Origin of the sequence: Agrobacterium tumefaciens (assembly GCF_031801495.1) — a bacterium.
GTDB classification, from domain to species: domain Bacteria; phylum Pseudomonadota; class Alphaproteobacteria; order Rhizobiales; family Rhizobiaceae; genus Agrobacterium; species Agrobacterium tumefaciens_K.
This window is the reverse complement of record NZ_JAOEGC010000007.1, coordinates 1-56,505: the sequence shown is the minus strand read 5'-3', so window position 1 is coordinate 56,505 and position 56,505 is coordinate 1. Positions and strand designations below refer to the sequence as shown.

General features: G+C 58.1%; 53 protein-coding genes and 3 pseudogenes (1 of these 56 only partly in view). 24 read left to right on the top strand and 32 right to left on the bottom strand.

The features are described 5' to 3' along the window. Both N7578_RS22940 and N7578_RS22935 read right to left on the bottom strand, forming a co-directional pair. Positions 1-683, bottom strand: the 5' portion of a protein-coding gene (locus N7578_RS22940) for an NAD(P)H-binding protein (protein ID WP_311112647.1). 70 nt of this gene lie to the left of the window's left edge; the window shows 683 of its 753 coding nt (coding positions 1-683); its start codon is at positions 681-683; its stop codon lies beyond the left edge, outside the window. Between the two features lie 11 nt (positions 684-694). Beyond that, positions 695-1,207 carry an Rrf2 family transcriptional regulator gene (locus N7578_RS22935; protein WP_311112646.1) on the bottom strand — a complete coding sequence of 171 codons (513 nt, stop codon included), beginning with the start codon at positions 1,205-1,207 and terminating at the stop codon, positions 695-697. A gap of 175 nt (positions 1,208-1,382) precedes the next feature. Between N7578_RS22935 and N7578_RS22930 the strand changes: the two genes are divergently transcribed. Next, on the top strand, positions 1,383-1,787 hold the full coding sequence (locus N7578_RS22930; RefSeq protein WP_311112645.1) for a nuclear transport factor 2 family protein: 405 nt from the start codon (positions 1,383-1,385) through the stop codon (positions 1,785-1,787). Then, entirely contained in the window at positions 1,787-2,809 is a 1,023-nt protein-coding gene (gene ada, locus N7578_RS22925; protein ID WP_311112644.1) for a bifunctional DNA-binding transcriptional regulator/O6-methylguanine-DNA methyltransferase Ada, read from the top strand. Before N7578_RS22930 ends, ada begins: the two co-directional genes overlap by 1 nt. Before the next feature lie 82 nt (positions 2,810-2,891). Here ada and N7578_RS22920 read toward each other — a convergent pair whose 3' ends face one another. Then, a complete protein-coding gene (locus tag N7578_RS22920; protein WP_311112643.1) occupies positions 2,892-3,665 on the bottom strand; it encodes an SOS response-associated peptidase in 774 nt (257 codons plus the stop codon). Positions 3,666-3,720: 55 nt separating this feature from the next. After that, positions 3,721-4,770 (bottom strand): non-homologous end-joining DNA ligase, encoded by a 1,050-nt coding sequence (gene ligD / locus N7578_RS22915; RefSeq protein WP_311112642.1) that lies wholly within the window; start codon positions 4,768-4,770, stop codon positions 3,721-3,723. A gap of 281 nt (positions 4,771-5,051) precedes the next feature. Between ligD and N7578_RS22910 the strand changes: the two genes are divergently transcribed. From N7578_RS22910 to N7578_RS22890, 5 genes and pseudogenes are all read left to right on the top strand, one after another. Beyond that, complete coding sequence (locus N7578_RS22910; RefSeq protein ID WP_422646743.1) at positions 5,052-5,828, top strand: ImuA family protein; 777 nt, start codon at positions 5,052-5,054, stop codon at positions 5,826-5,828. Continuing rightward, positions 5,749-7,260, top strand: coding sequence for a DNA polymerase Y family protein (locus N7578_RS22905; protein WP_311112641.1), 1,512 nt, complete (start codon positions 5,749-5,751; stop codon positions 7,258-7,260). Before N7578_RS22910 ends, N7578_RS22905 begins: the two co-directional genes overlap by 80 nt. Next, complete coding sequence (locus N7578_RS22900; protein WP_311112640.1) at positions 7,257-10,514, top strand: error-prone DNA polymerase; 3,258 nt, start codon at positions 7,257-7,259, stop codon at positions 10,512-10,514. The genes N7578_RS22905 and N7578_RS22900 overlap by 4 nt, the downstream gene beginning before the upstream one ends. A gap of 140 nt (positions 10,515-10,654) precedes the next feature. After that, positions 10,655-10,939, top strand: a pseudogene (locus tag N7578_RS22895) (type II toxin-antitoxin system RelB/DinJ family antitoxin); the annotation flags it as partial. 19 nt (positions 10,940-10,958) lie between these two features. Continuing rightward, a pseudogene (locus tag N7578_RS22890) lies at positions 10,959-11,253 on the top strand (type II toxin-antitoxin system RelE/ParE family toxin). 123 nt (positions 11,254-11,376) lie between these two features. On the opposite strand, the gene N7578_RS22885 reads toward N7578_RS22890, so the two are convergent. The 8 genes from N7578_RS22885 to N7578_RS22850 form a co-directional block, all read right to left on the bottom strand. After that, positions 11,377-12,219: a Pnap_2097 family protein gene (locus N7578_RS22885; protein WP_311112639.1), complete on the bottom strand. Its 843-nt coding sequence runs from the start codon at positions 12,217-12,219 to the stop codon at positions 11,377-11,379. Then, positions 12,216-13,472, bottom strand: coding sequence for an MSMEG_0569 family flavin-dependent oxidoreductase (locus N7578_RS22880; RefSeq protein ID WP_311112638.1), 1,257 nt, complete (start codon positions 13,470-13,472; stop codon positions 12,216-12,218). Before N7578_RS22880 ends, N7578_RS22885 begins: the two co-directional genes overlap by 4 nt. Positions 13,473-13,483: 11 nt before the next feature. Beyond that, on the bottom strand, positions 13,484-13,762 hold the full coding sequence (locus N7578_RS22875; RefSeq protein WP_107341372.1) for an MSMEG_0570 family nitrogen starvation response protein: 279 nt from the start codon (positions 13,760-13,762) through the stop codon (positions 13,484-13,486). Continuing rightward, complete coding sequence (locus N7578_RS22870) at positions 13,755-14,726, bottom strand: sll0787 family AIR synthase-like protein (RefSeq protein ID WP_311112637.1); 972 nt, start codon at positions 14,724-14,726, stop codon at positions 13,755-13,757. The genes N7578_RS22875 and N7578_RS22870 overlap by 8 nt, the downstream gene beginning before the upstream one ends. Further along, positions 14,726-15,265: an MSMEG_0567/Sll0786 family nitrogen starvation N-acetyltransferase gene (locus N7578_RS22865; protein ID WP_311112636.1), complete on the bottom strand. Its 540-nt coding sequence runs from the start codon at positions 15,263-15,265 to the stop codon at positions 14,726-14,728. Before N7578_RS22865 ends, N7578_RS22870 begins: the two co-directional genes overlap by 1 nt. Continuing rightward, positions 15,262-16,380, bottom strand: a complete 1,119-nt coding sequence (locus N7578_RS22860) for an MSMEG_0568 family radical SAM protein (RefSeq protein ID WP_311112635.1) — start codon at positions 16,378-16,380, stop codon at positions 15,262-15,264. Before N7578_RS22860 ends, N7578_RS22865 begins: the two co-directional genes overlap by 4 nt. Further along, a complete protein-coding gene (locus N7578_RS22855) occupies positions 16,373-17,362 on the bottom strand; it encodes a Nit6803 family nitrilase (protein WP_311112634.1) in 990 nt (329 codons plus the stop codon). The genes N7578_RS22860 and N7578_RS22855 overlap by 8 nt, the downstream gene beginning before the upstream one ends. Positions 17,363-17,430: 68 nt before the next feature. Next, the gene (locus N7578_RS22850) at positions 17,431-17,913 is read right to left on the bottom strand and encodes an MSMEG_0572/Sll0783 family nitrogen starvation response protein (protein ID WP_013637302.1); all 483 of its coding nucleotides are present in this window, start codon (positions 17,911-17,913) and stop codon (positions 17,431-17,433) included. 260 nt (positions 17,914-18,173) lie between these two features. On the opposite strand from N7578_RS22850, the gene N7578_RS22845 reads away from it, so the two are divergent. Then, positions 18,174-19,544, top strand: a complete 1,371-nt coding sequence (locus tag N7578_RS22845) for a PLP-dependent aminotransferase family protein (protein WP_311112633.1) — start codon at positions 18,174-18,176, stop codon at positions 19,542-19,544. A gap of 207 nt (positions 19,545-19,751) precedes the next feature. On the opposite strand, the gene N7578_RS22840 is transcribed toward N7578_RS22845, so the two are convergent. The 3 genes from N7578_RS22840 to N7578_RS22830 form a co-directional block, all read right to left on the bottom strand. Continuing rightward, entirely contained in the window at positions 19,752-20,135 is a 384-nt protein-coding gene (locus N7578_RS22840) for a type II toxin-antitoxin system VapC family toxin (RefSeq protein WP_311112632.1), read from the bottom strand. After that, positions 20,132-20,332, bottom strand: coding sequence for a type II toxin-antitoxin system VapB family antitoxin (locus tag N7578_RS22835; protein WP_006699143.1), 201 nt, complete (start codon positions 20,330-20,332; stop codon positions 20,132-20,134). The genes N7578_RS22840 and N7578_RS22835 overlap by 4 nt, the downstream gene beginning before the upstream one ends. 124 nt (positions 20,333-20,456) lie before the next feature. Continuing rightward, positions 20,457-21,467: a LacI family DNA-binding transcriptional regulator gene (locus N7578_RS22830; protein WP_311112631.1), complete on the bottom strand. Its 1,011-nt coding sequence runs from the start codon at positions 21,465-21,467 to the stop codon at positions 20,457-20,459. Positions 21,468-21,660: 193 nt separating this feature from the next. On the opposite strand from N7578_RS22830, the gene N7578_RS22825 reads away from it, so the two are divergent. The 8 genes from N7578_RS22825 (at position 21,661) to N7578_RS22790 (ending at position 31,971) form a co-directional block, all read left to right on the top strand. Further along, positions 21,661-23,589, top strand: coding sequence for an ABC transporter substrate-binding protein (locus N7578_RS22825; protein ID WP_311112630.1), 1,929 nt, complete (start codon positions 21,661-21,663; stop codon positions 23,587-23,589). Positions 23,590-23,693: 104 nt separating this feature from the next. Further along, positions 23,694-25,808, top strand: coding sequence for a family 10 glycosylhydrolase (locus tag N7578_RS22820; protein WP_311112629.1), 2,115 nt, complete (start codon positions 23,694-23,696; stop codon positions 25,806-25,808). Between the two features lie 28 nt (positions 25,809-25,836). Continuing rightward, complete coding sequence (locus N7578_RS22815) at positions 25,837-26,823, top strand: ABC transporter permease (RefSeq protein WP_311112628.1); 987 nt, start codon at positions 25,837-25,839, stop codon at positions 26,821-26,823. A gap of 9 nt (positions 26,824-26,832) precedes the next feature. Further along, positions 26,833-28,008: an ABC transporter permease gene (locus tag N7578_RS22810; protein WP_311112627.1), complete on the top strand. Its 1,176-nt coding sequence runs from the start codon at positions 26,833-26,835 to the stop codon at positions 28,006-28,008. A gap of 11 nt (positions 28,009-28,019) precedes the next feature. Next, complete coding sequence (locus N7578_RS22805; RefSeq protein ID WP_311112626.1) at positions 28,020-29,732, top strand: ABC transporter ATP-binding protein; 1,713 nt, start codon at positions 28,020-28,022, stop codon at positions 29,730-29,732. An 11-nt stretch (positions 29,733-29,743) separates the two neighbouring features. Further along, positions 29,744-30,529, top strand: a complete 786-nt coding sequence (otnI, locus tag N7578_RS22800; protein ID WP_311112625.1) for a 2-oxo-tetronate isomerase — start codon at positions 29,744-29,746, stop codon at positions 30,527-30,529. A 3-nt stretch (positions 30,530-30,532) separates the two neighbouring features. After that, positions 30,533-31,384 carry a 2-hydroxy-3-oxopropionate reductase gene (locus N7578_RS22795; protein ID WP_311112624.1) on the top strand — a complete coding sequence of 284 codons (852 nt, stop codon included), beginning with the start codon at positions 30,533-30,535 and terminating at the stop codon, positions 31,382-31,384. A 134-nt stretch (positions 31,385-31,518) separates the two neighbouring features. Further along, entirely contained in the window at positions 31,519-31,971 is a 453-nt protein-coding gene (locus N7578_RS22790; protein WP_422646742.1) for an MOFRL family protein, read from the top strand. A 90-nt stretch (positions 31,972-32,061) separates the two neighbouring features. On the opposite strand, the gene N7578_RS22785 is transcribed toward N7578_RS22790, so the two are convergent. Beyond that, positions 32,062-32,532 carry a MarR family transcriptional regulator gene (locus tag N7578_RS22785; RefSeq protein WP_311112623.1) on the bottom strand — a complete coding sequence of 157 codons (471 nt, stop codon included), beginning with the start codon at positions 32,530-32,532 and terminating at the stop codon, positions 32,062-32,064. A gap of 147 nt (positions 32,533-32,679) precedes the next feature. On the opposite strand from N7578_RS22785, the gene N7578_RS22780 reads away from it, so the two are divergent. The 4 genes from N7578_RS22780 to N7578_RS22765 all read left to right on the top strand — a co-directional run bounded on the left by N7578_RS22780 (position 32,680) and on the right by N7578_RS22765 (position 35,964). Beyond that, positions 32,680-33,459, top strand: coding sequence for an alpha/beta hydrolase (locus tag N7578_RS22780; RefSeq protein ID WP_311112622.1), 780 nt, complete (start codon positions 32,680-32,682; stop codon positions 33,457-33,459). A 549-nt stretch (positions 33,460-34,008) separates the two neighbouring features. After that, complete coding sequence (locus tag N7578_RS22775) at positions 34,009-34,980, top strand: 3'-5' exonuclease (protein ID WP_311112621.1); 972 nt, start codon at positions 34,009-34,011, stop codon at positions 34,978-34,980. A gap of 16 nt (positions 34,981-34,996) precedes the next feature. Continuing rightward, positions 34,997-35,695 (top strand): DUF429 domain-containing protein, encoded by a 699-nt coding sequence (locus tag N7578_RS22770; protein WP_311112620.1) that lies wholly within the window; start codon positions 34,997-34,999, stop codon positions 35,693-35,695. Continuing rightward, positions 35,692-35,964: a hypothetical protein gene (locus N7578_RS22765; RefSeq protein WP_311112619.1), complete on the top strand. Its 273-nt coding sequence runs from the start codon at positions 35,692-35,694 to the stop codon at positions 35,962-35,964. Before N7578_RS22770 ends, N7578_RS22765 begins: the two co-directional genes overlap by 4 nt. A 177-nt stretch (positions 35,965-36,141) precedes the next feature. Here N7578_RS22765 and hydA read toward each other — a convergent pair whose 3' ends face one another. From hydA to N7578_RS22740, 5 genes are all read right to left on the bottom strand, one after another. Continuing rightward, complete coding sequence (gene hydA / locus N7578_RS22760; protein WP_311112764.1) at positions 36,142-37,554, bottom strand: dihydropyrimidinase; 1,413 nt, start codon at positions 37,552-37,554, stop codon at positions 36,142-36,144. 29 nt (positions 37,555-37,583) lie between these two features. After that, positions 37,584-38,846: a cysteine desulfurase-like protein gene (locus tag N7578_RS22755; protein WP_311112618.1), complete on the bottom strand. Its 1,263-nt coding sequence runs from the start codon at positions 38,844-38,846 to the stop codon at positions 37,584-37,586. 28 nt (positions 38,847-38,874) lie between these two features. After that, a complete protein-coding gene (locus N7578_RS22750) occupies positions 38,875-39,624 on the bottom strand; it encodes an amino acid ABC transporter ATP-binding protein (RefSeq protein ID WP_311112617.1) in 750 nt (249 codons plus the stop codon). Beyond that, positions 39,624-40,295: an amino acid ABC transporter permease gene (locus N7578_RS22745; protein ID WP_311112616.1), complete on the bottom strand. Its 672-nt coding sequence runs from the start codon at positions 40,293-40,295 to the stop codon at positions 39,624-39,626. Before N7578_RS22745 ends, N7578_RS22750 begins: the two co-directional genes overlap by 1 nt. A gap of 64 nt (positions 40,296-40,359) precedes the next feature. Beyond that, a complete protein-coding gene (locus tag N7578_RS22740; protein ID WP_311112615.1) occupies positions 40,360-41,157 on the bottom strand; it encodes an ABC transporter substrate-binding protein in 798 nt (265 codons plus the stop codon). A gap of 156 nt (positions 41,158-41,313) precedes the next feature. Between N7578_RS22740 and N7578_RS22735 the strand changes: the two genes are divergently transcribed. Then, entirely contained in the window at positions 41,314-42,009 is a 696-nt protein-coding gene (locus N7578_RS22735; protein ID WP_311112614.1) for an FCD domain-containing protein, read from the top strand. A gap of 221 nt (positions 42,010-42,230) precedes the next feature. Here N7578_RS22735 and N7578_RS22730 read toward each other — a convergent pair whose 3' ends face one another. The 4 genes from N7578_RS22730 to N7578_RS22715 all read right to left on the bottom strand — a co-directional run bounded on the left by N7578_RS22730 (position 42,231) and on the right by N7578_RS22715 (position 46,476). Beyond that, positions 42,231-42,794: a TetR/AcrR family transcriptional regulator gene (locus N7578_RS22730; RefSeq protein WP_311112613.1), complete on the bottom strand. Its 564-nt coding sequence runs from the start codon at positions 42,792-42,794 to the stop codon at positions 42,231-42,233. 2 nt (positions 42,795-42,796) lie between these two features. Next, a complete protein-coding gene (locus N7578_RS22725) occupies positions 42,797-43,261 on the bottom strand; it encodes a DUF1348 family protein (RefSeq protein ID WP_311112612.1) in 465 nt (154 codons plus the stop codon). Positions 43,262-44,060: 799 nt separating this feature from the next. Then, positions 44,061-45,233, bottom strand: a complete 1,173-nt coding sequence (locus N7578_RS22720) for an adenylate/guanylate cyclase domain-containing protein (RefSeq protein WP_311112611.1) — start codon at positions 45,231-45,233, stop codon at positions 44,061-44,063. Positions 45,234-45,318: 85 nt separating this feature from the next. Continuing rightward, positions 45,319-46,476 carry an HlyD family secretion protein gene (locus N7578_RS22715; protein ID WP_311112610.1) on the bottom strand — a complete coding sequence of 386 codons (1,158 nt, stop codon included), beginning with the start codon at positions 46,474-46,476 and terminating at the stop codon, positions 45,319-45,321. Positions 46,477-46,612: 136 nt separating this feature from the next. On the opposite strand from N7578_RS22715, the gene N7578_RS22710 reads away from it, so the two are divergent. Next, positions 46,613-47,512, top strand: coding sequence for a LysR family transcriptional regulator (locus N7578_RS22710; RefSeq protein ID WP_311112609.1), 900 nt, complete (start codon positions 46,613-46,615; stop codon positions 47,510-47,512). A 106-nt stretch (positions 47,513-47,618) separates the two neighbouring features. Here the strand turns inward: N7578_RS22710 and N7578_RS22705 are convergent, their stop codons facing one another. The 3 genes from N7578_RS22705 to N7578_RS22695 form a co-directional block, all read right to left on the bottom strand. Then, positions 47,619-49,217: an MFS transporter gene (locus N7578_RS22705; protein ID WP_311112608.1), complete on the bottom strand. Its 1,599-nt coding sequence runs from the start codon at positions 49,215-49,217 to the stop codon at positions 47,619-47,621. Positions 49,218-49,566: 349 nt separating this feature from the next. Continuing rightward, on the bottom strand, positions 49,567-50,397 hold the full coding sequence (locus N7578_RS22700; protein WP_311112607.1) for an NAD(P)-dependent oxidoreductase: 831 nt from the start codon (positions 50,395-50,397) through the stop codon (positions 49,567-49,569). Beyond that, positions 50,394-51,317 (bottom strand): SDR family NAD(P)-dependent oxidoreductase, encoded by a 924-nt coding sequence (locus tag N7578_RS22695; protein ID WP_311112606.1) that lies wholly within the window; start codon positions 51,315-51,317, stop codon positions 50,394-50,396. The genes N7578_RS22700 and N7578_RS22695 overlap by 4 nt, the downstream gene beginning before the upstream one ends. A gap of 59 nt (positions 51,318-51,376) precedes the next feature. Between N7578_RS22695 and N7578_RS22690 the strand changes: the two genes are divergently transcribed. Continuing rightward, complete coding sequence (locus N7578_RS22690; protein ID WP_311112605.1) at positions 51,377-52,309, top strand: LysR family transcriptional regulator; 933 nt, start codon at positions 51,377-51,379, stop codon at positions 52,307-52,309. 835 nt (positions 52,310-53,144) lie between these two features. Beyond that, entirely contained in the window at positions 53,145-53,312 is a 168-nt protein-coding gene (locus tag N7578_RS22685; protein ID WP_311112604.1) for a hypothetical protein, read from the top strand. Positions 53,313-53,641: 329 nt separating this feature from the next. On the opposite strand, the pseudogene N7578_RS22680 reads toward N7578_RS22685, so the two are convergent. From N7578_RS22680 to N7578_RS22665, 4 genes and pseudogenes are all read right to left on the bottom strand, one after another. Further along, a pseudogene (locus N7578_RS22680) lies at positions 53,642-53,922 on the bottom strand (helix-turn-helix domain-containing protein); the annotation flags it as partial. 371 nt (positions 53,923-54,293) lie between these two features. Beyond that, a complete protein-coding gene (locus N7578_RS22675; RefSeq protein WP_311112603.1) occupies positions 54,294-54,749 on the bottom strand; it encodes a Rid family hydrolase in 456 nt (151 codons plus the stop codon). 201 nt (positions 54,750-54,950) lie between these two features. Continuing rightward, positions 54,951-56,327, bottom strand: coding sequence for an ISNCY family transposase (locus tag N7578_RS22670; protein ID WP_311112602.1), 1,377 nt, complete (start codon positions 56,325-56,327; stop codon positions 54,951-54,953). Beyond that, the coding region (locus N7578_RS22665) for a hypothetical protein (protein WP_311112781.1) at positions 56,263-56,505 on the bottom strand (243 nt) is incomplete at its 5' end. The genes N7578_RS22670 and N7578_RS22665, both read right to left, overlap by 65 nt.

Sequence of the window (56,505 nt, the reverse complement as noted above, 5' to 3'; positions counted from 1 at the left end):
GTGACAACCGGGGCACCAAAATAGTCGACGGCGGCATCGGCGGCCACAGGTCGGGCATCGGCCTTGGAGGTGAGATACGTCCGGATGAAGGATTCGAAGGTTGCTCGCTCCGGTCCGGCAAGATCGACCGTTCCATTTTTCGGTTCGCCCAGCGCGGCTTCGACCAGAGCCGCGGCCACATCGTCGGCCGCGATCGGCTGCAAGTCGATATCCGGCACCTTCACCACGCCGTCGGCTGCATAGGCACCAGCCAGCGTCTCGATAAACTCGTGGAACTGCGTCGCACGGACGATGGTGTAGGCCTGGCCAGACGCGGCGATGGTCTCCTCCTGCACCAGCTTGCCTTCCATGTAGGGGTTGGCTTTGAGCTGATCGGCGTTGACGATCGAGAGGACCACGTGATGGCGGATGCCTGCGGCCTGCTCGGTGGACACAAGGTTTCGGCTCGACGTGCCGAAAAAGTCAACAAGTGCCTGCTTGTCGAACGACATCATGTTCGACACGTCTATGACCGCGTCCGCGCCCGCAAGCGCCTCGGCCAGTCCTTTGCCAGTGTAGGCATTAATCCCGTTGCGGGAACTTGCGACGACGGCTTCGTGGCCGGCGTCCTGTAGCAGCTTGACCGCCTTCGAGCCGATCAGGCCCGTGCCGCCGATGACGACGACCTTCTTCAACTTGCTCATGGTTTTGTCTCCTATGACGAGGCGCGATTGCCCGTCTTGCGTTCGTGGAGTTCAAGGAAGGCGCATCCTCGGGCGGCGATACCACCGTCGTCGGCTGCACCAAGGTCCGCCAAAAGGTCCGCGACGGACACCTTGGCGAGTTCTGCGCGATAGGCCTTCTCGGCCTTCAGCATCGCAGCGTTGATCTGGCAGGGCTTTGTGAAGTAGCGCTGCGGCAGAGGGTTTGGTCCCCGCTGGCGGATCTCGGCGCAGCGGAAAGCGGGTGCCGGTCCTTCGACAGCGAGGACGATGTCGAGAAGGCTGATGTCCTTCGGCGCCTTGGCCAAGCGGTAGCCGCCCCTCGGTCCCGGCGTCGTCGCGACGATCTCCGCGCCGGACAGCGCCTGCATATGCTTCAAGAGGTAGCTCGTCGACACGCCGTGGAGTTCGGCAAGTGCTGCGGCCGACAGCACGCCGTCTTGCGACAGGCCTGCCAGAAATGCCGTGCAGTGGATGGCCTGCTCTACGCCTTCGCTCAGTTTCATCTTGCATCTCCTAATCGTGGATATAAAATATCTATGATTAGGCGAGATGTCAATCCCCGATCCCGTAGACCGGTCGAAAATCGGAATATGAGATCAGAAAACGGAGTTTCGACGCCTTGGCGCCTCGCCATAGTCAGGACGCTCGCAGGAGCAGAACAACAACGAAGGACATCGAATGACCACCAAGCTCGCACTCTCCTCGACGCCGGAAGGCATCGTCCCAGCTCTTCTCTGCCATCTGAACTCGCTCGACGTCGAGACCATGCTCGGCTTCTACGACCCGGAAGGCTTGATCGTCGACGCCGCGGGCGTCGCTCACGTCGGCAAGGAGGCGATCGGCGAGGAGCTTGCCAAGTACTTCAGCCTCGGCCTTCAGATGTCGATCACCCAGCGCCACTTGTTCGTCGCCGGCGACGTCGCCTCTCTCGTCCTCGACTGGTCGTACATCGGCACAGCGAAGGATGGGACCGAGATCAACATGGTGGCCACTGCGACGGACATCGCCCGCCGCGGTCCTGACGGCCTGTGGCGTTATCTCATCGACAACCCGTTCGGCTCGATGCAGAGGAGCGCGGCCTGATGGCGGAAGCGGCGGACATCGGAAATGCAGCGACGGGGTCCGTGTTCCGCGGCGTCGTCACGACGGGCGTCTACTGCCGGACGAACTGCATTTCCCGGCCGCCCCGGCCGGAGAACATTCGCTGGTTCGAGGCCGTATCCGACGCGCAAAGAGCAGGCTTCCATCCGTGCCGGCGATGCCGTCCGGACGACGCGCAGTTTAGCCGGAGAAACGCCGACCTGGTGGCGGAGGCATGCAGGCTGATTGATGCCGGAGACAGCTCGCCGACCGTCGCGGCGCTTGCGCTTGCCCTCGGCGTCAGCGAAGGGCACTTCCACCGAACGTTCCGCGCACACACGGGAATGACCCCGCGAGCATACTTGCTCGAGAGGAGGGCTCAACTCATCCGGGAAGGACTAAAACCGGGCAGATCCATTACGTCGACGTTCTATGACGCAGGATACGGTTCCAGCGGACGGTTCTACGCGGTATGCAGCCGCGCGCTCGGAATGGCCCCGGCAGACTACAGGGCGGGCGGGCGCAGGGAAACGCTGCACTTTGCAGTCGGCCAGACATCGCTTGGCGCGATCCTGGTTGCTTCGAGCGACAAGGGCGTTGCGGCAATTCTCCTTGGGGACGATCCTGCCGCCCTCCTGACCGATCTTCAGGATCGATTTCCGAACGCGAACTTTGTCGGAGGGGACGAGCGATACGAGGATACCGTCGCCAAGGTTGTTGGAATGGTTGAGCGCCCGGAGGTAGGCCTCGACTTACCGCTCGACCTGCGTGGGACTACCTTCCAGCGTCGCGTCTGGCTTGCGTTGCGAGATATTTCTCCGGGCGAGATCATCAGCTATGAAGACCTCGCAGCTAGGGTTGGACACCCGAAGGCAGGTAAGGCTGTGGCTAGCGCCTGCGCGAGCAATCCTCTCGCCATCGCTATTCCCTGCCACCGTGTTGTAAGAAAAGATGGAGCGTCATTCCGCTATACCTGGGGAATCGAGCGGAAGGCTGAGCTGCTGCGAAGAGAGGAAGAACATTAAATTTAAATCATGTTCTCACACTACTGCGCCGCGGTGGTTGACCCGATTGTGGAGTGCTCCTGCCGAGCGAAACGGCTAATGGTTACACCAGACCGTCTTGCTCCACCGGCTCGCCAGATTTCGATACGATTGACGATCCATAGGGCTCACGCGACAAAATGATCAGCGCATCGTCCGGAAGCGGGCGAGCAAGGTGCTTTGCCTCGTCCCATGGCGCCCGCATCCAGATGTCGGTTTCTTCCTTCGTTTGCAACAGGACAGGCATGGCCTTCTCATGGATGGGCCTAACGAGATCATTGGGATCCGTGGTCAGGAAGCCATAGAGATCGTCGGTGGTCATTCCATCCTTCACCTTCCGGACGCTTTTCCACTGCGGCACGTGGATGCCGGCGAAGAACATGAGTGATTTTGCCTCATCGCGCGCAAACCAGGCGTTTGGCACATTGCCGCCTTCCTGCTTGCTGGCAGGATCAGGTTCGGCAAAACTGGTGACCGGGACAAGGCATCGATGTTCTACACCGAACCATCTCGTCCAATGGGGTAGGTTGAGCTTGCGGACATTGGTCACGCCTCTGTCCGGTTCCATGCGGATGAGCTCATCCAAATCGACAGTCTGACCCTTGGTCTTCAGTTTCTCCGCCCGAGCTTCCGCAGCTTTCTTCTGCACGAAAATCGGCGAGGGCAGCCCCCAGCGCGCATGCACTAGCTTCTTCTTTCCCTCCGCCGCGTTGCGGACGATCGGCCCCATCTGATCGGGGTTCATTTGATAGGCCGGCATCAGGTTGATCAGGCTTTCGGCGTCCTGAGCCCATTTGGCGACCCAGTCCTTGTCTTCCATCCGATAAAGATTGCACATGGCAGCAATTCCTCCGCTGCGACCGAATGCAGTTTGTCAGGTTCCGCCTGCGTCGTTAGTTGAGCCTGTAAACGTCGGCATTGTCCTGCCGGTCCCGCAGGCCCTTGTAGGAAGCATGTCGCAATTTGCCGTCGCCCGTCCACGCCCGGAACTCGATCTCTGCAATCAGGGTCGGTTCGACCCAGACGATATCTGATTTCCCAGCAAAGGCGACAGGTGGCTGCTTACGCTTCCAGCGGAGTTTGTCGAGTATCTTCAGCCTGGTCATCTCGGCTTGGCTGAAGCCCGTGCCGACGTTGCCGACATAGACGAGTTCATCATCCCGATAGGCGGCAAGCGCCAGCGATGCGAACCCCGTTGGCGATGCCGTCGATGGTTCGTATCCGACGACCATGAACGCTTCGCTCTCAACGCTTTTGATCTTCACCCAGTCGCCGGTTCGGCCGGAGCGATAGGGTTGATCAAGGTGCTTGCCGACGATGCCTTCAAGACCAAGGCTGCGGACATGCTCCAACAGGACGTTGGGGTCAGCGTCGAGCGTTTCGGATAGACGGATGGCGCCGTCATTTGCCTTTATCGTATCCTCGAGAAGATGCCGGCGTGATCGGTACTCCATCTCCCGCAGATCGTGGCCGTCGAGGTACATAAGATCAAAGGCGTAGAGAACGGCATCAGACGCCCGGTTACCGGCCGTCTTGCCCGAAGCCCCCAACGACATCTGAAGCAGCCCGAAATCCGGCCGTCCTTCTTCGTCCAGCACCACCGCCTCGCCGTCGATGATCATGGACGCAGGCCCAAGCGCTCGGGCCGCCTGTTCGATAGCCGGAAACCGGTGCGTCCAGTCATGGCCGCTACGCGTCAGGATACGCACCCCTGTCGGCTCGATGTGGACCGCCAGCCGATAGCCATCCCACTTCAGCTCCCAGCTCCACTGGTCACCTCGTGGCGGATGGGCCTTCAATTGCGCAAGAGCCGGCTCGACGCGGTCGGGCATCGGATCGAACAGAAGCTGTGGCTGTGCAGGGTTACGCTTCCGACGCGGCTTTGACCGTAGCGGAGCTTCGGTATCACGAAGGAGCGGCTTTGATCTCGGTGGCTTCGTCATGGCGAGAGTTCAGCACGAAAACCTTAAGAACATTGTGACGCCGCTCATATATCCCCACTATCCACCATCTGGAGCCCGACAAGAGCGAAGTGCCGCAAAAATTGTAGTGATGTCTATATCCTTGAATCCTTTCCGAATATTCGGTTTTTCTAATGCTGGGATAATATTCCTCAACCATGTGTTGCTTGACTCTTTTGCATCGTTAGAACAAAAAAAGAACAAATAGCCCGTACGACATGATGTCGATCCTTTGAACACGACCTTGAAGGGAGCCGTGAACGATGACTGCTGCCCGTACCCCCGGGGTCCCTGGAGGGGTCTTAGATGTGATCTGCGACTTGCGTGACCGCATTGCCTCGATGGAGGGCGGAGCCGCGAAACGGGCCGGAACGCTCGCCTTCGGTGTTCCGGAGATCGATGCGGCCTTGCCTGGCGGGGGCCTTGCCTATGGAGCCCTGCATGAGTTTGCGGGCGGCGGTTCGGGCACCGTAGACGGCGCGGCTGCCGCGCTTTTTGTCGCCGGCATAGCCGCGCGAACCAGAGGCCCCGTCATCTGGTGTCTGACGCGACCGGATCTGTTTTTTCCGGCGCTTGCCCAGGTCGGCCTTCATCCCGACCGCGTCATCTTCGTGGAGTCCGACAGGGAAGAGGATGTGCTGGCCAATATGGAGGAGGGGCTCTCGTTTGGCGGTCTCGGGGCGGTCGTCGGCGAACTTGTCCGCCTGCCGATGGTCAGTTCCCGACGCCTGCAGCTCGCCGCCGAGCGAACCGGGACCATGGCGCTTGCTGTCCGCCGATGGCGAAGGCAGACGGAGGCGAATGATTTTGGCCAGCCGACGGCGTCAACCACCAGATGGCGGGTGAGTGTGATACCGTCCGAGGAGCTGCCAGTACCGGGGGTGGGCAGGCCTCAATGGTTTCTGGAATTGATGCGCGTGAAAGCGGGTGAGTGTGCTGAGTTTCTCGTGAGAGCGTGTGATGACAAGGGTCGTATCCATTTATCTTCCGGATCTGCCGACGGATCGAATACGGCGCGCAGATCCTTCCATTCCGCCTGAACAGCCAATCGCGGTGATCGCCAAAAGCGGTTCCAAGCGATGGGTTTCGGCTGCCGACCCGGCTGCGAGAAAGGCAGGCGTGCATGTCGGCATGGCGGCGGCGAAGGCGCAGTCGCTGTTTCGTGGGCTGATGATGGTTGACGCTGATCCGCAAGCCGATCGCGTCGCTCTCGAACGCATCACGCTCTGGGCGCTGACGATCTATTCGCCAATCGTCGCCGTTGACGGGATCAATGGCATTGTCATGGATACCGAAGGTGCCGACCACCTGCAGGGCGGCGAGCTGTCAATGGTGACAAAGATCGCCAACCAGTTTCTGGGAGGCAAGCTGACTGCCCGTGTAGCGGTCGCCGACAGCTGGGGTGCAGCCCATGCCTGCGCCCGCGCCATCAACCGCGAGACGATTATCATTCCGACAGGCAAGACAGTCCGGGCGGTGGAAAAACTGTCGATCTCTCTGCTGCGCCTTGCGTCCAAGATCGTAAGCGATCTTCGCATTCTCGGCTTCCAGACCATTGGCGAGCTTCTCAACACGCCACGTGCGCCACTGACTTTGCGCTTTGGTCCGGAGATCGGCCGCCGTCTCGACCAGATGCTGTGCCGTATCGCCGAGCCTATCGAGCCGATCCGAACGCCTGAGCTGATCGAAGTCTCGAAAGCCTTCTCTGAACCGATTGGGGCTGCCGAAACGATCAACAAATATGTCGGCCGCCTCGTCGTCCAACTGGTCGATGAGCTTCAGAAGCGCGGTCTTGGGGTGCGCCGTGCCGACCTGATCGTCGAGAAGGTCGACGGTACCAGGCAGGCCATTCGCGCAGGCACCGCCAAGCCTGCCCGCGATATCGCCTGGCTGACGAAACTGTTTAGGGACCGGACCGAAAAGATCGAGCCGGGGTTCGGGATCGAAAAGCTGGTCCTGCTCGCCGTGATAGCCGAGCCTCTCGAGGAGGCTCAGAAAGCCTCTGCTCTGGTCGAGGATGACACCACCGATGTGACGCCGCTCATTGATATCTATGGAAATCGGGGCCAGCGGGTGTATCGCGTCGCACCGGTCGCCTCCGATGTGCCGGAACGCTCCGTGAAGCGGATCAGTCCCGTTGCTGAACCGATCGCTATTGCCTGGGTCAGCCATTGGCGCCGGCCGGTCCGGCTGTTGCCGCGGCCCGAGCTGATCGAGGCGATCGCGCTGATGCCGGACCGCCCACCAGTTTCCATCGTCTGGCGCGGCAAGCGCCGTAAGGTCAAACGCGCCGATGGCCCGGAACGCATCTTCGGGGAGTGGTGGCAGCGCGACGAGGAGATGGAGGCGGTGCGGGACTACTTTGTCATCGAGGACGAGGCAGGCGAGCGCCTGTGGGTGTTCCGCTCCGGTGACGGGGTGGATCCCGAAACCGGGTCCCATCGCTGGTTCTGCCACGGGATCTTCGCATGAGCTACGCCGAGCTCCAGGTCACGACCCACTTCAGCTTCCTGCGCGGCGCCTCCTCTGCCCAGGAATTGTTCGAGACGGCGAAACAGCTCGGTATCGATGCACTCGGCGTTGTTGACCGCAATTCGCTGGCCGGGATCGTCCGGGCGCTGGAAGCATCCCGCGCAACCGGTCTGCGCCTGGTCGTCGGCTGCCGGCTCGATCTCGCGGAAGGAATGTCCATGCTGGTCTATCCGATGGATCGAGCCGCCTATTCGCGTCTGACGCGGTTGATCACGCTTGGCAAATCGCGTGGCGGCAAGAACAACTGCATCCTGCACTGGGACGATATCGTCGCTTACTCCGAGAGCATGATCGGCATTCTGGTGCCTGATCTGCCGGATGCTACCTGTGCCGCACAGCTGCGCAAGATGGCTGAGTTGTTTGGCGATCGCGCCTACGTTTCGCTCTGTCTGCGTCGGCGACCGAACGACCAGTTGCGGCTGCATGAGATTTCCAACATGGCGGCACGGTTCGAAGTCAAAACCGTCGTCACCAATGACGTGCTGTTTCATGAGCCGGGCCGCCGGCAATTGCAGGACATCGTCACCTGTATCCGGCACAACACCACGATCGACGATGTCGGCTTCGAGCGCGAACGTCACGCCGACCGCTACCTCAAGCCGCCGGAGGAAATGGAACGCCTGTTTCCGCGCTACGCGCAAGCACTGGCGCGAACGGCGGAGATCGTACGGCGCTGCAAGTTTTCGCTTGAAGAGCTGACCTACCAGTACCCCGAAGAGGCCATTGTGCCGGGCAAGGATGCCCAAGCGTCTCTCGAGCACTATGTCTGGGAATGTATGCCGGACCGGTATCCGGAAGGTCTGCCTCCGGATGTGTTGAAGACTGTGCGGCATGAGCTCGATCTCATCCGCACCATGAAATACGCCCCTTACTTCCTGACCGTGTTTTCGATCGTGCGCTTTGCCAGAAGCCAGGGCATTCTCTGCCAGGGCAGGGGGTCCGCCGCCAATAGCGCCGTCTGCTATATTCTCGGCATTACCTCGATCGACCCCTCGACCAATGATCTCCTTTTCGAGCGTTTCGTCAGCCAGGAACGCGACGAGCCGCCGGATATCGATGTCGACTTCGAGCATGAACGGCGCGAGGAGGTCATTCAGTGGATCTACAAGACCTATACCAAGGACAAGGCGGCACTCTGCGCAACCGTTACCCGTTACCGGGCCAAGGGCGCAATCCGCGATGTCGGCAAGGCGCTCGGCCTGCCGGAGGATGTGATCAAGGCGCTATCGTCGGGCATGTGGTCCTGGTCAGAAGAGGTTCCCGACCGAAACATCAGGGAACTCAATCTCAATCCCGAGGACCGGCGTCTGGCGCTCACCCTGAAACTCGCGCAGCAGCTGATGGGTGCGCCGCGTCATCTTGGCCAGCACCCCGGCGGTTTTGTCCTCACCCACGATAGGCTTGATGACCTCGTGCCGATAGAACCCGCCACGATGAAAGACCGGCAGATCATCGAATGGGACAAGGATGACGTCGAGGCGTTGAAGTTCATGAAGGTGGACGTCCTTGCACTTGGCATGTTGACCTGCATGGCCAAGGCCTTCGATCTTATTCGAGAGCACAAGGGGGAAGATCTTGATCTCTCGAAGATCAGCCAAGAGGATGCGGCGACCTATGCGATGATCCGCAAGGCTGACACGCTCGGCACGTTCCAGATTGAAAGCCGTGCGCAGATGGCGATGCTACCGCGCCTGAAGCCCCGCACCTTCTATGATCTCGTCGTACAGGTGGCAATCGTGCGGCCGGGCCCAATCCAGGGCGACATGGTGCATCCCTACCTTCGTCGGCGCGAAGGCAAGGAGCCTGTCGAGTATCCCACCCCTGAGCTGGAGGCCGTGCTTGGCAAGACGCTGGGCGTGCCGCTGTTTCAGGAAAGCGCCATGCGGGTCGCCATGGTCTGTGCAGGCTTTACCGGCGGGGAGGCCGACCAGCTGCGCAAATCCATGGCGACCTTCAAGTTCACCGGCGGGGTCTCACGTTTCAAGGACAAGTTGGTTTCGGGGATGGTGAAGAATGGTTATTCGCCAGAGTTTGCCGAAAAGACCTTTTCGCAGCTGGAAGGTTTTGGCTCCTACGGCTTTCCGGAAAGTCATGCGGCCTCATTTGCGTTGATCGCCTACGCGTCGAACTACATCAAGTGCCATTACCCCGACGTCTTTTGCGCAGCCCTTCTCAACAGCCAGCCAATGGGCTTTTATGCTCCGGCCCAGATTGTCGGGGACGCGATCAAGCATGGCGTTGAGGTGAGGCCGGTTTGCGTCAACCGCTCGCGATGGGACTGCACGCTGGAAAGGATCGGCAGCACTGATCGACATGCTGTCCGGTTGGGTTTCCGGCAGGTGAGGGGACTGGCAGTTGCGGAGGCGGCGCGGATCGTTGCAGCGCGCATGAACAATGCGTTTGCCTCAGTCGATGATATGTGGCGCCGATCCAGCGTGCCGACCGAAGCGCTTGTCCAGCTTGCAGAGGCCGACGCCTTTCTGCCATCGCTGAAACTCGAACGACGCGATGCGCTCTGGGCGATCAAGGCTCAGCGCGACGAGCCCTTGCCGCTGTTTGCCGCCGCGGCCGAACGCGAGGCGACGGCGATTGCCGAGCAGCAGGAGCCAAAGGTCGCGCTCCGGCAGATGACCGATGGCCACAACGTCATCGAGGACTACAGCCACATCGGGCTGACTTTGCGCCAGCATCCAGTCGCCTTTCTGCGCAAGGACCTGTCGGCACGCAATATCATCACCTGTGCCGAGGCAATGAATGCCCGGGATGGCCAATGGGTTTACACCGCTGGACTCGTGCTGGTGCGGCAGAAGCCGGGATCGGCCAAGGGTGTGATGTTTATCACCATCGAGGACGAGACTGGACCGGCCAACGTTGTTGTCTGGCCCAACTTGTTCGAGAAGCGCAGGCGGGTCGTGCTGGGCTCCTCGATGATGGCGATCAACGGACGGATTCAACGGGAAGGGGAGGTCGTCCATCTCGTCGCCCAGCAACTCTTCGATCTCTCAGGCGATCTGGTTGGACTTGCCGATCGGGATACGGAGTTTAAGCTGCCAGCTGGTCGCGGCGATGAATTTGCTCACGGCGGCGGCGGGCCGGATTCACGCGATCGGCCAAAGCCGGTCGTCCCGCGGGACATGTTCACGCCGGATCTTCATATCGATACTCTGAAGGTGAAGAGCCGGAATTTTCAGTGATCGCAGCTTGAGATCCAGCGGTTGAAGGCTCTAATTTGTTCAACAGGCTTAGTAGAGTGATAAGCGGAGAAAGGCGGCGCAAATTTTACCTAGAAAGCGTCATTCAACTGCATTGCTATCTGTTGAATCTGTAGATAGCCATGGCCGCCAACGCACTCGTCCAAACACGGATTGATGCCGAAGTTCGTGATCGTGCTTCTCCAGTTCTTGAAAGCATGGGCCTCACGGTATCTGATGCGGATCGTATCCTGCTCGCCCGGACAGCTAATGAGCGGGCTTTGCCCCTTGAGTTTCTTTCGGGCAGTGAAACGCATGGAGCCTGGTTTCGCACCAAGGTGCTCGAAGCATTGAACGATACTCGGCCGGATTTATCAGACGAGGAAGTTGAGGCGCATTTTTCCGAGCGCCGAGCGGCAGCACGTCTTACGCTGGTGTGCCCAAATCGTGATACTTACTTGGTCTGCATTTGCGTTATCAGATCGCGACGCCATCTTCACATAAATTGAGGGCAGATCATCCTGTGGCCGCCGTTCTGATCGAGGAGCGGATTGTTGCAGTTACCCGTCGTTTACTCGATTTCCCGGGTAGTGGGCGCGTGGGCAGAACTGCTGGGACACGCGAACTCGTCATCGATGGTACGCCCTACGTCGCGGCATATGCCATTACTGAAACGACAGTTCGAATTCTTCATGTGCTTCATGGCGCACAGGAATGGCCAGAACATATGCCGCCAAGATAATCGAACCACCTCTCGGAGCCGGTGGTTCGATTTCTATCCCGAGCTAGATTAAGCAAGACGGTATCGCATTAGTTGCCGTAGCTGCATTTGAAGCCGGCATTTCCTGTCGACCGCGTCGCGGTGTTAAGCGGTTATAGAGCTGTTGTTGCCACTATCGAAACGTACGCGCATCAACGCCAATGGCCGAGATTCTGGGCCTTTCAGGAAGACATCGTGCCTTGAAGGCAGCTTTTTAAAGTTGATCTCTATCCATTCTTTTGGCTCCACATTGCCCAAATAAACTACATGTCGCGAGTTGATCATTCCGGTATGCTTCTCTTCTGCTTGGAACAGTGCCCGGTCCGCTAAAGCACTGTAGCTCGGGAAATAGAGAAGTCCGGCGGCATTGAAGTCTGTTGCCGGGCACGGCAGGATATTCTGGGTTTCTGACATAGCGAAAAGTCTACGATGGTCGTTGCGAATCGCTCGCGCGGCGGCCGAAGCCTGCTCGGCCAGGCGCCGGACCACGAGGGGAGGCTCAGGCGGCATCGCGAACGCTCGCGGGCTCCTTCGGACGACTGACTGGTTGATCCCGGGTTCAGACCGTCCCACAAAGGTTGAGATCAAAATCATTCGACCCACAATGTCGCTGCCTACGTAGATGCGGAGAAGCGACGCAAGACGCCCGTGACCGACACGGTAGAGATCCGCGGCCAGTGTCATCTCCCCGCCCATGCGCGCAAGATGCGGCCTTACGAACTGCAAGCTGGTCGCACAAAAAGCCGCATAGAGTGGCTCGCCCTCTGAGCAAGTGAAAACAGCATCCCGCTGCCCCATAGCGCGCGCAATCAGCCGCCAGTGCAAATCACCCGCACGTCGCTTGAGCCATTGCTCCGAAATACCGCTGTAGCCCATTTCCGCCATTCCGAGCACGTGGCGTTCGATGAGCTGCGTCGCTTCGTGTCTCGCGAGCTGAAACGTGCTCATGCGGCCAGCCTGTTCTTTTGGAGTGCGACTATTTGTTCGGCGAGATACCGGCTGTCCTCATCGATGCCAAGAAATCGGCCCGAGCCCCAGGTGTTCAACCAGCCAAGGCCGATGAAATACAGACCCGGTGCATCCGTTACTCCGCGACGGGACACAGGCTTTCCTCGTTGGTCCAGGCAGTCGACCTTTAGCCACGAGTAGTCAGGACGGAAACCAATCGCCCAGATGATCGATGTTATACCTGTCTGCGCCAAATCGACTTCGGTGATTTCTTGAGCGGGGCGCCAGACCTTTTCAAAGGGCGGCTCCTCTGGAGCAACGATTGCCTGCGCGGCGATCCATGCATCGATCTGCCTGCGTATACCCAGATAGCTCCGGTCAGCGTCATCGAGGTTCTTTTCGAGGTCGGGCAGGAACGTCATCGTTGTGCCCGAGGCACCCGCGACAGATCCGTACAGCCGCACGCCCTCGAGCGCATATTTACGCAGATCGATCTCCTTGCCGCCATCGCGCCCGGACATGTAATGGTTGGTCTGGGTGAGGGCCTTGATGGGATCGGGATGGGTATCGATTGTGACGCCATAGGTTCCAGCATCGTAAAGCCAGTCGGTTGCGTCGCGCCCGCGGTATTTGCGCGGGCTGCGCGGTGCGGGCCCTACTGCCAGGTGCACTGGACGACCTTCCAAATGAAAGTCGTCCATGATCTGCACACCAGATTGGCCCGTGCCCACAATCAATGTTCCGCCATCTGGAAGTTGCGATGGACGCCGATATTCGCGCGAGTGCATCTGTAGGATAGAGGCGTCCAGATCTGCCGCGTAGGGCGGCACGATGGGGTTGTCGTAACCGCCCGTTGCGATAACCACCTGATCAGCAGTCATTTCGCCGGAGGAGGTCGCGATTCTATATCCGCCACCGTCACGAGGCGAGACATCCGTGACGTCCACCCCCTCGCGCAGCGGTGGGCTAAAGCTTTCTGCGAAACCATCCAGATAGTCGACGATCTCCTGCCTGAGCATGAAACCATCTGGATCCGTGCCTTTATAGTGCCAGCCGGGCAGCCGGCACTGCCAGTTTGGCGTGACCAGACAGAAACTGTCCCAGCGATTGTTGCGCCAGCTTTCGAATTTACGGTGGCGCTCGAGGACGATATGCTCGATCCCCTCCTGCATGAGATACCAACTGACAGAAAGACCGGCCTGGCCGCCTCCGATGATGAGAACTGGTACGTGTGGTACATTGGCGTTGGTCATAACGAACCCTTTCATGACATCGAGAGGCAGGTGACCTTAGCGTCAGCCGGCTGAGCGGCGGCTGTCGTTTCAATCTTTGCCAGTTGATCGAGTGCGGAGGAGCAGGCGAAGCCGAATTTGGCGGCGACGCGGTCCGATGCCTCGTTCAAACCGGTGCGCGCACGTTCGACAAATTCAGTCAGCGGATAGGTGCATCCTGCTTCGAGATGGCGCGTTATGGCGGTCGAGGGCGAGTAGCAGCTCTCCTCCGTTCCATCAGGCCATCGGATGGTGAAGCGAACTTCAGGCATGGGCTATCTCCTTTGCCAGCGCGATATAGGGGGCCGTTGCGTAGTCCCAGAACGTTGCCCGGGCGCCACCACTCGTCAGATCGATCCGGGAGTTGTCCGTTGCATGCCCGATGGCTGCGGCGCTGATGCCCCGAGCAGCAAATACTGAACAGACCTCGTCCGTCCGTTTTGGCCGAACCGAAAGGAGGAAGCCAAAACTCGGAAATGTGCGCAGCCAGCGGTCGACTGCTACACCTGCCGGGAGCGGGATGTCAGCAAGCTCGATGTCGAACCCGCATCGGGAGGATTCAGCTAACATAAGCGCGGTGCCGGCAATCCCGCCTTGGCTGATGTCTTTTCCAGCATCCACCAGACCAGCCTCGGCAAGCTCCGGCAGCACCTCGTAGTCGCCACGCAGCCGTTCATGAGGTGCGTCAAGGGCCGCGCACCAGTTGTCGAAGTTCGGCCGGTAATGCCCGCGATGATCGACGGCTGCGATAAGCACATCTCCAGGGGCGGCCGTGAAGCTCGAAATCAGCCTCTTTGCACGTCCCGTGACGGAAACGGCAAGATTGAGATCCTTGCTGCGGAGGTTGGTATGCCCGCCGACGATTGGCACGCCGTAGGCCATCGCTGCGTCGCGAAGGCCGGCAAGCAGGGGCTCGGCGGATGCTGTATCCGGAGCCCACACGGCGTCGAGCAGTGCGGTCGGGCGTCCTCCCATCGCTGCGATGTCCGAAAGGTTCACCATTACGCCGCACCAGCCGGCAAACCACGGATCGTCCTGCACGAACTGCGGCATAAAACCTTCGCCCGCCAGCAGATCCCAGGTGCCGTCCAGGGCTGGAATTGCCGCGGCGTCGTCGCCGGGCATTCCGGATGTTCCGGAGGATAGCGAAAGCGCGCGTGTCGTCGCCGCGATGTCGAGTTTGCTGCGAATAGACGGGTGGGCTGCCAGTGCTGCCGCCAAGGCATATAGGTCCATCATGACCTCCGCGCTCTGGCGGACCAGCCGATGGTCGGGTCGCATGTGGGGGGATAGTGCTCGAGTGAAGCCAGCATGTGCATGTGGCGCACGCCATGCAGGTCGATTTCTCCTTGCGGCTCCCAATGCAGGCGCCGAAACAGGGGTACATTCTGAAGCTGGACATGGGCGTGAAACTCGCTGCACCCGAGACCGTTCGCCGTGCTCACCGCAAGGCGGATAAGCTCCGCTCCCAGCCGACCAACTCTGCGATATGCCGGAGCAACCGCCAGTCGCGAGCCCCACCAGATGCCAGCAGACGGTTCATGAATCCGGACCGTTCCCACAACCTCCGCAGGCTCGGCGGCCAATGTGGCGATGGCTACCAGCGGGATTGCCGCATTGTCGATTTCGTCATGGTCGTTGCCGACGAATATGCGCTGCTCTTCCACGAATACCTGATACCTGAGACGCGATACGCCTTGCAGTTCCCAAGGTTCAGATGCTGCGCGGATCAGGAATTCCGGGCTGATAAACGCTGAATGATCCATGTGGCTCATGCCGGAACCCTCAGCTTTTCGTAGGTGGACAAGGCCGAGCAGGCGCCGCATTTGCCGCAGCCTGCCTTGATGTCCGATGCCTTCAATCCGCCATCGATGACGATCTGCGCCAGGGGGGCAAGGATCGAGGCCATGAACTCGGATTTCGGTGCAGGGTGGCTTTCAAGGGGTGTTCCGGAGATCGGCACGAATGGCACCACGAACGGATAGACGCCCAAAGCAACGAGGCGTGTCGACATTTCCAGAATTGCCTCGCGGGTATCGCCCAAGCCCGCGAGGATGTAGGTGGAGACCTGTCCGCGCCCGAACACCTTGACCGCCGCCTCGAAGCTGGAAAAATACTTCGTGAGAGGAACGCTGGCCTTGCCCGGCATGATCCGGTCGCGGACTTCAGCGGTCACCGCTTCAAGGTGCATCCCCAATGCGTCTGCGCCGGCATCCTTCATCCGCTGGTGCCAGATATCGTCTTCCGGCGGCTCGCATTGCACTTGGATCGGCAGATCGACGACCGCCTTCACAGCACGGGCGCTTTCTGCCAAAACGGCAGCACCACGGTCCTTGCCCGCAGGGGTGCCGGTGGTCATCACCATATGTTTTACGCCGTCGAGTTCGACTGCCGCCTTTGCGACCTCCGCCAGTTGCGCAGGAGTTTTGTGCGCGACAGTCCGGCCGGCTGCAAGGCTTTGCCCGATCGAACAGAACTGACAGGTCTTCTTGCGGCTTTCATAACGAATGCAGGTCTGCAGAATGGTGGTGGCAAGAACGTCGCGCGAATGAAGAACCGCGATCTTGTTGTACGGAATGCCGTCTGCCGTGATCAGATCGTAAAATCGCGGCCGATTGGGAAATCGAATTCGGGCAACTTCGGATCCTTCCCTGGTGATGCGCGCACGGCCGTCGGCGTCGGGAGCTTCCACGAGATAGGGACTGTCGAATGCCGGCGCGGTATGTACCGGCACCATGACGGTTGTGTCGCCGAAATTGACCGCCTTATGGTCGGAGGGGCCTGCGCCACCGCGCCTGCTCTCGTGGCCGGCCCGGGGATCCACGAGACGCATTCCTCGTGTCTGGAGATCGTTGATGAGTTCCGGATCTATCGATGGTAGCTCACGCATCCTGAGCCTCCTCAAATGGCTTGCCTTGCTCTGCTTCGGAGAAATCCTTTGAAAGGTCGATCTGCTCGAGTACGCGTGCGGGCCTCGTGTCATGGACGAGGTGCAGCAGTTCGGGCCGTGCATAGTGTCCGACCGAATCCATCATCCGCTTGCGTTTGGTGATGAGCCGCATATCCAGATCGCCGATCAGGATGCCTTCGCCCGAGGTCAGGGGCGGGACGACGTGGCGGCCTTCCGGGGTAATGATGCAGGTCATGCAGCCGTCGCGCAGTCCCTTCTGCAATGCGGGATCCGGGTGAATGGAGGCGATCTGATCCTCGCCCAGCCAGCCGGTGGCATTGACCACGAAACAGCCCGATTCCAGCGCATGGTGGCGCATGGTGACTTCGATCTGTTCGCCAAAAATCGGACCGACCAGAGATCCTGGAAAATGTGAGGCATGGATTTCTTCGTGCTGTGCCATCAGCGCGTAACGAGCGAGCGGATTGTAGTGCTCCCAGCACGCCAGTGCGCCCATGCGGCCAACGGCAGTGTCGACAACCTTCAAGCCGGCTCCATCGCCTTGGCCCCAGACCATCCGCTCGTGATAGGTCGGAGTGATCTTCCGGCGCTTGAGTTTCAGGCTGCCGTCGGCGTCGAAGATTAGTTGGGTGTTGTAGAGCGAGCCATGATCGCGTTCGTTCACACCGAGCACGATCACAACACTGCGTTTGCGGGCGGCATCGGCGACGGCGCGGGTTTCCGCGGACGGGACCGTGACAGCCTCCTCATAGAGCCGCAGGTGCTCTGGACCCTGCTGCATGGGCGGCAGGACAAAACTGAAATACGGATACCAAGGCACAAAGGTTTCCGGAAATACGATCAGCTCGGCGCCTTTGTCAGCGGCTTCGGCGATCGCATTCAGGACCCGCTCGACAGTGCCGGCGCGCGAGGTTAGGTCGGGCGCGATCTGGACGGCGGCGGCACGTACTGTTTTGGGCATGACTGGCTCCTACATATTGCCTGGAACAGTGCACCCCGTTCGCAGCGGAACGGGGTGTCGAGGTCAAATCATACGGTCCATGTGTCGATAATCAGGGCGTTGGCCTTCTTGTGCAGAAGCACGCAATCCAGCACGTCCTGAGGCAGGATAGGGATGATGCCGGGTATCAGAGCCGGTTCGCCGTGCCCATAGAGCGCCTGCAACGCGAAGCGACATGCGTAGACCTTGCCGCCTTCCTTCATGAAGCGCTCGAGGTTCTTGTTGAAGTTCAGGTGACCCGGAAAGGCTTCGTCTCCGAGCTTGGGGAAACCTCGCTGGATCCCCAATGTCACGCCCGGACCGTAGAGAAGGATCGAAGTCTCGTAGCCTTTCCGCTGCAGGCGAATGGCATTGAGAATGTTTACAAGCCCGATGGAGCCTTCGAACGCCACCGTGTGGAAGGTTACGAGCGCCTTCTCACCGGGATCAGCCTTAACATCCTCGAAAACCTTGGACTCGTAATCGACAAAGAAGTCACCATCCTTATGCGGCGGCTGCGTTACTTCAGGCATGTCTGCATCTCCTTATGCGGGGTTAATGCAGAAACGATACGAACGAAATTGTATGAATCAATAGTCAGTTTATTATGCATACAATAATTCTTTGATGAAACGTAATTCTGCACATTGGGTATACGTTGTGCTCAAATAATAGCGGGAAAATCAGCTTTTATGCTCAATTTATGATCGAGGATTCATTGTCAAATCAACACTTGAAACCGCACCGGGTTGTCCATACAATATGAAACAATCGATATTTGAGGTATGGTAAAATGTTGAAGTGGCTCCCTGAACTTCGTCCTGACGGCAAGCCTCGTTATCTTCAGATTGCGGACGCGATCGAGCTTGCGATCAAACGAGGCGATATCGCCGCTGGAGACCGATTGCCGCCACAACGCAGGCTCGCCGAGCGTCTCAAGATCGACTTTACAACAGTCAGCCGCGCCTACACCGAGGCGCATTCCAGACGTCTCGTGGAGAGCCATGTCGGAAGAGGTACTTTTGCACTGGGCCGCCCGAAAGAGGAGCATCGCATCGATCCGCGCCGCGCCGGGGACGAGGATCTGTCGATGAACATGCCTCCCGAACCGCAGGACCCGGATCTCGTGGCGAGAATGCAGGAAGGGCTGCAGACTGTTTCAGCAAACCTTATTTCCCTTCTCCGCTACCAGTCGACGACCGGCGGAGAGCAGGATAAGGCCGCGGCATCGTCATGGCTATCAAAAAGGGGAATGGTGCCAAGTCTCGAGCGGATCGCGATCACCCCGGGAGCGCACGCCACGATGACAGCGCTTCTTTCGACGATGACCAGACCGGGCGATGTCATCCTGTGTGAGGCGGTGACGTATCCCGGTTTGCGGGCGATCGCAGCCCGCATGGGATTGCAACTCGTCGGAATTGCGATGGACGCTTCCGGCGTTCTGCCCGATGCGCTTGACGCGGCTATTCATTTGCACCAACCGAAAGCGCTATATCTCAATCCCACGGTTCAAAACCCCACGACGTTGACGATTCCCCGGGGCCGGCGCATGGAAATCGCCGAAGTGTTGCTGCGGCACAGGCTCCCGTTGATTGAGGATGATGCGTATGGTTTCATTCCGGCTGCGGCACCTGTCCCTTTTGCTACTCTGGCTCCCGATCTTACTTGGCACATTGGCGGCCTGGCAAAATGCCTGGGCGCAGGCCTGCGCCTCGCTTACACGGTCTCACCTAACGCCAAGGCTGCGTATTCCCTGTCCCAGGCAATGAGGGCTAGTGCTGTGATGCCTTCACCGATCTGCATGGCGCTCGCGACGCGGTGGATTGAGGACGGGACGGCAGATGCTATTCGCCACTTTGTCCGTTCGGAAAGCGCTTTTCGCCACAATATTGCGGTTGACACTCTTTCGGGGCTCGACATCAAGGGTGAGCCTGAAGCTTTCAATATTTGGCTAAAGTTGCCAAAAGGGGCGAGCAGGGCGGAACTCATGGGACGGATGGCCGGTCGTCACGTCGGGCTGATGCCATCAGACGCATTTACTGTTCTCGGCGCACCTGACGAACATGTCAGAGTGTGTCTCGGGGGCATCGTCAACCGCGAACAGCTGCGCGCCGGATTGCTGTTTATGGCAAACTCGCTTTCTGACGCTGGTTGGATGGGCTGAAGGCTGGCTCAGCTCAGAGCAAGAATGGCAGCTATCGCTTGGCAATTTTATAAGCCGGTTTGTGCAAAATCGGCCCCAAATCAGTCGTTCAGTTGAGCCAAGTTTTTGGTTAGCCTGCAGATCTTGTGCCGAGGGAGTTTATAACAGGGGCGCTGGTTCTGATCCCTTCAAAAGCGGAATTGCACTCAAGGGTTTGTAACTTCGTTTCTAATGAGGAGTTTGCGGAGAGGGATAAAGCGCCGCCCCAACCTTCCGAGCGGCGGCCGCTAGGCGCTTATCCCTCGTCCACAAGCTGGATCGACGGTCCAGGAGAGTTGAAGTCAACAAATGTGCATCAGTATAGCCGATCCCCATGCTGAATATCGAATGGCGATCAATGACTGTCATCACCTCTGCATGGGTTGCAACTACCGCTTCACGCTGAGCTGTGAGAAACGCTAACACCGCATCCCGTTCTCGCAGACTACCCAAGGCCAGTTCACCTACAACGAAAGGGTGGCAAAGCAGCTGATCATCTCCGATGATTTTGACGAGCTCCGGGTCTACGTGTCGGAAATGATCAATCCAGATTGAACTGTCGACAAGGATCACTTCCCCACTTCGCTCCGGCGGCGAGGCGCTGCCTCAGCCTCAGGCATGGTGCCTCCAAGAGCGATTAGCCGCTTGCCAGACTCGACTCGCACCAAAGTCTCCAGTGCTTGACGCACAAGAGCCGCCGTTTCCTTCGTGCCCGTTAGGGACTTTGCTCTTTCCATAAGGCTGTCGTCGAGATTGATGGTTGATCGCATAACTAGCTCCGAAACGTTGATATGCATGTAGCACCAATTGGTGCGGAAATCTACGCCCATCAAGTCCGCATTTTTTTGCCTATTGCAGTTGCGGTTCGAATCTCTTCAAGACAGCTAACTTTAATCACTCGATGGCAGTCAACCATTTCGAATGTCTTGGAGCGACGCCTGATGACCTTCGCTCAATAAAGGTTGATGCAATAAGAATGCGCCTTGCGAGGACCGGCTGACCTTGTGTTTCGATGCGTTCCAAAAGTAGCCGCATGGCTGTCGCGCCCATTTCTGCACCCTGTACCTTGATGGTTGTTAAGTGAGGGGATATCTGGGTCGCGGCAGAAAAGTCGCCGAAGCCTACAACGGACATGTCTTCTGGAATACGGTAACCACGCGCCAGGAGTTCGGAAACAGCGGTGAGTGCCAGTCCATCGTGAGCGCAGAACAGGGCTGTCGGTGCGATATTGGCATTGTGAAGACTTTGTAGCGCAGGGATAAATCCGCCATCTTCGTCAAAGCGTAAATCGTGTAACCTTGCATCGGGGTATTGGTCCAGACTTTCCCTTAGTCCGTGATAACGTTCCATACGTCCGCGATAGCCTTCTTTACCCTGAACGAAAGCGATGTCGCGATGCCCGAGCCCGAATAGATAATCGCCAACCGCAATCCCCGCCTCATGGTCGGTGCCGCCGACGTGGTCGGCCTGTTCGAGGGGAGATACCCAACCGAGCCGGACCGACGGGACGCCGGACGCTTTGACGATGTCCAGCGTTGTCTGTTCGTGCGGCCCAACAAGAATTATGCCGGCGCTATCCTGCACCATCGCCTCGACCCTGTCTGCATCATGCGTCCACTGCAAACGTACCGGCTGGCCGAGCCGATGCGCCTCCTTCTGCATGCCGTCCTGCAGCATGGTGCGCAACTCATAGCTGACGCTATCAACCTGATCGTGAAAGATGAGGGTGATCGCGCGCTGCTCGTCAGCGGGCTTCTGGCGCTGGTAGCCCAACATGGCGGCAGCGTCCTCGACGCGTTTGCGCGTCGCCTCGCTGACCCCGGCTTTTCCTGAGAGCGAGCATGAGACGGCAAATTTCGACAAGCCGGTATGGTTGGCGATGTCCTGCAGTGTCACTTTACGCATAGCGCCTCCTCGCATTGTGATGCCGCGCAAGAAATAAATTTAACATAACGCTTTACCTAACAAATTACATAATAGAAGCTAAAATAATGCGGACATGCAAGCTATCTTTGTAGCGGCGCGGCCGTTCAAAAATTGCGGATCGATCCTGAGGAGGAGAGGCCATTCCGCGATGCGTGACTGGAGGAGGAAACAGATGCAAGGATTCAATCGCCGCGCGTTTCTCGCTGCGGGCACCGCTGCCGTCATACTACCCGCTTTGAAAGCCTTGGCGCAGACGAGCGCCGTCAAAGACCCGGCCATGCTGGATGCCATTGTAAAAGAGGGCAAGCTGCCAGCCGTTGCAGACCGCCTGCCGCTCAACCCGCTGGTCGTCACACCGCTGGACCGCGTCGGAACACACGGAGGTGACTGGAACAGCGCAATCGTCGGCGGCGGGTCCCTGTCGATGCTCTTCCGATACCAGGCTTACGAGCCCCTGTTGCGATATATGCCGGACTGGTCGGGAGTGGTACCGAATGTCGCAGAGCATTACGAGAGCAACGCCGATGCCACCGAATTTACCTTCAGGCTGCGCAAAGGCATGAAGTGGTCAGACGGCGAACCGTTCACCACGGAAGACATCATGTTCTGGTACGAGGACATCTTCAATTACGAGGGCCTCAACGATATCGGCCAGAACCATCTGCGCGCGGGCGGAAAAAAGGCCCGTTTCGAGGCGTTGGACGATGTGACGTTCAAAGTAATTTTCGCCGCTCCCAACGGTCTGTTTCCCCTGCGGCTGGCATGGGCCAACGATGACCAGACGACCCGCGCGCCGAAACATTATCTCAAGCAGTTCCACATCAAGTACAACCCGAACGCCGAACAGGAAGCCAAGACCAAGGGCGCGTCCGGGTGGATTCAACTGTTCCAGCGCGAAGCGGGCCTCGTCGTGGACAACGAGTTCTTCCAGAATTCGCAGCGCCCCGTCATCCATGCCTGGAAGATGGCGGTCGCACCGGGACAAAGCACCGACCGCGCCATTGCCGAGCGCAACCCGTTCTACTGGAAGGTCGACACCGAGGGAAATCAACTGCCCTACATTGATCGCATCGTCTACCAGATGGTTGCCGATGCGCAGGTCTTGCTGTTGAAGGCGATGCAGGGCGAGATCGATCTGATGGACCAGTATATCGCCACGCCAGCCAATAGGGCCGTGCTTTACGATTCGCAGGAGCAGGGTGAGTTCGGTCTGTACACGCTCACATCGACCGAAACAAACGAGATGGTGTTCCAGCTCAACCTCAACCACCCGGACAATACCAAGCGCAAGCTCTACGGCAACAAGGATTTCAGGGCAGCGCTCTCGATGGCGCTGGATCGGCAGGCGATCATCGACACGGTGTTCATCGGCCAAGGAACGATTTCGCAACCCGCCGTGCGGGCGGAAGATCCCCTTTACAACGAACGTCTGGCCACGCAGTTTACCCAATACGACCCCGATGCGGCCAACGCCCTGCTCGACAAAATCCTTCCCAACAAGGATGGTGAAGGTTTCCGGCAGGATGAAAACGGCAAGCGGGTGACGATCATATTCGAGATCGATCAGGCTCGAACTACCTTCCTCGACATCTTCCAACTGGCACTGCCGATGTTTCATGCGGTGGGCGTAGATGTGCAGATGCGAAGCATGGACCGTTCGCTGTGGGAGGTCCGGGTGCGTCAGGGCATCGACTATGACGCCACCGCGCACCGCTTCGGCGGCAATGGCGGCATCGCTGCGATCCTCGATCCGCGCTATTTCATTCCCAACACAACCGAAGCGCTTTACGCCAAAGGATGGCAATTGTGGTACCGCGATCCTGCGTCCAAGGGCGCGGTCGAGCCGCCGCAGCCGGTCAAGGATGCACTGGCGCGTTATGACCGAGTGCTGGGCTCGCCGGACCCGGACGTGCAACGCAAGCTGATGGCCGAAATACTGGAGATCGCTGCCGACCAGTTTTACGTCTTCGGCGTCTGCCTGCCCAGTGACAGCTATGGCGTGGTGAAGAACGACATGCAAAACGTTCCCAAATCCATGCCGAATTCGTGGGGATATCCGACGCCGGGGCCTGCCAACCCGGAAACCTTTTTCAAGGCCTGATCCCATCGCCACATTCCGGCAACAACTGAACCGGGATGGGCAGATCAAACCGTTTCATGCGCGCCCGACAGGCGCGACGGCATTCTATTGTCACTGGAGACCACATGTTGCATAGACCAAACGCCATATCCGAAGGTGCCGTTCGCTCTCAGGAATGGTTCAAATCCGCCACCCGCTGGACGCAATTGACCTTTGCGGAGGACGATCCGGCGAAATATGATCCGGAATTCTGGATCGATGTCTTCAAGCGCACTAAGTCGAATGCGGTCTGCCTTTCGGCTGGCGGCTATATCGCCTATTATCCGAGCGAAATCCCCCTGCATTACGTGTCCAGTTTCATCGGCGACACCGATCCGTTCGGCACCATTGTGGAAGGCGCGCGCAAGTTGGGAATGCACGTCATGGCGCGTGTCGATCCGCATGCGATCCATGCAGATGCGGCGCAAGCACATCCAGAATGGGTGGCGATCAATCCGGATGGAAGCCCGCGTGAACATTGGGCATTTCCTGGTATCTACGTCACCGATGCGCTGGGAAGCTATAATCGCGACTTCACCACCGACGTCATTCGTGAAGTCGTGACCAAGTATGACGTCGATGCTGTATTCGCCAACCGCTGGCAGGGGCATGGTGTTTCCTACAGCGAAGACAATCGCAAACGCTTCAGGCAGGAAACAGGCTTTGATCTGCCCTTGAAACCGGATGCGACCGATCCTGCCTGGCAAGCATGGGCCGCATGGCGCAGACGCATTCTAACCGAACTCGTGGTCCATTGGGACGAGACGGTCAAATCCATCCGTGCCCATGCCAGTTTCATTCCCAATATGAGCGGGTCGTCTCTGATGGAATTCGATCTTTCGCTCATTCAGAAACATTGTCCGATCCTGTTCGTTGACCATCAGGCGCGCCAAGGCGTGGAGGTCGGCTGGTCTGCCGGACGCAACGGCAAACGCATTCGTGGAACGTTCCGCGACCGGCCCGTTGGCCTCATCACCTCGATCGGTCCCGAAGAAGAATACCGATGGAAAGATTCAGTCCAGAGCAGCGAGGAAATCAAGCTCTGGATTCACGATGGCATGGCGCAGGGCCTGTTCCCCTGGTTCACCAAATTCAATGCCTGCGTTCCCGACGACCGCTGGGTACGGCCGGTTGCGGAAGCCTTCAATCTTCACGCAGACATCGAGCCGCATGTGGAGGGGCTGAAGCCAACTGCCGAAATCGCCATTATCGATCCCTCAACGACGTTGCGGCACTGGGCTCCGGAGCAACGTCATATTGCCGAACATAATGATCTCGGTTTTTATCATGCGTTAGTCGAGGCACGAATTCCGTTCGAATTCCTTTCCGATCAGGTGATGACCCCGGATGCGCTTGATCGCTTCAAGCTCATCATTCTGGCCAATGCAACCTACCTGTCTGACGGTCAGTGTGCGGCCATCGAGCAATATGTGCGGCGCGGCGGGTCGGTCGTGGCCGCGCATGAGACATCTCTCTACAATGAAATCGGCAAGCGGCGCGATGATTTCGGCCTGTCGAATGTCTTCGGTGCCTCGCTGACAGCGGCGCCTCGTGGCCCGGTGAAGAACACCTATGTCGCGCTTTCCGATCCGCACCCATTGAACGAGGGTTACGACGGCGCCGCGCGCATCATTGGCGGCACTCACATGATTGCTGTCGATGCCAAGTCGGAAGCTGAAACGCCGTTCCTTTACGTCCCCGATTTTCCAGATCTGCCTATGGAGGAAGTCTACCCGCGTGAAGCTCCGAGCGGCGCTGCCGTTGTTGCGCGTGAGACGGGCCATGGAGGTCGTGCGGTCTACATTCCATGGAACATCGGCGAGGTCTTCTGGAAAGTGCTTGCACCCGATCACGGCAGGCTGATCGCAAACGCCGTGAACTGGGCTCTTGGTCAGGACCATCGTGTGACGGTTGAAGGAAAGGGAATCATCGACATCGCCGTTTATGAAAGCGAAGATGCCATGGCGATCTTCCTCGTCAACCTTACCAACCCGATGATGATGAAGGGCCCCTTGCGGGAGGTCTACCCGATCGGCGAACAGACGCTATCGATCGAACTGCCGAAGGGTCGCACGTCTGCTTCGGTGAAATTGCTGGTGAAAAACGAGGCTGCGTCCTGCAAGATCGTTGGCAACCGTGCAGAAATCACCGTGCCTTCCATCCGGGACCTCGAGACGGTTCATCTGACCTGGCAATCATAAGACGGATGGCATGTAGCGGGAGGAACCCATGCTGACATACGTGGCGAAGCGCGTTCTTTACATGATACCGACCCTGTTCGGCATGTCCTTGATCGCATTCATGATCATTCAGTTGCCACCCGGCGATTATCTGACCTCGCTTCTTTCCACCATGGCCGATGGTGGGCAGAATCTGGACGAGGCGACGATTGCGCGCCTGCGCGCGCAATATGGTCTCGATCAACCGGTCTATGTCCAGTATTTGGCTTGGATCAGCGGAATACTGACCCGTGGCGATTTCGGATATTCCTTCGAGTGGAACCAACCGGTATCGACCCTTATCTGGGACCGGATGGGTTCGACGCTGCTGATTTCGCTGGCGAGTCTTCTGCTGGTCTGGGCGATATCCCTTCCGATCGGGATCTATTCTGCCGTCAGGCGTCATTCCTTCGGCGACCATGCCTTTACGCTCCTCGGCTTCATCGGGCTGGCCGTTCCCAACTTCATCATGGCGCTGACGCTGATGTATGCGAGTTACCGGTTTCTGGGGCAAAGCGTTGGCGGGATATTTTCCCCCGCCTTTGTCGATGCGCCGTGGAGCTTCGCAAAATTCCAGGACATGCTCGGCCATATGTGGATACCGGTGATCGTCATCGCCATGTCGGGTACTGCCGCAATGATCAGAATTCTGCGGGCAAACCTGTCGGACGAATTGAGCAAGCCCTATGTCATCACGGCCCGTGCCAAGGGGTTGCCCGAGCGCAAAGTCATCGTGAAATACCCCGTCCGCATCGCTCTCAACCCTTTCGTCAGCTCGATCGGCTGGGTACTCCCCGACCTTGTTTCCGGCGTTACCATCACCGCGATCGTGCTGAACCTTCCAACGGCCGGACCGCTTCTGTTGCGGGCATTGGTGGGTCAGGACATGTATCTGGCCGGAAGTTTCATTCTCCTGATGGGCGTGCTGACGCTGGTGGGCATGCTGATTTCAGACATATTGCTTGCGGTGCTCGATCCCCGCATCCGGTTCAATTGAGGGGTGGCTATGTCGATCAACCAAAACCCAACCGTCGCGCTGGAAACCGGCCCCGCCATCAGCCCGCTGAAGTCCGGTCGCAAGGTGTCAAATCTGGAAGCCGCAGGGCAATGGACGCTCATCCGCCAGCGTTTTTTCCGCCACAAGGTCGCCGCCCTTGCCGCAGGCATCATTCTGTTGCTTTATCTCATCGGAGCCTTTGCCGAATTTCTGGCCCCGGGCCTGCCGAACACGTCGCGCCCACAATACACCTTCGCGCCACCGCAGCGCATTGCCCTGTTTGCGCCGGCTGCCGATGGTAGCTCGCAATTTCTGCCACATGTGAAGGGCTACAAAATCGAGATCGAACCGAAGGCGCTCCGCCGCAGCTTCGTCGTCGACGACACGAAAATCATTCCCATCGGATTTTTCGTCAAAGGGGCGCCCTACAAGCTGTGGGGCCTTATTTCCATGGAAACACATTTGGTCGGACCACTGGACGCCCGCGACCCGATGTATCTTTTGGGTTCTGACCGACTGGGGCGAGATCTCATGAGCCGCCTCATCTATGGAACCCGTGTCTCCATGTCCATCGGCCTTGTCGGCGTTGCCATTTCGCTGACGCTCGGCGTCGTGATGGGTGCGGTATCCGGCTATTACGGTGGCTGGGTGGATACACTCACTCAACGCATCATCGAGATCGTCAGCGCCATGCCTACCATTCCGCTCTGGCTGGGACTGGCCGCCGCCATCCCCCTCAACTGGTCGCCGCTGTCGGTCTACTTCGTCGTCACGCTGATCGTTTCGTTGCTGAGCTGGACCGGTTTGGCGCGCGAGGTGCGGGGACGATTCTTCGCCCTGCGCGGGGATGATTTCGTGACGGCTGCACGGCTGGACGGTGCCGGAGAAAGGCGGATCATATTCCGCCACATTCTGCCATCGCTGACCAGCCACATTCTGGCGGTGGTGACGCTTGCCATTCCCACCATGATCGTCGCCGAAACCTCGCTGTCGTTTCTCGGTGTGGGATTGAAACCGCCGGTCGTCAGCTGGGGTGTGCTGTTGCAGGACGCACAGAACGTGCGCACGGTTGCCACCGCTCCATGGCTCCTGATTTGGCCCAGCCTCGCGGTCGTCTTGGCCGTGCTGTCCTTCAATTTCTTCGGCGATGGCCTGCGCGATGCAGCCGACCCTTACGACAGCTAAGAGGAAGCGAGATGACAAAGCCCGGAACTTTGCTGGCGGTCAAAGACCTTTCCATCGATTTCCATCTCAGAACCCACGTGCTCCACGCCGTTCGTAATGTCAGTTTCGACCTTGAACGTGGAAAGACGCTTGCGCTGGTGGGTGAAAGCGGTTCGGGCAAGTCGGTGACCGCCCGTGCGCTGATGCGGATCATCGACAAGCCCGGACAGATGACCGGTGGCCAGATCGTTCTCGATGGGACAAACGGACCCGTCGATATCGCGAAATTTGCAGCAAGCAGTCGCGAAGTTCTGGCCATTCGCGGTGGACGGATCGGCCTGATCTTTCAGGAGCCGATGAGTTCGCTGTCGCCGGTCCATACCATTGGTTCACAGATCATTGAAGCCGTGCGTCTGCATCGACGCGTGTCGAAGAAGCAGGCGCGGGAGCGCTGTATCGAACTGCTGCGGCAGGTGGAGATACCGCAACCGGAACTGATGGCCGACCGCTACACCTTCGAGTTTTCCGGCGGAATGCGCCAGCGGGCGATGATTGCCATGGCGCTTGCCTGCGACCCGGAAGTCCTAATCGCCGATGAGCCGACGACGGCGCTCGATGTGACGACGCAGGCCGAAATCCTCGATCTCATCAAGCGGCTGCAGGTGGAGCGCGGCATGGCGATGCTGCTCATCACCCACGACATGGGCATCGTTGCAGAAGTCGCGGACGAGGTCGCTGTCATGCGCTTTGGAAAGATCGTTGAGAAGGCGCCGGTGGACCAGATTTTCCACGCCAGCCAGCATCCCTATACTCGGCAACTTCTGGAAGCGACGGTCAAGCTAGAGGGCGGTGCAGCCGCGCGCATGCTTCCGGCGTCGCTAACGGCCAACGTTGCTCCAATCCTGTCATTGCGCAATCTTTCAAAAATCTACGGCGCACCGTCCGGACTGTTTTCGCGAGGCGGCGGTCGTGGGCTTGTGGCCGTGGATGACGCCAATCTCGACCTGTTTGCCGGCGAAAGTCTCGGCATTGTCGGTGAAAGCGGCTCGGGCAAAACCACCCTTGGACGGATGATCCTGCGTATCGTCGAGCCGACCTGCGGGACGATCGCTTATCGGGAAAAAACCGATGCGGCACCGATCGACGTCACGTCGCTGGGCAAAGGGGATCTGCGCCGCTATCATCAGGATGTGCGTCTCATCTTTCAAGATCCGTTTGCGTCGCTTAACCCTCGCATGACGGTCAAACAGATCATCGGCGATCCTCTGGTCATCGCCGGAGGCATGTCCGGCAAAGCGGTGGAGACGCGCGTTGCCGAGCTTTTACAAAAAGTCGGGCTCGATCCCCTGGCGATGGAGAGGTACCCACATGCTTTTTCTGGTGGCCAGCGCCAGCGGATCGGCATTGCAAGGGCGCTTGCCGTCAACCCGAAGGTGATCGTCGCCGACGAGGCGACTTCGGCGCTCGACGTCTCGATCCGAAGCCAGATCCTCGACCTGCTGCTCGACATTCAAAAGCAGCTCAATCTGAGCTTCATCTTCATTTCGCACGATATCTCGGTGGTACGCTATTTCTGCCACCGCGTCGCCGTCATGCACAAAGGTAAGATCATCGAGGTGGGTGATGCGGAAACCGTCTGCAAGACCCCGTCGCAGCCCTACACAAAACGACTGATCTCTTCCGTTCCGAACCCCGACCCCCGCAACAAGCGCATGCTGCACCGCCTGCGCGCAGACCACGTTTGAGGCCATTGCAGATGCCGAAATTCGCTGCCAACCTGTCCATGCTTTACACCGAACATCCGTTCATGGAACGGTTCGCCGCTGCTGCTGCCGATGGCTTTGCGGCAGTCGAATATGTCAGTCCCTATGAGGAGGACGCAGAGGCGATTGCTGCGGAACTCAAGAGGTGCAATCTGACGCAGGCCCTGTTCAACCTGCCGCCCGGCGACTGGACCGCAGGCGAGCGCGGTATCGCCTGTCTGCCCGAGAGGGTCTCCGAATTCGAGACGTCCATGGAAACAGCAATCCGCTATGCAAAAGTTCTGGGATGCCGGAAGATCAATTGTCTGGCCGGCATTCAACCGCCCGGTGTCGATCCACAGGTTTTGGAAGACACGCTCGTCGGCAATCTCGGGCAAGCGGCGCAGCGTCTGGCGGATGTCGGAATTGCCCTTGTCTTCGAGCCCATCAACACGCGCGACATACCCGGATATTTCATCACCAACACCAATCAGGCTGAGCGGATCATGGACCGTGTCGGGCATTCCAACCTGCTGATACAGTATGATTTCTACCACATGCAGATCATGCAGGGCGATCTCGTCGCGACCTTCGAGCGCCTGCTCGACAAAATCGGCCACGTTCAGATCGCCGACAATCCCGGACGGCATGAGCCGGGGACGGGCGAGATCAACCACGATTTCATCTTCAAGCGTCTGGATGAACTTGGTTACGACGGATGGGTCGGCTGCGAATATCGACCGGCGTCGACCACCAGTGCAGGCCTTGGCTGGTTGAAAGCATATCAACAGGAGGATTGAGCCATGAAAATAGGATTTATCGGACTGGGCGTCATGGGCCGCCCGATGGCGCAGCATCTGATCGATGCCGGACATGAGCTTTATCTTCACAGGGTCAAACCTGTGTCGAACCACCTCGTTGAAAGCGGTGCGACGGCCTGCAGTTCGGCTGCGGAGGTAGCGCGCAGCGCTGACATCGTGATCTTGATGCTGCCGGACACGCCCGATGTGGAAAACGTTCTCTTCGGTGACGATGGCGTCGCACACGGCCTCGATACGGGAAAGCTTGTCATCGACATGAGCTCGATTTCACCAATTGCGACGAAGGATTTTGCCGCGCGTATTGAGGCGCTGGGATGCGATTATCTCGACGCGCCGGTATCGGGTGGTGAAGTTGGGGCCAAGGCCGCGTCGCTGACCATCATGGTCGGCGGCAAACCGGATGTTTTCGAGCGAGCAAAGGACCTGCTCGGAAAGATGGGCAAGAACATCACCCTGATTGGCGACGTGGGAAATGGTCAGGTTGCGAAGGTCGCCAACCAGATCGTGGTTGCCCTCAATATTCAGGCCGTTTCGGAAGCCCTTCGCTTTTCGAAGAAATCTGGTGCAGACCCCTCCATCGTGCGCAAGGCATTAATGGGCGGCTTTGCGTCGTCCCGCGTACTGGAGGTCCACGGCGAACGTATGATCAATGAAACGTTCGAGCCAGGCTTTCGGATAAGCCTGCACCACAAGGACATTTCGCTCGCGCTCGAATCAGCCCGGCTGCTGGAGCTTATGCTGCCCAACACTGCGATTGTTCATCAATTGATGAACGGCGCGATGGAAAAGGGCCTGGGCGACAAAGACCACTCGGCGTTGATCAAAGCACTATGAGACCTTCCGGCTATTCGTCGAAGTACGAGAGCGACCGATCATGATCGTAAGTCCCAGCCTGTTCCTCACATTATATGAAGCAGCAATCGAGGCCGCCAGTCCTGTAAACAGGATCAAAGATCTCCTGCCGCGTCATGGACGCAGGTAAAGGCGCGGCGCAAATGGCGCAATCGCAGTCTTCGAGAATTGCGCTTGAAGAAGCTGCAGCGCTTGCGCGTGTTTCAGGGGGCACGCCAGTTATACTGTCTGTTCGCATGGAGGGAGGAGCGCGTGATGTTGGCCTTGTACACGCGGCCATAGCACGCGAGATTGTGTCGCACGACAGTCCTTTCGTCCAACCCTGCGTGGTGTTGTCCAGAGGCGAAACGACAGTGAGCTTCGGAGAGTTCGCGCTGTCTCTGGCTATGGCGATCGATGGATTTGATGTCCGTGCACTCGCTGCCGACACCGATGGCGTAGATGGCTCTGGAGACAATGCCGGAGCTTTCGCTGATGGCACGAGCGTCGAACGTCTTTTGGACAAGCAAGTCAACGGCGATGCGCGGCTGTGGTTGGAAGGCGTGGTCATTAGCTCTGATAAAGAGTGATATCACCCGCAATGTGGAACGATGGTCACCCGTGGGGATGTCGGATGGTGGCCTTCAACCGCTATCGGTTACGGTGCCCCGCGCGTCGGCTCAGGCAGACGCGTTCCAACTGCCCAGCTTTGCGTAAATGTCGTCGCGCAATTGTCTGACCTCGTGGTTGAGCGCACCGAGTCGATCTGAAGTGTGCCCTGACGTATCCAGAAGTGCGTCGCCAAGGCAGCCGGCCTTTGATCGGAGTGCCCGGCCATCGTCGGTCAGGCCGACCACCACCTGGCGCTCGTTGTCGGGGTTGCGTGTGCGCCGAAGAAGCCCAGCGCCTTCGAGGCGCTTGAGCAGCGGCGTCAGGGTGCTCGATTCAAGGGCGAGCTTCTCGCCGATATGGCCAACCGTCTGTTCGTCCTCCTGCCAGAGAACGTTCAGCACGAGATATTGCGGATAGGTCAGGCCGAGCTGGTCGAGCCAGGGCTTGTAAAGCCGCTGGATCGCCAGGCCCGCCGAGTAGATGGCGTAGCACACTTGATCATCGAGCGGCACGGGGTCGTTGGATTTCTGTCGGGCCATGAGGATCTCCTTCTGCTCCCGGTTATATCTGACGTTTTCGTGAAAATAAATATCGCGATAACAATTATGATTGACAGATATCGAGGTAGCCAATATAAAACATTTATCGCGATAAATATTATCGCAATATAAAGAGGAGAGAGACTTATGAAGGCTGGCATCATCATCGCAGCTACTGCAGCAATCGGCATCGCTACGGCCGCCAACGCCGCTGACAAGATCCCTGAAAATCAGGCCGTCAAGAACGTCGTCCTCGTCCACGGCGCTTTCGCCGACGGTTCCGGCTGGCGTGGGGTGTACGACAACCTCACTCAGCGCGGCTATAAGGTCACGATCGTGCAGAACCCGCTGACCTCGCTCGCTGACGACATCGCCGCCACGAAACGGGCAATCGAACGTCAGGACGGTCCGACTATTCTCGTGGGTCATTCCTGGGGTGGCGTCATGATTACCGAAGCGGGCATCGATCCCAAAGTGACCGGCCTGGTTTATGTCTCCGCCCTCTCTCCCGATGCTGGCGAGACGACCGCGCAGCAGTATGAAGGCTACACGACCCCGCCGGAATTCGTAATCGAACCGACCACCGATGGCTTCGGCGTTCTCAAGGCTGGCACCTTCAAGGCAGGCTTCGCTGCTGATGCGACCGACGAGGACGCAGCTTTCCTGGAGAATTCCCAGGTGCCGATCAACCTGTCGTCCTTCGGCATCAAGCTCAAGAATGCCGCATGGCACACCAAGCCCAGCTGGGCCGTTATTGCTCGCCAGGACAAGGCCTTCGACCAGCGCATGCTCCAGAAAATGGCAAAGCGCATCGGCGCCAAAGTGACCGAGGTCGATGCTAGCCATGCGCTGTTCTTTACGCAGCCGGACGTGATAGCCGAAGTCATCGACGAGGCCGCCAAGGCCACGAAACGGGCCGCCCAGTAAAGCAAGGTAGGCGGGCACGGCGGGCGGCGTAAGCCGCCTGCCAATGTTCCAAGCCATCCGCGTGTCGATATTTCCCATGTCTGGACCCGTGAGGGATGGCTGTATCTCGCGGTCGTGATCGGCCTGTTTTCCCGGTGTGTTGTCGGCAGGGCAGAAATACCAGCGACCGGCTACACCGCGAACTTTCATGCATCGTCCAAAGCCTGGTCTGATCCATCATTACCATTCTCTAGCTGTTTCAAAACGAACGCGATCTGCGTTTCCGAGAACTTGGACGCTTTCATCGAATTCTCCTCATCTGCCCTCAGGGAGCATAAGTGGAAATTCCAGTTCAAAATTGCCTAATCGTTTGAGGGCACGTCAACGTCACGTCGGACACCCGCCATTTGCCTCCAAGCATCGTCAAATTGTCCAATGGCCGACGACACTCGCGGCATCCCAGAGCCTGAACCACTGTCCCCAAGGCGAACTGAAACGGGTAGGGCGTTGCCCGTACCGGCGCCGATACGTATTGTGCGTTCAAAGACGCTGCAATCAGAAAGGGATTGAATGACTTCGCAACTCGACTTCTTTGCAGGTTGTGTTCCGGTAGCCAAGGAGCGAGTAGCCCGGCCGCAGGTCATCGCGAAGGAGGTGTTGGCCATCGATGACGAAGCGATGGCACGTCATCTGGAAAACACCGCCAATTACCGCATACTGCGAAAGCTTCACCCGCGTGCAATTGTAAAATACCCGCGTCCGGGTTTTCCGCGTCGCGGCATCATTCTTGACACAGAAACGACCGGCCTCAATTACCGCACAGATGAGATCATCGAAATCGGCGTGATTGCCTTCACTTTCAATGATGCAGGTGAGCTCGGCGACGTTACGGGTATTTATGGCGGGCTTCGGCAGCCGACGATCGCGATCCCGACCGACATCACCCGTCTGACCGGGATCACCGATGACATGGTCGCGGGACAGGTCATCGATGTCGCCCTGTTGAACGCTTTGATCGAGCCCGCCGATCTGATCATTGCCCACAATGCTAGTTTCGACCGTCCGTTCTGCGAAGCTTTCTCGCCGGTCTTCGTGCATAAGGCCTGGGCCTGTTCCGTCTCCGAAATAGACTGGTCCGCACGCGGCTTCGAGGGCAGCAAGCTCGGTTACCTGGTCGGCCAGTCCGGATATTTTCATGATGGTCATCGTGCGGTCGACGATTGTTTTGCTCTACTGGAAGTACTTGGACAGGTTCGGCCGGGCACGGCCACCACGCCATTCGTCGAACTTTATCAGGTCAGCCAGCGGTCGCGGGCTCGCATCTATGCGGAAAACAGTCCCTTCGACATGAAGGACCATCTCAAGGCGCGCGGATACCGTTGGTCTGACGGATCGGACGGCCGCCCAAAATCCTGGTGGATTGAACTTACCGAGGAGGCGTTAGAGGGGGAGATGCATTTCCTTCGCACGGAAATCTATCGATGGGATGCTGATCTGCCGGTCAAATACCTGACGGCAATCGATCGCTTCAGGCCCAGTTGAGTGGTCGGGAGGTGCAATGACGACAATTCTGGGTATTGATGCGGCCTGGACCTCGGGCCAGCCGAGTGGGGTCGCGCTGGTTTCCTCGACCGCTAGCAGTTGGCGCCTTATCTTCGCCGGATCGTCTTGTGGTCACCGTCTGGATCGCGGTAAAGGGGATCGGATCCCGGGTTCACGCCCTTTGGGTGCGGTCGCCGAAGCCGCAGCTCACGTTGTTGTTGCGGAGGAAATAGCTGAATCTCCTGTCAATCTTGTTGCCGTAGATATGCTACTTTCTCTTGTGCCAATCACTGCGCGGCGCGTTTCGGATAATCTGATTTCGGCAGCCTTTGGCGCCCGTCATTGCAGCTCTCACACGCCGAGCGCGATCAGACCTGGAAAGATCATTGATGATCTGAGGGGCGGCTTCGAACGCTGCGGATATCGCCAGCTGACGAAAGAAGTCGCCGTGCCGTACCTTTTGGAGATCTACCCGCATCCGTCCCTGGTCGAATTGATGAGCGCCGAAAAGCGGCTGCCTTGTAAGCAGGGCAAGGTCCGCAATTGCTGGCCATCGGAAACCCCTGCCGGCCGAGGTATCGAGCTCTTTGAAACGTGGCTAGCCATTATCCACGGGCTGGAACAGGAAATCGCCGGCGTCTCTGAGATTTCGATACTGCCTTCCCCCTGGATTCCCCAGTCTGGGTTCTTGTCATCGCGGCGGGACCGGCCATGATCGGATTTCTGAGGCCGTGGATAGAACATCGTCGGGCGATCCGCCGCCGTTGGCAAGAGGACGCCAGGCAACTTGCCGCCTCGGATCCAATCAATGCCTACTACGAGGCGCAACGAAGAGCAGCGCGCAGTCGCGCGCAAGGTCATGTCAGTGAATACCGACATTGGGCCAAGGTCGCCAGCGAGGTTGCCCGAATTGAGCCGCGTGCCGAAATGGACTTCGAGGTGGTCAAGGCGATCGCCGATCAGGAAGCTGCTCGTCGCCGCTGAACACGTGCATGGTACCTCGAGTTCGGCGAGGTATCGAGTGTCTCCAAGTGATCGATGAATTTGGCAGATGGGACACTGTATCGATTCTCATCAAGACCGAATGTGGATCATCTGTCGTTGAACCGGGTGTCCTACCGGTGAGCGGTTTTTGGCTTTTTGACACTTTGCCTGGCTGGGTCACTCGCCTCTCGACACGAGGGAAGAGCGATTTCTCTGGAGGTAGTTGCCGCGTCCCTTCTGCAGGGTTAGCAGCCCATCCTTCACGATCGTCTGGCCACCCAGGAGCAGCTGCACCGGCCAGCCACGCACTTCCTGCCCTTCATAAGGTGTATAGTCGGCGCCGTGCTGCAGGATATCGTTCGTCACGGTTATTCTTTTGTCCGGGTCCCAAAGGGCAATGTCAGCATCGGCACCGATCGCAATGGTGCCTTTGCGCGGATAAAGACCATAAAGCTTGGCATGGTTGGTAGAGGTGACTGCAACGAATTGGTTGATGTCGATCCGGCCCTTCATGACGCCTTCCGAGAAAAGAATCGGCAGGCGTGTGGCAACGCCGGGAATGCCGTTCGGAATCCAGCGGAAATGCCGTTTGCCTTTTTCGTTCAATTTCCCTTCCGGGTCATCGAAGCGGAACGGGCAATGATCGGATGAAAACAGATCGAACACGCCCTGTTCCAACCCCTCCCAGCAGGCATCCTGGCTAGCCTTGTCACGCGGCGGTGGGGAGCAGACATATTTCGCGCCTTCCAATTCGCTCTGATCCAGATCGTCGGCGGTCAGCATCAGATATTGCGGGCAGGTTTCGCCGACAACCTTCTGGCCGCGCTGGCGGGCCCTGCGGATTTCTTCCATCGCCTCGCGGTTGGAAACATGAACGATGACGATCGGCACATCGACGATTTCAGCGAGCGAAAGCGCCCGGTGGGTAGCTTCTCGCTCGGCAGCGATGGGCCGGGTCGTGGCGTGGAATTTCGGCGCAAACTTGCCCTCTTCCTCATGCCGGCCGATCAGGTAGCGGATCGCATCCTCATTCTCGCAGTGAACCATGACGAGCGTGCCGGTACGGCGTGCCGTATCCAGCGTGGCGAGGATTTCGTCGTCTCGCAGCCGTAGGCCCTCATAGGTCATAAAGACCTTCAACGAGGTATAGCCGTCCTCCACCAGCGCTGGCAGTTCCTGGCCGAGGACTTCTGGGGTCGGATCGGTAATGACCAGATGGAAGGCCACGTCTACGTGGCATTTCCCTTCGGCTTTGGCATGATAGATCTTCAACGCCTCGCGAAGCGACTGTCCCTTTTCCTGCATGCAGAATGCCAGAACTGTGCTGTTGCCGCCAATGGCAGCCGAGCGGGTGCCGCTGTCGAAGTCATCAGCCATGACGATGCCATCGCCGGAGGGCTGGTCGAGATGGACATGGCTGTCGATACCGCCGGGCATCACGAAGAGGCCGGTGGCGTCGATCACCTCGTCCGCATCGGTCAGCTCTGCGGCAAGTGCAGCGATACGACCATCCTTGATGCCGACATCGCTGACGAACGTGTCGCTTGCCGTCACCACGGTTCCGTGCCTGATCACCGTATCGAAACGCATCATTCCATGTCCTTCTTGTTGATTACAGCTCAGCTTGCTTTCGCAAACCCCGCATCTCCAGCCAGAATACGGTCAAGTGCTGCCGTGAAGCGATCGACCTCTTCCAACGTATTGTAATGGACCATGGACACCCGCAGCATGCCGCCATGGTCGGTCAGCTCAAGATATTCGGCAAGCCGTCTCGAATGGAAATCCCCGAACCGCATCGCGATGTTTTCGCCGTCCATTGCCCTGCAGAGCGCGCCAGCCTCACGGCCATCGAAGCGGAAGGCAATTGTTGGCACGCGTGTCTCGTCCTGGTTGACCTGTCCGACGATCCGGCAATCGTTTCGTGAGCGTAGGTAGCTCAGGAGCTGTTGCGTCAGAAGATTTTCCTGTGCGGTGATGGCCGCAAAGGCCGACTCGATTTTCTGGCGCACCGATCCGGTCTCGCCTGCCCGTTCGCCTAGTGAGGTTAAGTAATCGACGATGCCGCAAGTGGAATAGGCAAGTTCGTAGTTGGGGTTTCCCGGCTCCAGCTTGCCCGGCACTTTGTCCTTGCCGTAAAAATAGTGGTAAAGTGTATCTAGCTCGAGCAGCAGGTCGTATTTGCCGTACATCAGCGCGTAATGTGGACCGTAGGTCTTGTACAGGCTAAAGACGTAATAATCGGCGTCCAGCGCCTGCACATCGACGGCGCGGTGCGGGGCGTAAGCCACGGCATCGACGCAAATCTTTGCCCCCCTCGCATGCACGAAATCAGCGATCTCGCGGATCGGATTGATCGAGCCAAGGATGTTGGAAACGTGTGTCGCGCAGACTAACTTGGTGCGATCGCTCATCAGCGGTGTCAGGTCGGCGAGATCGAGACTGAGAGTGTCCTTGTTGAGCGGCCAGATCTTCAGCTTGATGCCGGCCTCTTTCAGCCGGTCCCAGGGGCCGATGTTGGATTCGTGATCGCTGACCGTGACGACGATCTCGTCGCCTGGCGCAAGCTGGCTCTGCATCGCGCGGGCAAGGTTCTGCAGCAACGCCGTGGTGGAATTGCCGAATACGATTTCTTCCGGACGCGAAGCGTTGACCAGTTGCATGGCTGCAGTCCGCGCTTCGTAGAGTGCTTCGGCCGCCGCCTGCGATACGGCGTAGGAGCCGCCAATCTGCACGTTCTTTTCGATCAGAAAGGTATTGATGCGCTCGAGCGCGCCTTTCAAGATTTGCGATCCACCCGCATTGTCGAAAAAGGTCCAGCCGCGGGACAGCCCAGGGAACTGGCTGCGCACATAATCGAGGTCAAGCGGTGATAAGGTGGTCATTCCTGGTGTCTCCCGAATGGTCTTTTGTTCAGTGATTGAGGACGGCGCGAAGGAAATCACGCGTCCTTGCTTCTTTTGGATTGTCGAAGATGTCTGACGGCGTCCCGGATTCGACAAGGCGCCCGCCATCCATGAAGATGACGCGGTCTGCCACCTGACGGGCAAAACCCATCTCGTGTGTGACAATCACCATGGTCACTCCGGTGCCAGCCAGTTTGCGCATCACATCCAGCACTTCGCCGACCATTTCCGGATCAAGAGCCGATGTTGGCTCATCAAAAAGCAGGACGCGTGGCTCCATGGCAAGCGCCCGGGCGATAGCCACGCGCTGCTGCTGGCCGCCTGAGAGTTGACCCGGAAACTTCTTTGCCTGCTCGGAAATGCCGACGCGGGCCAGAAGCTCGCGCGCCTTGCGTTCGGCTTCCGCTTCCGGTGTCTTTCGAACCCGCATGGGGGCGATCATGACGTTTCTTAGAACGGTCATATGCGGAAACAGATTGAACGACTGGAATACCATGCCGACTTCGGCACGCACCTTGGCAAGCGCCGGTCCGGGCGCAACGCGAATACCATCTACGGTGATGCTGCTATCTGGCTGAAAGGCTTCCAGGTGATTGATGCAGCGTATGAGCGTCGATTTGCCGGAACCGGAAGGGCCTATAACGCACACGACTTCGCCTTCAGCCACATCGAGATCAATGCCATGCAGCACGGTGAACGTGCCATAGGCTTTAGTCAGCCCGCGGATGGAAATAAGGGGGGATGTGGTCTTTTCCATCAACGTTTCCCCCGATTGAAATGTCTTTCGAGACGCGCCACGACGGCAACCATCGGCCACAGCAGTGCGATGTAGATTAGGGCTGCACCGATCAGTGGCGTGGGGTTGGCGTTGAGCGCCTGCGCTTGTGTTGCCTGTTTCAACAAGTCTGGCATGGCGACGACCGAGGCAAGGGCGGTGTCTTTCATGACATTGATGCAGTTGTTGGTGAGCGGTGGAATGACGATCCGGATGGCCTGCGGAAGAATGATATCCACCATCGTGTTGCGGTTGGAGAGGCCAAGCGCTGCGGATGCTTCAAATTGACCGTGGGGAACAGCCTCGATGCCAGCGCGAAAGATTTCCGCGGTATAGGCGGCGGACACCAGAGACAAGGCGGTGACAGCAGACAGGAATGGCGACAGACGGATACCAACGAACGGAAGCGCGTAATAGACGACGATCAACAGCACCAGCAACGGAATTGACCGGAAGATGTCGATGTAGATGCGGATCAGCAGCGTGAAAACGGCCGGGGCATAAATGCGCGCCACCGCCAGAAACAAACCGCCGATGAGGCCGCAAAGGATACTGGTAATACCGATCTGAATGGTGACAACCAAGCCCCAGAGCAACTGCGGCAGGCTGTTGAGAAATACGGGAACATTGAAGAAAGTATTGATGAGGTTCATGCCGGACGGGCTCCCTTGGCAAACTGGCGGGACACGCATAGTCCCGCCGGATGCAGTGCAAGCCTTACTTGGCCTTCGGCATCTGAACGACGGCAACGGTCGAGGTCGTGTCCTCGGCCTTTGCGCCGAACCAAGTTTCATGCAGCTTGGCTATGAAGCCTTCGCCCTTCAGCGTGGTGATGACCGCATTGACGTCAGCTGCCAGCGGATCGCCTTTGTTGAACATGATCGAGTATTTTTCGCCTGTTGGAATGCGCTCGACAACCTTCAGCTCGGGCTTGTCCTTGGCGTAGTAAAGTAGTGCCGGAATATCGGAGATATAGCCATCGACGCGGCCGGCAACGAGATCGAGCATGGCGGGCTGCAAGCCTTCGAACTTGCGGATTTCGCCAAGCTTATAGTCACCCTTATGGGCTTCTGCCCACATGTCGCCCGTCGATCCGGTGTCTACGCCGACAACCTTACCCCCCATGTCCTTGAGGCCGGTGATGCCGGAAGCTGCTGTCACGGTCAGAGACTGGTCGCTATCATAATATGGCTGGGCGAAGCTGACCGACGCCAAACGCTTTTCAGTGATGGTGATCGATGAAATCGCCATGTTGATACGGCCGGACTGAACAGCGGGGAAGAGACCGTTGAACGGTGTGTTGACGAACTCCACCGACTTGCCGAGTCGATTTGCAATTTCGTTGACGAGATCGACTTCGAAGCCAACGACCTTGCCGCTGGCATCTTGGAATTCCCATGGAACGTTGCCGATATTGGCACCGACCGTCAGATCGGCAGCCTGGGCGTGGAAGACGCCGAGCGCCGAGATCAGCCCGGCTATGAATGTAGTTTTGACACGCGAAACGTGAAGCATTTTAGAACCCCTTGTTTTATCATTCAAGCCAATCTACGTTGGTCTAACTGGTCAGACCAGTATGACCAGACAAGCACGCGCTTTAATTGTTTGCAAGATCTCATTTGAAAAATGTATCGAAAGAGGCAGTGCGGGTTTCAGGGGAACGGGGATCGGATGCTCAACAAAACGCTTTTGCCACAATCGGTTGCCCGCAAAATCCAGGGTATGATCCAGTCTGGACAATTGAAAGCAGGTGAGAAAATCCCTTCTCAGCGCGAGTTCTCCCAGAAATTCGGCATCAGCCGGGCGTCGTTGCGCGAGGCCCTACTGACGCTCGAGACATTGGGATTGCTTAAAACGGAAGCCGGGCGGGGAACATTCGTGGCCGCCGGTGATGGGGCGGCCGGCCAAACCGGGAACATGGCGCCATGGCGTTATTCCGAAAGTTATTCTGTTTTTGATGTCTTCCAGACCCGCATCCTGCTCGAGGGCGAGATTGCGCGTCTTTCCGCTGGACGACTGTCCCAGGCACAGCTCGATATGATGGAGAAGGCGACCAAGACCATGGAGGATTGCTGGGCCAATCAAGACCTGCTCGCCAATGTTGAGGCCGATCTGGAGTTTCATGGCATCATCGTTTCCGCCTGCTCCAACACCATGCTGAAAGCGCTATACCAGACTGTGAGAGATCAGGTGACGGAGACTCAGCGCCAGCCGATTCCGATCACAGATCCGGAACGAATGCGGCAATCCATTGCAGAGCACCGCCGCATCATAGCTGCCCTGAGGAACAATGACGCAGATGGAGCATGCAGTGAAATGGAGACACATATCCGCAATACTGCACGCTGCGCAGGGTTGCAGCCGTAGGGAAAGTCATCAGTGGCATCAACGGCACTGGCCTGATTGGTGGGCTCCGCTAAGCGCATGATGCCGTCGATACCCGTGAGCAAAACATTCCATTTTCAACCTGATTTAGGTCCTGGGCTTTGGGTCCAGTTCCCTTCAATAGCGAAGGTGGCGAGGTAAGCACGGCGGATGCCCCGATGGCATAGGGTGGTTGAGCCGAGTCCGCTGGTGGAAAACAGTTATCAACCTGCGCCCACCAAGCGCTCATGCAACTGGTTGATAGCCCTTTGGAAGACGGCGGGCTCGTCGAGCGCCCGGGAGAGGACGATCGCGCCCTGGATGGCGAGAACGGCGTCTTCCGAGAGGAGACGTGCCTGCTCAGCGTTACGACCTTGCCGGACAAGCGCTGCCTGCAGAGCGTCTACCCAGGCGACGAAGTAACCCCGGATGGCCTGCGCGAAGAGGTCTCTGGTGTTGGCAACAGCCAGGGCACCGACGAGACAGACGCGCCTGCCCGATCTGAAGTATTTCGCGGTTTCATCGAGCATTGCCGAGATCGCTGCATCGGCATCGTCTCCATCTCGCAGGGGAGAATAGACGGAATCTTCAAACCATTGCTCGATCTCGGCGAGCACGGCCCGGACCATCTCCTCCTTCCCATTCGGGAAGAAGTGGTAAAGGCTGCCCTTGCCCAGACCGGTGGCCTTGCCGATCAAGGCAAGGCTCGCACCTTCGTATCCATGCTCGCGAAACACTTCGGCCAGGGAGGCGATGGCGTCGGATCTTTCAGCGACCGTGCGGGCCATGATTAGAGCCCCAGATCGCTGAGGCTGGCATGGTCGTCCGGACGACGGCCGAGCGGCCAATGGAACAGGCGATCTCTCTCGGCAATCGGCATTTCGTTGATGCATGCGTGGCGGTGTGCCATCAGACCGTCCTCTGCGAACTCCCAGTTCTCGTTACCATACGCACGGAACCATTGACCACTGTCATCGCGATATTCGTAGGCGTACCGCACAGCTATGCGGTTGCCGGTGAAGGCCCACAGCTCCTTGATGAGGCGGTATTCGTGCTCCTTGTTCCATTTCCGTGTCAGAAATGCCTGGGCTTCTTCACGATTGGTGGCGAATTCGACGCGGTTTCGCCAGTGGGTGTCGACAGTGTAGGCAAGCGCGACCTTGGCGGGATCGCGGCTGTTCCAGCCGTCTTCGGCCAGACGGACTTTTTCGATTGCCGTTTCGCGTGTGAACGGGGGGAGTGGAGGGCGTGACATGAGTATACCTTCGCGAGCTGTTTGTGTACCAATCGGTAAATACTTTACCGATTGGTACGGTAGCTGCGGCGATTTCGGGTGTCAACGGGTTTTCCACGGCGTTCGTGAGAAAACTTGCCACGTGCATTCCCGATGCCGAACCCGAACCGGAGGGCCTATGCTGAGACTAGGGAGAACAAGACGAACCAATCAGTGCGCCCGTGTGCAACGGACTTCATGCGCAGCAACACGGTTCCGTCATCACAACAAGAGCGCTCGTTGGCTTAAGCCCGGAAATAGGCCCGTGCCGATGCACCAAAACCCGCGCTATCATCCAGAGGCGACCGGTCATGGCAATGATGTATTGCGGAGGGTGTGGGGAAGTTAATGTTGCCAATATCAGGGAGCTTGGCGGCTTGGAGTCCCGCATCACCGGGCATTATCTATCATTGTCTATATCGCATCCAAGCTAACTCAGTCCTTCCGAAGGAGCGACTTTGAAAAACCGGTGAACGGCTGTGCCGTGGTAGTCGCTACGGAGTGCACTGCGAGGCCGAGCGCGTGACCACCCTGATTCGCTGTTACACCCGCGCGAGCCCATATTTGCTCGAAAACTGAACTTCTACCAATGAGGGGTAAGGCGATGCCCGGCAGCTGGGGCGCTCGTCTGCCTTTTTGTTGGCCATCGCGGGAAACCGGAAAAACTGTGATGTTTACCGTCCTGTCGCGTCCGACTGAAAAGGTCCCGCTCGGCAGATTCAACTCCAATTACGTGACATCGTTGCGCGGCTCGTGCAATTGGCGTGACTGGATAAACCTATTAGGCTGAGTGGGATGTGAATAGTTCGGCCGGATCTGGAAAACCCTTCAGGGAGTAGTGGCCGGCCGATTCGGTGTCGGCTGCCACGGCATTTTCAAACCGCTCCGACATGAGCAAAGGCAGTCTCAGTTCACTGCTGACTGCCTGGATTCGGCTAACCATGTTCACGTCAGGACCGATCACCGTAAAGTCCATCCGTCGGCCGGATCCGATGTTGCCATAGGTTACCTCACCGTAGTGGAGCGCTATTCCGACGCTTACCGAGAGGCCATGAAACTGCGAGCTCGCCAAATCTTCGATGATTGCCGATGCGCTCCGTAGCGCCGCCTCACAGGACGATGCGGCGGAATGGCCAGGGAAGAACGCGAGGACGGCGTCGCCCATGAACTTGAGAACCTCGCCGCCGTTACCCGTGATGGCCGGGATGACCTTCTCGAAATAGCCGTTGAGAATATCGAGAACCCTGGTTGCATCAAGGTTGTTGGAGAGTTCTGTGAATCCGCGCAGGTCACACAGCAGAAGTGCCGCCTCGATCGTTTCGACGTCCCCCCGACGAATTCGACCCGCCAGTATCCGCTGCGCCGTCATCGGGCCTATGTAGGTGTCTAGGAGAGACAGTTCGGCTTGGCGCAGCACCCGCAGCTCACTGGTCGTCCGAAGCGCCGGCAGTATACGAAGGAGCATCTGCTGGTCGCCGATGGTGAAGCCCGTCGCCTTGCGGGTGCCGAAGACCACGACGCTCACCGGACCGTCGGCATTGCACAAGGGGGCGACGATTAACTGGTTGAGGGAGCGACCGGCGAAGATATCTATGTGCTGCCAACGATCCCTGTCGTCGTCATTCGCCGAGAGAAGGAGCACGTCACGCGACTTCATGACGCGGGTGATTGGACTTCCAGAAAAATGCGCCCAACCTGTGCGGTCGCGCTCGTGGATTTCGATTGGCTCGCTTGGTGCCCATGCGATCGTCCGTCCCACCAGATCGGGATGCAGGGTGGTCATGTGAAGCGTCAGGCGGTCGACCGGAATTCCAAGCTGGTGAAGCTTCCTTCCAAGATGCGCCACCAGTCCGATGTCGTCGACGGCGTTGCATTCGTCTCCCGACAGCCACTCGATGATGTGCAAAAGGCCGTTCGAATCTGGAGCGGCGGAATTCTGATATTTGGCAAGCATGATTGCTCCTGGTCTGCGATCTGGGAAGCTTCTCCGCATGCGCGCCGGCATGCAGCTTCTTGCGCCTTACGATACGCGTTCAGAGCTAGTGTGGTGTGGTTGCGGCATCCTTGACGTCGATCGAGGATTCGACCGACATACCGGAGCGGAGAAACCCTTTTATTGTAGCATCGTCGATGACGATCTTGACAGGAATGCGCTGCACAATCTTGGTGAAGTTGCCGGTCGCGTTGTCTGGCGGCAAAAGCGAGAAGTCGAGGCCGCTTGCGGGCGAGATGCTATCGACGTGTCCCTTGATTGCGGCGCCGGGTAGCCCGTCCACTTCGATCTCCACCGGCTGTCCTGCTCGAACATGGGCAAGCTGCGTTTCCTTGTAGTTGGCGACGACGTAAACGGCGTCAAGCGGAACGACCGCCATGAGTTGCGTTCCGGCCGCTACGAGCTGACCCAGGCGGATCGACCGCGCACCCACTGTGCCGTTCACCGGGGAGACGATCTTGGTGTAGGAGAGGTTGAGTTCCGCCTGACGCAAGATCGCGAGAGACCTTTCGCGCTGCGCGACCGCCTGATTGCGTTGCGTCATGAGGACGGGAACCCTTTTTTCCGCAGCGACCAGTCCGGCCTTATCACGTTCGACCGCGGCAGACGCCTGATCGCGAAGTGACTGGCTCTGCTCGGCGCGAGCCTGACTGCTGGCTCCGGAGGAAATCAGCCGAACGTTCCGCTCGGCGTCGGACAGAGCGAATTTCAACGAGGCTTTCGACGCGTTGAGCGCCGCCATTGCTTGCAGGATTGCCGATTTTTGCAGAATGATCTGACTGTCAATGTTGGCGATTGCCGCCTCGGTGGCGTTCAGATCGGCCTTCGCTTGTGCGAGCGCCGTCTGGAAGTCCCTGTCGTCGATCTGTGCCAGAACCTGCCCTGCCGTCACGACCTGGTTGTCCTCGACCAATACCTCTTTGACGTAACCGGAGACCTTCGAGGAGATTGCAGTGAAGTCTGCTTTGACGTAGGCGTTTTCGGTGGTCTGCGTAAACCGTCCGACCGTCCAGTAATCGTACCCGCAGTCGACCGCGTATGCGGCGCCGGCAAGAAGGATAAGTCCGAAGATGGAGCGTTTGACGACACCCATCGTTTTGCCGGAATTCGCGGGTGTGTCGGTGGATTTTATCTGCCCTTGGGAGGGAGTGTCCAACGGCGTGGCGGCGATCTCGAAAGACGTGTTACGGGCCAGCTCAACCATTTTCCGGTTCCTTTGATCATGCTCCATAAAGAAGCGATTTAATCTGTGTGAAGGAGAATGCGCCTTGAAGCATGATCTGATAATCTCGAAAAAAGCGAAAGGATCGTAAAGTCTGGGGTGATAATCGGAGCATTGAATGGATCGACTGACAAGCCTGACGGTATTCGGTCAAGTGGTTGAATGTGGAGGATTTTCGGCCGCGGCGAGACGATTGAACATGTCGACTACGATGGTGGCCAACCACATCCAGTCGCTTGAGGAGCGTCTTGGAGTGAGACTTTTGAACCGGACCACCCGAAAGGTCAGCCTGACCGAGACGGGGAAATTCTATTACGACCGATCCTCACAGATCCTTGCCGATCTCGAGGACGCGGATCAGTTCGCCAGCTCGTTGACATCGACGCCGCGTGGCAAGCTCAAGATCTATACCGCAACGGCGATCGCACCGTTTCTGGTGCCGCTTGTCAGCGAGTTCATTGAGCAGTACCCGTCGATTTCGCTTCAGCTCGATATCGGCGAACGGATGATCGATATGATTGACGAGGGCTATGATCTGGTAATTCGAGCGACGCCCAGGGACTCCCGATTGATTGCCCGCAAGTTGACGCCCTGGCGCCATTTCCTAGTCTCATCGCCCGAATACCGGAAGTCCCATCCGCGAATCCAGCGGCCGGCCGATCTCACGGACCATAATTGCCTGCAGTACTCGAATTACGCATATGGTGCCACATGGCGTTTCGAAACGATGACTGGTGAGCAGGACGAGGTGAAGATCGACGGGAACGTCGTTTCAAACAGCGCCCAGACGCTCAGGCAGTTGGCGATCGAAGGAAGGGGAATCTTTCTCGCGCCCAGCTTCCTCGTCTTCGACGATCTCAAGGAAGGACGTCTGGTCACGAACATGCCCGACTACCGCGGCATCGAGTTTTCAATTGACGCGTTGTTCCCGGATCGAAGCCATCTTCCGACCAAGGTCCGTCTGTTTATCGATCTACTCGTTGAAAGATTTGCCGAACACAGAAAGTGGATGCTCTGACCAACGGCGCGCGGGCATTGACAACCAGCCATACTCGCACCTTGCCGAACGCGAGTTATCAGACCGTCCATGTCGAGCATCAATTTTCCGACGTCGCGGCGCGAACCTACGGCGCCGACGAGCTGGAACCGTGCATCCGTCTTGTGATCAACTTCCCGATCATGAACTTCGAGAATACGAGGACTGGAGCGGCGAGGAGGAAGAACAGGGCGACCGAGACGAACGCCGCGTTAAATGCAATGGTCGTCGATTGCAGGGCGACCGCTTTCCCGATCAGAAGTGCGGAGGCCTTGCTCGATCCGTACTCAAGTCCGTGGGTGGAGAGATAGTGGGTAACGCCGAACAGCCGTTCAATAACCTCCGGCCGACCCGAAGTGATATGGGAGGCGAGGATCGCGCGGTTCTGAGCGGTCTGGTCTTCGATGAAGGTCTGGAGGAACGATATCCCGAACAAACCGCCGGTCTGCCTTCCGATGTTGAACAAAGCGACGCCGAGAACAATGTTCGAACCGTTCAATCCAAGCATGGTAATTAGAGTGACCGAAAGGAACAGGAAACCCAGAGCGCACCCGCGGACGAGAACGCCAGGAAGCATATCGGGAATGCCGCTCTCGCTGGTCGAACCCGATAGCATCCACATGGAGAGCATCAGACCGAGGATGCCAAGCGGGATGGTGGCGGCCGGCGATGTTCCGCGTTTGATCATCAAGGCGGTGAGGAATAGCGTCGCGATAAACGCGGCGGTGCTTGGCAGGAGGAGCTCTCCCGCCTGAGTTGGGGTCATCCGCAACACCGAGATCGCGAAAGACGGGATGAGGTAGCTACTTCCCAGAAGTGCAAAACCCGCGGCGAAACTGGCGAGAAAGCCAAAGCTGAAGCCACCATTCATGAAGATTGAAAGGTCCAGCAGACGGCGCTTGCGATCACCGAAAACCTGAAACGCGAACATGGCAACGAGGGCGGCAACGCCGACGATAGTCAGCACCAAGATTGAAGGTTCTTCGAACCAGTCCCAGCGATTTCCCTGATTTAACACATAGGTCAGGCATGAGGTGGCAGTCATGAAGAGGCCGATAGCATACCAATTCATCTCATGTGGCTGAGGCGTGACTTCCTTTTCGGCAGGCGCGAAGGGGAGAAATGCGAGAGCTGCGACGCCGATCAGGGCGTTAACCAAGAATATCCAGGTCCATGAATGGGCGTCCAGCAACCAGCCATGTACGTATGGAACGAGAGTCGCCGGCGCGACAACGGCGGCAACGGCGTAGACGCTTTGGATCAATGCCTGATGAGGCTTGGCGAATGATTTAAGCAGCAACGCTTGGGCGCTCACAAGAATGAGGCCGCCGGAGAACCCTTGAAGTAGCCGCATCGCAAAGAGCACTTGAAGGTCGTGCGTGTATGCAGCGAGACCGGAGGCGACCGTCATCGTAACCGTCGCGGCGAGCAGCGAGTTCGTGAGAGTGAAGCGACCCGCCAGCCACGCGGCCATGACGAACGCGATCAGTTTGGCCGCTGTGTAGCCAAAATCCATCCTGGCGAATTCGTCCGAGGTTGCTCCGGCATCGCCCATCATATCAAGGCGCGCGAACGAGAGCACGGTGCCGGATACCGCTTCGGTTAGAGCCGCCAGAGCGGTTCCCGTTATCAGGCACAGCCCCGCTGTGCTCGGTGAGCGGCAGATGGCGTTTTGGGCGGTTGACATTGCATTATCCTCGCGGGGTAAACGATAAGTCGCTTCTCTTGGTGCTGTGAGACGGAGAATGCTACGAACAGCCAAAGTTGATAAGCGCTTAAAATAGGCAAGGATTTCACAGCGTGAGTGTAAGGTTGCTATCGCCATTTGGAAGGCGAACCGTGCCCGGGTATCGGCGCGGACTGCGCAGCGCGGTGGCAACTGTCACGCTTCTTGCAATGAACGCCTCGCTGATTACAGCACTGAAAATCCAAGCGTTTGTTTCAATCAGGCCTCGTACCGGGGCGAACGCGTACGGATGATGATGGTGGGCGGATTTGCGCGGCATTAGGTATCTGCCTCTGTCGGCTACAATTCTTTACTGCAGACGCTGGACCAGCGCTTCCAGTCCGTCGGGGGCTTTGATCGCCCATTCCTGGACCGCTGTCGGATCTAAGCCTTTCCGACGCATCGCAGCCGCGAATTCGTTGACGTCCGCCCGGTTCAGCTGGGCGATATGTGCTGCGTTGCCCGCCGTCACCTTGGTACCCAGAGCCTGGAGGATGAAGCTTCCGCCGCTGCTGTGATCGAACGCGTCTCGGAGGCCCGCGAGGGAGACGCCCAGCTTCTCCGCCATCGCGAACACCTCGACAATGTTGCGCAGGTTCGAGACTGTAAGAGCGTTGTTACAGAGCTTCGCCATCTGGCCTGAACCGACCGGACCCATTGAGACGATATGAGTGCTGTGGCACTCGATAACAGTTCGGCTTGCGTCAAGTGCCTCAGCACGGCCTCCGACAAAGCAGGTCAGCGACCGTGCTTCCGCACCAGGTCGCCCACCACTGACCGGCGCATCGAGAAAGTGCACGCCGAGCTCCCCGGTGATACGTTCAAAGTTCTCGGCTTCAGCGGGATCGCCGGTTGCATGGTTCACAATGGTCGCCCCTTTGCCCAATGCCTGGAGCAACGAACGGTTAGCTAAGAGGTCATGCAAATCGCTATCGCCACGCAGGCACAGGCACAGCAGGTCGACGTTTGCAGCAAGTTCGACAGGGTCAGCCTCTCTTACGTGCCGGGCGTTGCCAAGAGCATCGAACGAGACTGCACGTCTCGCCCAGACGTGTAAATCGAACTTGGCGGCGATCGCAGCAGCCATCGGCGCACCCTGGTCGCCGAGGCCGATGAATCCTACGCGAAGGGCGTCGCTCATTTCGGCTCTCCCACTATTCGCAATGCCATCTCCCAAAGCCGGTCCGCATTGGCGCTGTCGAGCGCGTAAGGCGCAACACCTTCGAGCTTCCCCTCCGGTCGGCGCGCAGTCAGATGGGCCTCCTGGCAGTTGTCGAAGTATCGACCGTTGACGCCCTCGACCAGCGGTGAGGCGGCTAGCAGCACCGATGTCGCGGCGCCTTGCTGAGGGTTCTTGCGGAGATGCTCGGGCGTCTTGAGGCCGCCGGTGTGTCGCTGGAGGTTTGTCGCGATTGCCCCTGGATTGAGGGCGTTCGAGACGATGCCGTCAGATGCCCAGCGCTCCTTGATGCCAACCGACAGCAGTATGCAGGCAGTCTTCGACTGGGCATAACCTAGAAGCGGGTCGTACCGGGTGAAATGAAAATGGGGATCATCCCAGATGACCGGGCCGAAAAGACTGCCGGTCGAGCTGACCGATACAACGCGTGCTCCATTGGCAGCGGCAAGCTGGCGATGCAGCCCCATCGTCAACGCGAAGTGGCCGAGGAAGTTCGTGCCGAACTGCAGCTCGCAGCCTTCTGCGGTCCGTTCCAGCTCCGGCACCATCATGATGCCAGCATTGTTGACAAGGGCGTGGATCGGTTTGTCCCAGTCGTTGACGAACTTCTGTACAGAATTCAAGTCGGCGACATCCAGTGGGCGGACTTCAATCTTCGAATTTCCGGTTTCCGTCCTCAAGCCCTTTGCGACTTCTTCCGCGGCGTCAACGCGTCTCGCAGCAATGGTTACGGACGCACCGGCGGTGGCTAGGCTCTTTACCGTTTCGATGCCGATGCCGCTCGCCCCGCCGGTTACGATCATGGTCTTGCCAGACAGGTCGACACCGGCGAGAACCTCCAATGCGGTCGAGGTAAAGCCGAATGGAATTTGCTGGGACATCGTATTTCCTTTCCTGAAGTGTTGCCTTTGACGTATCACTTCTTCATTGTGCTGATTAGATGGACAACACAGAACAGCATGCTGAGAGAATTCGAACGGTCGGCGCGTTGTCGCCAGCGGAGCTGGCGGCCTTCGCAGCGGTTGCCGAGTACGGCGGATTCCGCGCGGCCGCTCGACGCAGCGGCCTCAGTCCTTCCGCTCTCAGCCACAGTGTCGCGAGCTTGGAGAGCCGCCTCAATGTGCAGCTATTCCATCGCTCCACCCGCAACGTATCGCTCACCGACGCAGGCCGGCGGTTCTTCGCCAGACTTCGCCCGGCACTGGTTGAGATCGCCGACGCCGCGGACGAATTGGGCGAACTCACTTCCAAGCCCTCCGGGACGTTGCGGATCAACGCGGATGCGACGGCTGCGGAGCAGGTGCTGGCACCATTGGTGCTCGAATTCATGGCGGCGTTTCCTGACGTGCGCGTCGAAATCGTCAGCGAGCGCCGACTTGTGGACATTGCCGAAAACGGCTTCGATTGCGGCATCCGTTCCAGCGAGATTATCTCGGAGGACATGGTGGCAATTCCGGTCGGACCGATGCAGCAGCATATCGTCGTCGCCGCACCGTCGTATGTTGCAGGCCGTCCCCCGTTGAGATCGCCGGCCGAACTCAGGGGCCATCGGTGCATCCAGCTTCGTATGCCGGGAGGCAACCTGTACCGCTGGGAGTTTGAAAGGCGAGGGGAGGCACTCGTCATCGAGACGACTGGTGGCCTCGTCCTAGACAATTCAAGGCTCATTCTGGCGGCGGCAGTCCACGGTTACGGCCTGGCTTACGTGACGAAGTGGATGGCCTCCGCCGCTCTTGAAGCTGGCGCCTTGGTCGAACTGCTGGGAGAATGGACGCCGCCTTATCCCGGCCTCCATCTGTATTACCCGAGACACCGCCATCTAAGTGCCTCCATGCGGGCCTTCGTTTCGTTCCTGCGGGATCGAAACCAATGATAGGGTGACCAACCTCATATTCTTTCCGGTCTCGCGAGCATAGGGCCTTACACCAGCAACCGCCCGAGGTTCCGCGCCGCTTTTCCACCCGCCGAGCCGCACGGGCTCTCGGTAGACCAGCGTCACCTTCGCGTCCTTCGTATCGTAGACGAGCGCAGACTTGGTAACGTCATGTGCCAGCTAGTTTTCGTTGTCGGGGGGAACGGAACCATCGCTGATCGTCGGTGCGGTGTTCGCCCAGGTAGGCGCAACGATGCAGCTGTCCCAATCCGACTGCCGCCGCATCCGCTTTTATGGCCATTCTCCTCTGTGAAGTACGGGAGCGGATTATGTGAGGAGACATTTGCTCGGTGTTTTGAGCCTTGCAGTGAGCCATACCTCAGAAAGGACTAAGTTGAACGTATGGCGTTCGTGGTGTGTGGCTTTCATGAAACATCTGAATCGATGATGAGCTGGGTGCTAGCCCCCTGTTGCAGAGCCGCTCCGGCCTCAGCTACGACCCGTCCGTAATCGCTCTCCTACAGTTTCGCTCAAGCTTATATGTGCATTCATCACGAGCGCCATCGGGCATTATCAATAGGAGGTTTCTATGCGGATCGGTTCGGGCCCAGGCTCAATTTACGATTTGTTGCAGCCAAAGATTAGGACTGATAGAGGCATAGAAGCTGCGAGCGAGCAAACGTCTCCATCGGGTCAGAGCGTAGGCGGAACAGTTTCATTTTCTGGCGACAGCGCCGCAGCAGCTCTGCAGTCCCATTTGGCCCGAAGCAGTTTCGATCGAAACGACACCAACCACGACGGCATCGTCCAACGAGACGAATTCATCGATAACAACATGAAACCACGACAGGATGGATCGCAGCCCCATCTTTCCGACGTGGTAGATCACTGGAACAAGCTTGACAAGACCGGGAAGGGCAGCCTGAGCGAGGAGGAGTTCAAAACGGCCTTTTCCGCGCTACTTCAGGTGTCGGTCGGCACGTTCAGTGGACCGTTGCGTTGACGGGCAATAGTTACCTGCGGCGAGGATGTGTGCCTCGACCTCAAACCTATCCGGAGATCGATTCCTGCGAGATCAGGCTTGAATGGCGCTCCGGCGATGGGTTAAATGCAACAGGGTCAGCACGGTCGTAGGACAAAGCTTGAGCACCGCAGCGAGAGATGCCGGATGCTGCAGCCACTAATGCACATTTCGGTCAGACGAGCAATTTTCGCGGTCGGCGGATTACGCGACGCTGTGGAATCTCCGCCGGAATAGGTTTCGCCTTGCTGTTCCTGCCGGCGCTGTCTTATCGCTGGCCGATGTCAATACTTTTTTGGAGAAGCTAATCAGCGTGCCTCCAACTGACGAATGACTTCGGCACGAAGCTCTGGATAGCGCCGAAGCTTGCGCCGCCGCCGCTCGCGCCTGAGTTCATCAGCGATCGTGCCGCGGTAAGCAGTGTACTCGGGTAGTTCATTGTCATGGAAGGTGTTGCGACGGATTTCACGATAGATGATCGACCTGTGGCGTCCTAGCCACCGGGCCATGAAGTTGATCGTGACTTTCTAATCAACGAGACGTGAGGAAGGCGGCGATCGGCGAGGGTCAACTGCGTATAGCATCCGGACAAGAAAGAATCTCCAAAGTTAAGCTATTGAAATAATTGTAATATCGCACTTCGACATATTATTTACACCCTCAATGGGGCGGCAAGATTGAAATGTCGCGGATTTCGCAAAGTTGGAATGTCACCTGTCGGTCTGCCAGCCAGTTAGAAGTGCGACACTGGCTCAAACAATCAGCCCCCGACCGGACCGGCTGGGCCGGGTTGCAAGGTCAGGGAGGGGGCGGGTGATAACGCTCCCTTTTGGCTTTAGCTTCCTTCGATCGTCACCCCAGATGGAGACAATCGAGGAAGTAACCACGCTGCCGTACAAGGCATAGACTTGCGCGATCTTTTTGACAAACCGTGCTTTTCTATCTGAGAACCCGCGCCGCCATTTAACGGTCCACGACCGCTCGGAACGTGATCTCAACGAGCTGTTGGGGAAAGGCGAGGCGCGTCACACCAATGATGTTGCTAGCCAACTGAGGGATCTCAGAACCGTAAACTTTTTTCCGGATTTCAGAGGCGGGGCCGAAGGCTGCATCGACGTCCAATACGTAAAGTGTCTCTTCAACCACGTCATCGAAGGTTGCGCCGAATTGTTGTAGGAGGACGCGGGCGTTCTCATAAGTTTGGCGAATCTGAGCTTCCATGGTGTCGAACGAAACTGGCTTTCCAGTGGCATCGATTTCGGCAGGTGCGACCAAATTCCCTTGGCTATCGTGGCTCAGCTGACCGGAAACATAGATCGTATCCTTAACCTTGACCGCTTGTGCGTAGCCAAATGCTTTTTCCCAGGCAACGCCGTGGTTCGCAGATTCAACGCGTGGTGTGTTTGCTTTGTTCGTCATCGTTGGCTCCCTCGAGCAATGTTTAGAACCCGAAACTGAACGAGTTTGGCGGTCTCGTAAATTGCAATAAATTTGAGGAGTGTATTGCGTTTGATGCAACGTACGAAGTCTTCTTTCTTGACCACGCGATATGGTGGGCGATGCTCTATTCCTGCGGATTGCTCGTCCTGCCAGATATGATGGTCTCTCTAACAACCTTGATTACGACGTCTTATGACAGCAATGGGCAAGCTGCAGTCTGCCGCTTTTGGCCGGAAGTGGATCATTCATGAAATCCGTGCGCGGACCGGGTTTGCGGCCTCTCGGCTTGTAGCCGATCTTCTCACTGTTGGTCTTTGGCGCAGGTGCGTGGTCTCGATCTTGCTGCTCTTTGATGTAGGCCAGCACTTCGCCGAGACGCTTGTTCTCGACCACAGCCGCATGGGTCACGCGCTGGTCCTTATCGAAGATCTTGTAAGGCAACGAGTGACCTTTCCATCGAATATCCAGTCGACCATCAGCGTAAGCGTGTGTCTCGACATACTTTCCAACCAGGCCGCGCGTGACGTCGTTCTCCTCAAGCATGATGCGTTTGCGCTCATAGGAGAATGAAAGCTGTGCGCCGACGTGTCTTTGCTCGCGTTTGCAAAGCACGTCATTCAGCCTGCTTGGCGCCAGATTGACAGGCCGATGGAGGTTGTCGGGGCGGGTAGGGGTCACCGCAAAGCGGTCATTGTATCGCACGATGAAGGCTGGCAGGAACGCATTGCCGGTCTCCATGTCACTGATATTGGCAAGCCTCAATTCCTTGACCAGCCGATCCTGCAATGTCCTGTCCATGCGCTCGACGCGTCCCTTGGCCTGGCTGGAATTGGCGCAAAGAATCTCGATGTGCAGCTCCGATAGCGCGCGACCAAACTGCGTCATGCCTTGCCCGCCCTTGGCGTCTTTCCGGGCGTCACGAAAAACGGAATGTTTGTAGGAGTAAAAGGCGATAGGTGCGCCATGCTCTCCAAGGTAAAGCGAAAGCGCCTCGAAATAGGTAAAAGCGCTCTCCGATCGAACAAACCGCAGCTGCATCAGCTTTCCGGTCGCATCGTCGACGAAGACCAGCAGAGAGCACGCAGGGCCACGGTCCTCAAACCAGCGGTGCTCGGAGCCGTCGATCTGCACCAGTTCACCATAAGCCTTGCGCCGCAACCGCGGCTGATGAAACGTCCGCCGCTGTTTTCTCGAAAGCCATAGACCGGCATCCTGCATCCACTTGCGCAAGGTCTCGCGTGAAACCGTCACGCCGTGCTCTTCCTCGAGCTTCTCGGCCACCAGCGTTGGCCCGAAATCAAGGAAGCGTTCGCGCACCAGAATCAAAACGTACTCGCGGACGCCGGTGGCGATTTTATTGTTCGACGGGCGACCAATTGCCTTGTGTCTGATCGAGGCAGCGACGGCAGCCTCAATACGACCAATCAATCTCTGAATATGCCGGACGCTGATTGCCAGCACATGCGCCGCTGCGACGATAGTCATGCGGCCATCAACGACTTTCGACACAACCTCGATCCGCTGCAAATCGCGCTCGCTCATCGCTATCAATCCCATCTGCAATCTCCCAGGTGCCAATCAGACCCGGGGATGTGAGTTCATGCTGAACCGCGACTTGCAGGGCATCCAAAGCTAACTTGCATGCCGCATCTGCGCGAGAATTTTCTTGCGAAAAACTTCTGCAGGCGTTCGATAGCCAAGGCATTTGCGCGGCGTTGCGTTGAGCCGACTGCAA

What these genes read in the sequence shown, in the direction of transcription:
- N7578_RS22935 (WP_311112646.1), bottom strand. Translation starts at nt 1,207, where the DNA reads ATGAAACTGAGCGAAGGCGTAGAGCAGGCCATCCACTGCACGGCATTT.
- N7578_RS22930 (WP_311112645.1), top strand. Translation starts at nt 1,383, where the DNA reads ATGACCACCAAGCTCGCACTCTCCTCGACGCCGGAAGGCATCGTCCCA.
- ada (WP_311112644.1), top strand. Translation starts at nt 1,787, where the DNA reads ATGGCGGAAGCGGCGGACATCGGAAATGCAGCGACGGGGTCCGTGTTC.
- N7578_RS22920 (WP_311112643.1), bottom strand. Translation starts at nt 3,665, where the DNA reads ATGTGCAATCTTTATCGGATGGAAGACAAGGACTGGGTCGCCAAATGG.
- ligD (WP_311112642.1), bottom strand. Translation starts at nt 4,770, where the DNA reads ATGACGAAGCCACCGAGATCAAAGCCGCTCCTTCGTGATACCGAAGCT.
- N7578_RS22910 (WP_422646743.1), top strand. Translation starts at nt 5,052, where the DNA reads ATGACTGCTGCCCGTACCCCCGGGGTCCCTGGAGGGGTCTTAGATGTG.
- N7578_RS22905 (WP_311112641.1), top strand. Translation starts at nt 5,749, where the DNA reads ATGACAAGGGTCGTATCCATTTATCTTCCGGATCTGCCGACGGATCGA.
- N7578_RS22900 (WP_311112640.1), top strand. Translation starts at nt 7,257, where the DNA reads ATGAGCTACGCCGAGCTCCAGGTCACGACCCACTTCAGCTTCCTGCGC.
- N7578_RS22885 (WP_311112639.1), bottom strand. Translation starts at nt 12,219, where the DNA reads ATGAGCACGTTTCAGCTCGCGAGACACGAAGCGACGCAGCTCATCGAA.
- N7578_RS22880 (WP_311112638.1), bottom strand. Translation starts at nt 13,472, where the DNA reads ATGACCAACGCCAATGTACCACACGTACCAGTTCTCATCATCGGAGGC.
- N7578_RS22875 (WP_107341372.1), bottom strand. Translation starts at nt 13,762, where the DNA reads ATGCCTGAAGTTCGCTTCACCATCCGATGGCCTGATGGAACGGAGGAG.
- N7578_RS22870 (WP_311112637.1), bottom strand. Translation starts at nt 14,726, where the DNA reads ATGGACCTATATGCCTTGGCGGCAGCACTGGCAGCCCACCCGTCTATT.
- N7578_RS22865 (WP_311112636.1), bottom strand. Translation starts at nt 15,265, where the DNA reads ATGAGCCACATGGATCATTCAGCGTTTATCAGCCCGGAATTCCTGATC.
- N7578_RS22860 (WP_311112635.1), bottom strand. Translation starts at nt 16,380, where the DNA reads ATGCGTGAGCTACCATCGATAGATCCGGAACTCATCAACGATCTCCAG.
- N7578_RS22855 (WP_311112634.1), bottom strand. Translation starts at nt 17,362, where the DNA reads ATGCCCAAAACAGTACGTGCCGCCGCCGTCCAGATCGCGCCCGACCTA.
- N7578_RS22850 (WP_013637302.1), bottom strand. Translation starts at nt 17,913, where the DNA reads ATGCCTGAAGTAACGCAGCCGCCGCATAAGGATGGTGACTTCTTTGTC.
- N7578_RS22845 (WP_311112633.1), top strand. Translation starts at nt 18,174, where the DNA reads ATGTTGAAGTGGCTCCCTGAACTTCGTCCTGACGGCAAGCCTCGTTAT.
- N7578_RS22835 (WP_006699143.1), bottom strand. Translation starts at nt 20,332, where the DNA reads ATGCGATCAACCATCAATCTCGACGACAGCCTTATGGAAAGAGCAAAG.
- N7578_RS22830 (WP_311112631.1), bottom strand. Translation starts at nt 21,467, where the DNA reads ATGCGTAAAGTGACACTGCAGGACATCGCCAACCATACCGGCTTGTCG.
- N7578_RS22825 (WP_311112630.1), top strand. Translation starts at nt 21,661, where the DNA reads ATGCAAGGATTCAATCGCCGCGCGTTTCTCGCTGCGGGCACCGCTGCC.
- N7578_RS22820 (WP_311112629.1), top strand. Translation starts at nt 23,694, where the DNA reads ATGTTGCATAGACCAAACGCCATATCCGAAGGTGCCGTTCGCTCTCAG.
- N7578_RS22815 (WP_311112628.1), top strand. Translation starts at nt 25,837, where the DNA reads ATGCTGACATACGTGGCGAAGCGCGTTCTTTACATGATACCGACCCTG.
- N7578_RS22810 (WP_311112627.1), top strand. Translation starts at nt 26,833, where the DNA reads ATGTCGATCAACCAAAACCCAACCGTCGCGCTGGAAACCGGCCCCGCC.
- N7578_RS22805 (WP_311112626.1), top strand. Translation starts at nt 28,020, where the DNA reads ATGACAAAGCCCGGAACTTTGCTGGCGGTCAAAGACCTTTCCATCGAT.
- otnI (WP_311112625.1), top strand. Translation starts at nt 29,744, where the DNA reads ATGCCGAAATTCGCTGCCAACCTGTCCATGCTTTACACCGAACATCCG.
- N7578_RS22795 (WP_311112624.1), top strand. Translation starts at nt 30,533, where the DNA reads ATGAAAATAGGATTTATCGGACTGGGCGTCATGGGCCGCCCGATGGCG.
- N7578_RS22790 (WP_422646742.1), top strand. Translation starts at nt 31,519, where the DNA reads ATGGACGCAGGTAAAGGCGCGGCGCAAATGGCGCAATCGCAGTCTTCG.
- N7578_RS22785 (WP_311112623.1), bottom strand. Translation starts at nt 32,532, where the DNA reads ATGGCCCGACAGAAATCCAACGACCCCGTGCCGCTCGATGATCAAGTG.
- N7578_RS22780 (WP_311112622.1), top strand. Translation starts at nt 32,680, where the DNA reads ATGAAGGCTGGCATCATCATCGCAGCTACTGCAGCAATCGGCATCGCT.
- N7578_RS22775 (WP_311112621.1), top strand. Translation starts at nt 34,009, where the DNA reads ATGACTTCGCAACTCGACTTCTTTGCAGGTTGTGTTCCGGTAGCCAAG.
- N7578_RS22770 (WP_311112620.1), top strand. Translation starts at nt 34,997, where the DNA reads ATGACGACAATTCTGGGTATTGATGCGGCCTGGACCTCGGGCCAGCCG.
- N7578_RS22765 (WP_311112619.1), top strand. Translation starts at nt 35,692, where the DNA reads ATGATCGGATTTCTGAGGCCGTGGATAGAACATCGTCGGGCGATCCGC.
- hydA (WP_311112764.1), bottom strand. Translation starts at nt 37,554, where the DNA reads ATGCGTTTCGATACGGTGATCAGGCACGGAACCGTGGTGACGGCAAGC.
- N7578_RS22755 (WP_311112618.1), bottom strand. Translation starts at nt 38,846, where the DNA reads ATGACCACCTTATCACCGCTTGACCTCGATTATGTGCGCAGCCAGTTC.
- N7578_RS22750 (WP_311112617.1), bottom strand. Translation starts at nt 39,624, where the DNA reads ATGGAAAAGACCACATCCCCCCTTATTTCCATCCGCGGGCTGACTAAA.
- N7578_RS22745 (WP_311112616.1), bottom strand. Translation starts at nt 40,295, where the DNA reads ATGAACCTCATCAATACTTTCTTCAATGTTCCCGTATTTCTCAACAGC.
- N7578_RS22740 (WP_311112615.1), bottom strand. Translation starts at nt 41,157, where the DNA reads ATGCTTCACGTTTCGCGTGTCAAAACTACATTCATAGCCGGGCTGATC.
- N7578_RS22735 (WP_311112614.1), top strand. Translation starts at nt 41,314, where the DNA reads ATGCTCAACAAAACGCTTTTGCCACAATCGGTTGCCCGCAAAATCCAG.
- N7578_RS22730 (WP_311112613.1), bottom strand. Translation starts at nt 42,794, where the DNA reads ATGGCCCGCACGGTCGCTGAAAGATCCGACGCCATCGCCTCCCTGGCC.
- N7578_RS22725 (WP_311112612.1), bottom strand. Translation starts at nt 43,261, where the DNA reads ATGTCACGCCCTCCACTCCCCCCGTTCACACGCGAAACGGCAATCGAA.
- N7578_RS22720 (WP_311112611.1), bottom strand. Translation starts at nt 45,233, where the DNA reads ATGCTTGCCAAATATCAGAATTCCGCCGCTCCAGATTCGAACGGCCTT.
- N7578_RS22715 (WP_311112610.1), bottom strand. Translation starts at nt 46,476, where the DNA reads ATGGTTGAGCTGGCCCGTAACACGTCTTTCGAGATCGCCGCCACGCCG.
- N7578_RS22710 (WP_311112609.1), top strand. Translation starts at nt 46,613, where the DNA reads ATGGATCGACTGACAAGCCTGACGGTATTCGGTCAAGTGGTTGAATGT.
- N7578_RS22705 (WP_311112608.1), bottom strand. Translation starts at nt 49,217, where the DNA reads ATGTCAACCGCCCAAAACGCCATCTGCCGCTCACCGAGCACAGCGGGG.
- N7578_RS22700 (WP_311112607.1), bottom strand. Translation starts at nt 50,397, where the DNA reads ATGAGCGACGCCCTTCGCGTAGGATTCATCGGCCTCGGCGACCAGGGT.
- N7578_RS22695 (WP_311112606.1), bottom strand. Translation starts at nt 51,317, where the DNA reads ATGTCCCAGCAAATTCCATTCGGCTTTACCTCGACCGCATTGGAGGTT.
- N7578_RS22690 (WP_311112605.1), top strand. Translation starts at nt 51,377, where the DNA reads ATGGACAACACAGAACAGCATGCTGAGAGAATTCGAACGGTCGGCGCG.
- N7578_RS22685 (WP_311112604.1), top strand. Translation starts at nt 53,145, where the DNA reads ATGAAACCACGACAGGATGGATCGCAGCCCCATCTTTCCGACGTGGTA.
- N7578_RS22675 (WP_311112603.1), bottom strand. Translation starts at nt 54,749, where the DNA reads ATGACGAACAAAGCAAACACACCACGCGTTGAATCTGCGAACCACGGC.
- N7578_RS22670 (WP_311112602.1), bottom strand. Translation starts at nt 56,327, where the DNA reads ATGGGATTGATAGCGATGAGCGAGCGCGATTTGCAGCGGATCGAGGTT.